Annotated in this window: 58 protein-coding genes (1 of these 58 only partly in view); 17 read left to right on the top strand and 41 right to left on the bottom strand. The window is 71.0% G+C overall.

What is annotated here, in order from left to right; translation table 11 throughout:
- Positions 1-15, top strand: partial view of a molybdenum cofactor biosysynthesis protein gene (locus tag EDF47_RS05570; RefSeq protein ID WP_131846116.1) — the 3' end only. It extends 522 nt beyond the left edge of the window; 15 of the gene's 537 nt are visible here — the last part of the coding sequence; the start codon falls outside the window, past its left edge; its stop codon occupies positions 13-15.
- A gap of 46 nt (positions 16-61) precedes the next feature.
- Here EDF47_RS05570 and EDF47_RS05565 read toward each other — a convergent pair whose 3' ends face one another.
- The 5 genes from EDF47_RS05565 to folE form a co-directional block, all read right to left on the bottom strand.
- Positions 62-604 (bottom strand): type 1 glutamine amidotransferase domain-containing protein, encoded by a 543-nt coding sequence (locus tag EDF47_RS05565; protein ID WP_133937382.1) that lies wholly within the window; start codon positions 602-604, stop codon positions 62-64.
- A 115-nt stretch (positions 605-719) separates the two neighbouring features.
- Entirely contained in the window at positions 720-1,373 is a 654-nt protein-coding gene (locus EDF47_RS05560; RefSeq protein ID WP_133937384.1) for an HAD-IA family hydrolase, read from the bottom strand.
- A gap of 10 nt (positions 1,374-1,383) precedes the next feature.
- Positions 1,384-2,166 (bottom strand): pyrimidine reductase family protein, encoded by a 783-nt coding sequence (locus EDF47_RS05555; RefSeq protein WP_133937386.1) that lies wholly within the window; start codon positions 2,164-2,166, stop codon positions 1,384-1,386.
- A complete protein-coding gene (folP, locus tag EDF47_RS05550; protein ID WP_133937388.1) occupies positions 2,163-3,101 on the bottom strand; it encodes a dihydropteroate synthase in 939 nt (312 codons plus the stop codon). The genes EDF47_RS05555 and folP overlap by 4 nt, the downstream gene beginning before the upstream one ends.
- Positions 3,098-3,691, bottom strand: a complete 594-nt coding sequence (folE, locus tag EDF47_RS05545; protein WP_123293064.1) for a GTP cyclohydrolase I — start codon at positions 3,689-3,691, stop codon at positions 3,098-3,100. The genes folP and folE overlap by 4 nt, the downstream gene beginning before the upstream one ends.
- Positions 3,692-3,867: 176 nt before the next feature.
- On the opposite strand from folE, the gene EDF47_RS05540 reads away from it, so the two are divergent.
- Positions 3,868-5,340, top strand: coding sequence for an NCS2 family permease (locus EDF47_RS05540; protein ID WP_123293062.1), 1,473 nt, complete (start codon positions 3,868-3,870; stop codon positions 5,338-5,340).
- Between the two features lie 159 nt (positions 5,341-5,499).
- On the opposite strand, the gene EDF47_RS05535 is transcribed toward EDF47_RS05540, so the two are convergent.
- A complete protein-coding gene (locus EDF47_RS05535) occupies positions 5,500-5,952 on the bottom strand; it encodes a hypothetical protein (protein ID WP_133937390.1) in 453 nt (150 codons plus the stop codon).
- Positions 5,953-6,340: 388 nt separating this feature from the next.
- A complete protein-coding gene (locus EDF47_RS05525) occupies positions 6,341-6,805 on the bottom strand; it encodes a prevent-host-death protein (protein WP_131845912.1) in 465 nt (154 codons plus the stop codon).
- 103 nt (positions 6,806-6,908) lie between these two features.
- Here EDF47_RS05525 and EDF47_RS05520 point away from each other — a divergent pair, with 103 nt between their 5' ends.
- The gene (locus EDF47_RS05520) at positions 6,909-7,169 is read left to right on the top strand and encodes a hypothetical protein (protein ID WP_133937394.1); all 261 of its coding nucleotides are present in this window, start codon (positions 6,909-6,911) and stop codon (positions 7,167-7,169) included.
- 19 nt (positions 7,170-7,188) lie between these two features.
- On the opposite strand, the gene EDF47_RS05515 is transcribed toward EDF47_RS05520, so the two are convergent.
- A complete protein-coding gene (locus tag EDF47_RS05515; RefSeq protein WP_133937396.1) occupies positions 7,189-8,463 on the bottom strand; it encodes an MFS transporter in 1,275 nt (424 codons plus the stop codon).
- On the bottom strand, positions 8,460-9,032 hold the full coding sequence (locus EDF47_RS05510; protein ID WP_123671389.1) for a helix-turn-helix domain-containing protein: 573 nt from the start codon (positions 9,030-9,032) through the stop codon (positions 8,460-8,462). The genes EDF47_RS05515 and EDF47_RS05510 overlap by 4 nt, the downstream gene beginning before the upstream one ends.
- Before the next feature lie 90 nt (positions 9,033-9,122).
- On the opposite strand from EDF47_RS05510, the gene EDF47_RS05505 reads away from it, so the two are divergent.
- Together EDF47_RS05505 and EDF47_RS05500 are read left to right on the top strand one after the other, a co-directional pair.
- Complete coding sequence (locus EDF47_RS05505; RefSeq protein ID WP_133937398.1) at positions 9,123-9,638, top strand: DUF1697 domain-containing protein; 516 nt, start codon at positions 9,123-9,125, stop codon at positions 9,636-9,638.
- On the top strand, positions 9,635-10,021 hold the full coding sequence (locus tag EDF47_RS05500) for a VOC family protein (RefSeq protein ID WP_131920984.1): 387 nt from the start codon (positions 9,635-9,637) through the stop codon (positions 10,019-10,021). Before EDF47_RS05505 ends, EDF47_RS05500 begins: the two co-directional genes overlap by 4 nt.
- 40 nt (positions 10,022-10,061) lie before the next feature.
- Here the strand turns inward: EDF47_RS05500 and EDF47_RS05495 are convergent, their stop codons facing one another.
- From EDF47_RS05495 to hxlB, 6 genes are all read right to left on the bottom strand, one after another.
- A complete protein-coding gene (locus tag EDF47_RS05495; protein ID WP_123293055.1) occupies positions 10,062-12,572 on the bottom strand; it encodes a glycosyl hydrolase family 65 protein in 2,511 nt (836 codons plus the stop codon).
- 76 nt (positions 12,573-12,648) lie between these two features.
- Positions 12,649-13,416 carry an HAD-IA family hydrolase gene (locus tag EDF47_RS05490; protein WP_111083533.1) on the bottom strand — a complete coding sequence of 256 codons (768 nt, stop codon included), beginning with the start codon at positions 13,414-13,416 and terminating at the stop codon, positions 12,649-12,651.
- An 85-nt stretch (positions 13,417-13,501) separates the two neighbouring features.
- The gene (locus tag EDF47_RS05485; protein WP_123339425.1) at positions 13,502-14,242 is read right to left on the bottom strand and encodes an alpha/beta hydrolase; all 741 of its coding nucleotides are present in this window, start codon (positions 14,240-14,242) and stop codon (positions 13,502-13,504) included.
- Positions 14,239-14,733: a GNAT family N-acetyltransferase gene (locus EDF47_RS05480; RefSeq protein WP_133937400.1), complete on the bottom strand. Its 495-nt coding sequence runs from the start codon at positions 14,731-14,733 to the stop codon at positions 14,239-14,241. Before EDF47_RS05480 ends, EDF47_RS05485 begins: the two co-directional genes overlap by 4 nt.
- A gap of 105 nt (positions 14,734-14,838) precedes the next feature.
- A complete protein-coding gene (hxlA, locus tag EDF47_RS05475; RefSeq protein ID WP_111083537.1) occupies positions 14,839-15,465 on the bottom strand; it encodes a 3-hexulose-6-phosphate synthase in 627 nt (208 codons plus the stop codon).
- 11 nt (positions 15,466-15,476) lie between these two features.
- Positions 15,477-16,040, bottom strand: a complete 564-nt coding sequence (hxlB, locus tag EDF47_RS05470) for a 6-phospho-3-hexuloisomerase (protein WP_131877732.1) — start codon at positions 16,038-16,040, stop codon at positions 15,477-15,479.
- 111 nt (positions 16,041-16,151) lie between these two features.
- Between hxlB and EDF47_RS05465 the strand changes: the two genes are divergently transcribed.
- Positions 16,152-16,997, top strand: coding sequence for a LuxR C-terminal-related transcriptional regulator (locus EDF47_RS05465; RefSeq protein ID WP_133937402.1), 846 nt, complete (start codon positions 16,152-16,154; stop codon positions 16,995-16,997).
- Here EDF47_RS05465 and EDF47_RS05460 read toward each other — a convergent pair.
- From EDF47_RS05460 to EDF47_RS05430, 8 genes are all read right to left on the bottom strand, one after another.
- A complete protein-coding gene (locus EDF47_RS05460; RefSeq protein WP_131877734.1) occupies positions 16,981-17,682 on the bottom strand; it encodes a response regulator transcription factor in 702 nt (233 codons plus the stop codon). The two genes, EDF47_RS05465 and EDF47_RS05460, sit on opposite strands and share 17 nt — an antisense overlap.
- Positions 17,679-20,171, bottom strand: coding sequence for an ATP-binding protein (locus EDF47_RS05455; RefSeq protein WP_133937404.1), 2,493 nt, complete (start codon positions 20,169-20,171; stop codon positions 17,679-17,681). The genes EDF47_RS05460 and EDF47_RS05455 overlap by 4 nt, the downstream gene beginning before the upstream one ends.
- Positions 20,172-20,297: 126 nt before the next feature.
- The gene (gene kdpC / locus EDF47_RS05450; protein ID WP_132099160.1) at positions 20,298-20,903 is read right to left on the bottom strand and encodes a potassium-transporting ATPase subunit KdpC; all 606 of its coding nucleotides are present in this window, start codon (positions 20,901-20,903) and stop codon (positions 20,298-20,300) included.
- Positions 20,904-20,905: 2 nt separating this feature from the next.
- Entirely contained in the window at positions 20,906-22,999 is a 2,094-nt protein-coding gene (gene kdpB / locus EDF47_RS05445) for a potassium-transporting ATPase subunit KdpB (RefSeq protein WP_133937405.1), read from the bottom strand.
- Positions 22,996-24,687, bottom strand: coding sequence for a potassium-transporting ATPase subunit KdpA (kdpA, locus tag EDF47_RS05440; RefSeq protein ID WP_132099162.1), 1,692 nt, complete (start codon positions 24,685-24,687; stop codon positions 22,996-22,998). The genes kdpB and kdpA overlap by 4 nt, the downstream gene beginning before the upstream one ends.
- Before the next feature lie 8 nt (positions 24,688-24,695).
- Positions 24,696-24,785 carry a potassium-transporting ATPase subunit F gene (locus EDF47_RS05435; protein WP_017887940.1) on the bottom strand — a complete coding sequence of 30 codons (90 nt, stop codon included), beginning with the start codon at positions 24,783-24,785 and terminating at the stop codon, positions 24,696-24,698.
- Entirely contained in the window at positions 24,782-24,952 is a 171-nt protein-coding gene (locus EDF47_RS19735; protein WP_166673189.1) for a hypothetical protein, read from the bottom strand. The genes EDF47_RS05435 and EDF47_RS19735 overlap by 4 nt, the downstream gene beginning before the upstream one ends.
- Positions 24,953-25,013: 61 nt before the next feature.
- Positions 25,014-25,961 carry a WYL domain-containing protein gene (locus EDF47_RS05430; protein ID WP_133937407.1) on the bottom strand — a complete coding sequence of 316 codons (948 nt, stop codon included), beginning with the start codon at positions 25,959-25,961 and terminating at the stop codon, positions 25,014-25,016.
- Positions 25,962-26,023: 62 nt separating this feature from the next.
- Here EDF47_RS05430 and EDF47_RS05425 point away from each other — a divergent pair, with 62 nt between their 5' ends.
- Positions 26,024-26,443: a VOC family protein gene (locus EDF47_RS05425; RefSeq protein ID WP_131845900.1), complete on the top strand. Its 420-nt coding sequence runs from the start codon at positions 26,024-26,026 to the stop codon at positions 26,441-26,443.
- A 22-nt stretch (positions 26,444-26,465) separates the two neighbouring features.
- Here the strand turns inward: EDF47_RS05425 and EDF47_RS05420 are convergent, their stop codons facing one another.
- Complete coding sequence (locus tag EDF47_RS05420) at positions 26,466-27,296, bottom strand: putative RNA methyltransferase (protein WP_133937409.1); 831 nt, start codon at positions 27,294-27,296, stop codon at positions 26,466-26,468.
- Between the two features lie 35 nt (positions 27,297-27,331).
- Between EDF47_RS05420 and EDF47_RS05415 the strand changes: the two genes are divergently transcribed.
- Genes EDF47_RS05415 through EDF47_RS05400 form a run of 4 tightly spaced genes read left to right on the top strand, consistent with a single transcriptional unit; the run spans position 27,332 to position 30,297 of the window.
- Positions 27,332-28,087, top strand: a complete 756-nt coding sequence (locus tag EDF47_RS05415) for an SDR family oxidoreductase (protein WP_123937018.1) — start codon at positions 27,332-27,334, stop codon at positions 28,085-28,087.
- Positions 28,088-28,136: 49 nt separating this feature from the next.
- Positions 28,137-28,757: a hypothetical protein gene (locus EDF47_RS05410; protein ID WP_131920964.1), complete on the top strand. Its 621-nt coding sequence runs from the start codon at positions 28,137-28,139 to the stop codon at positions 28,755-28,757.
- Positions 28,758-28,808: 51 nt separating this feature from the next.
- Positions 28,809-29,747, top strand: coding sequence for an aldo/keto reductase (locus tag EDF47_RS05405; protein WP_131920962.1), 939 nt, complete (start codon positions 28,809-28,811; stop codon positions 29,745-29,747).
- Between the two features lie 22 nt (positions 29,748-29,769).
- Complete coding sequence (locus EDF47_RS05400; RefSeq protein WP_133937411.1) at positions 29,770-30,297, top strand: GNAT family N-acetyltransferase; 528 nt, start codon at positions 29,770-29,772, stop codon at positions 30,295-30,297.
- A 93-nt stretch (positions 30,298-30,390) separates the two neighbouring features.
- Here the strand turns inward: EDF47_RS05400 and EDF47_RS05395 are convergent, their stop codons facing one another.
- The 13 genes from EDF47_RS05395 to EDF47_RS05335 all read right to left on the bottom strand — a co-directional run bounded on the left by EDF47_RS05395 (position 30,391) and on the right by EDF47_RS05335 (position 45,012).
- Positions 30,391-30,597: a hypothetical protein gene (locus tag EDF47_RS05395; RefSeq protein WP_133985695.1), complete on the bottom strand. Its 207-nt coding sequence runs from the start codon at positions 30,595-30,597 to the stop codon at positions 30,391-30,393.
- A gap of 79 nt (positions 30,598-30,676) precedes the next feature.
- On the bottom strand, positions 30,677-33,844 hold the full coding sequence (locus EDF47_RS05390; protein ID WP_243834013.1) for a GH92 family glycosyl hydrolase: 3,168 nt from the start codon (positions 33,842-33,844) through the stop codon (positions 30,677-30,679).
- Positions 33,845-33,891: 47 nt separating this feature from the next.
- Positions 33,892-35,535: a serine/threonine-protein kinase gene (locus EDF47_RS05385; protein ID WP_133937415.1), complete on the bottom strand. Its 1,644-nt coding sequence runs from the start codon at positions 35,533-35,535 to the stop codon at positions 33,892-33,894.
- Between the two features lie 208 nt (positions 35,536-35,743).
- Entirely contained in the window at positions 35,744-36,565 is an 822-nt protein-coding gene (locus tag EDF47_RS05380) for a phosphatase PAP2 family protein (RefSeq protein ID WP_131877758.1), read from the bottom strand.
- A 44-nt stretch (positions 36,566-36,609) separates the two neighbouring features.
- Positions 36,610-36,861, bottom strand: coding sequence for a hypothetical protein (locus tag EDF47_RS05375; RefSeq protein ID WP_131877760.1), 252 nt, complete (start codon positions 36,859-36,861; stop codon positions 36,610-36,612).
- 23 nt (positions 36,862-36,884) lie between these two features.
- Positions 36,885-38,570 carry a bifunctional 3'-5' exonuclease/DNA polymerase gene (locus EDF47_RS05370; protein WP_133937417.1) on the bottom strand — a complete coding sequence of 562 codons (1,686 nt, stop codon included), beginning with the start codon at positions 38,568-38,570 and terminating at the stop codon, positions 36,885-36,887.
- A 48-nt stretch (positions 38,571-38,618) separates the two neighbouring features.
- On the bottom strand, positions 38,619-38,825 hold the full coding sequence (locus tag EDF47_RS05365) for a hypothetical protein (RefSeq protein ID WP_111083557.1): 207 nt from the start codon (positions 38,823-38,825) through the stop codon (positions 38,619-38,621).
- A gap of 34 nt (positions 38,826-38,859) precedes the next feature.
- A complete protein-coding gene (locus EDF47_RS05360; protein WP_131877764.1) occupies positions 38,860-39,633 on the bottom strand; it encodes a hypothetical protein in 774 nt (257 codons plus the stop codon).
- The gene (locus EDF47_RS05355; protein ID WP_165901014.1) at positions 39,630-40,490 is read right to left on the bottom strand and encodes a carbohydrate ABC transporter permease; all 861 of its coding nucleotides are present in this window, start codon (positions 40,488-40,490) and stop codon (positions 39,630-39,632) included. The genes EDF47_RS05360 and EDF47_RS05355 overlap by 4 nt, the downstream gene beginning before the upstream one ends.
- Positions 40,487-41,464, bottom strand: a complete 978-nt coding sequence (locus tag EDF47_RS05350; RefSeq protein WP_111083559.1) for a sugar ABC transporter permease — start codon at positions 41,462-41,464, stop codon at positions 40,487-40,489. Before EDF47_RS05350 ends, EDF47_RS05355 begins: the two co-directional genes overlap by 4 nt.
- A gap of 11 nt (positions 41,465-41,475) precedes the next feature.
- A complete protein-coding gene (locus EDF47_RS05345) occupies positions 41,476-42,801 on the bottom strand; it encodes a sugar ABC transporter substrate-binding protein (RefSeq protein ID WP_133937419.1) in 1,326 nt (441 codons plus the stop codon).
- A 23-nt stretch (positions 42,802-42,824) separates the two neighbouring features.
- The gene (locus EDF47_RS05340; RefSeq protein WP_123293031.1) at positions 42,825-44,075 is read right to left on the bottom strand and encodes a Gfo/Idh/MocA family oxidoreductase; all 1,251 of its coding nucleotides are present in this window, start codon (positions 44,073-44,075) and stop codon (positions 42,825-42,827) included.
- A gap of 148 nt (positions 44,076-44,223) precedes the next feature.
- Positions 44,224-45,012 (bottom strand): DeoR/GlpR family DNA-binding transcription regulator, encoded by a 789-nt coding sequence (locus tag EDF47_RS05335; protein ID WP_165901013.1) that lies wholly within the window; start codon positions 45,010-45,012, stop codon positions 44,224-44,226.
- 132 nt (positions 45,013-45,144) lie between these two features.
- Between EDF47_RS05335 and EDF47_RS05330 the strand changes: the two genes are divergently transcribed.
- The 5 genes from EDF47_RS05330 to EDF47_RS05310 are packed head-to-tail and all read left to right on the top strand — an operon-like array spanning position 45,145 to position 49,835.
- Entirely contained in the window at positions 45,145-46,023 is an 879-nt protein-coding gene (locus EDF47_RS05330; protein WP_123293030.1) for an SIS domain-containing protein, read from the top strand.
- The gene (locus tag EDF47_RS05325; protein WP_131877768.1) at positions 46,023-46,928 is read left to right on the top strand and encodes an ROK family protein; all 906 of its coding nucleotides are present in this window, start codon (positions 46,023-46,025) and stop codon (positions 46,926-46,928) included. The genes EDF47_RS05330 and EDF47_RS05325 overlap by 1 nt, the downstream gene beginning before the upstream one ends.
- Positions 46,925-48,046: an N-acetylglucosamine-6-phosphate deacetylase gene (gene nagA, locus EDF47_RS05320; protein WP_133937421.1), complete on the top strand. Its 1,122-nt coding sequence runs from the start codon at positions 46,925-46,927 to the stop codon at positions 48,044-48,046. The genes EDF47_RS05325 and nagA overlap by 4 nt, the downstream gene beginning before the upstream one ends.
- Positions 48,043-49,002 carry a hexose kinase gene (locus EDF47_RS05315; protein ID WP_131877772.1) on the top strand — a complete coding sequence of 320 codons (960 nt, stop codon included), beginning with the start codon at positions 48,043-48,045 and terminating at the stop codon, positions 49,000-49,002. Before nagA ends, EDF47_RS05315 begins: the two co-directional genes overlap by 4 nt.
- Positions 48,999-49,835, top strand: a complete 837-nt coding sequence (locus EDF47_RS05310; protein WP_131877774.1) for a class II fructose-bisphosphate aldolase — start codon at positions 48,999-49,001, stop codon at positions 49,833-49,835. The genes EDF47_RS05315 and EDF47_RS05310 overlap by 4 nt, the downstream gene beginning before the upstream one ends.
- A gap of 586 nt (positions 49,836-50,421) precedes the next feature.
- Here the strand turns inward: EDF47_RS05310 and EDF47_RS05305 are convergent.
- The 4 genes from EDF47_RS05305 to EDF47_RS05290 form a co-directional block, all read right to left on the bottom strand.
- On the bottom strand, positions 50,422-52,473 hold the full coding sequence (locus EDF47_RS05305; protein WP_133937422.1) for a DUF4365 domain-containing protein: 2,052 nt from the start codon (positions 52,471-52,473) through the stop codon (positions 50,422-50,424).
- Positions 52,474-52,575: 102 nt separating this feature from the next.
- Entirely contained in the window at positions 52,576-53,997 is a 1,422-nt protein-coding gene (locus EDF47_RS05300; RefSeq protein ID WP_131877778.1) for an L-serine ammonia-lyase, read from the bottom strand.
- 200 nt (positions 53,998-54,197) lie between these two features.
- Positions 54,198-54,392, bottom strand: a complete 195-nt coding sequence (locus EDF47_RS05295; RefSeq protein ID WP_111083567.1) for a PspC domain-containing protein — start codon at positions 54,390-54,392, stop codon at positions 54,198-54,200.
- 100 nt (positions 54,393-54,492) lie between these two features.
- Entirely contained in the window at positions 54,493-55,431 is a 939-nt protein-coding gene (locus EDF47_RS05290; RefSeq protein ID WP_243698009.1) for an NADP-dependent oxidoreductase, read from the bottom strand.
- A 78-nt stretch (positions 55,432-55,509) separates the two neighbouring features.
- Here EDF47_RS05290 and EDF47_RS05285 point away from each other — a divergent pair, with 78 nt between their 5' ends.
- Positions 55,510-56,328: a shikimate 5-dehydrogenase gene (locus EDF47_RS05285; protein ID WP_131877780.1), complete on the top strand. Its 819-nt coding sequence runs from the start codon at positions 55,510-55,512 to the stop codon at positions 56,326-56,328.
- Positions 56,329-56,439 lie beyond the last annotated feature (111 nt).

The raw sequence follows: 56,439 nt of genomic DNA, 5'->3' as shown, positions 1-56,439 counted from the left end.
GTCGCGCCGGGCTGACGGCGGTGCCGTCAGCGGCAGCGCCGTCAGCGGAAGCGCACCGTGCTCACGCTGTCAGCGCGCTCTCGATCGCGTCGACGAAGGCCGGCAGGTCGTCGGGGTTCCGCGAGGTGATGATGCCGCCGTCGACCTGGACATCCTGGTCGACCCACTCGGCGCCGGCGTTCCGGACGTCGGTCTGCAGCGACGGGAACGAGGTGATCGTCCGTCCGCGCAGCACACCGGCCTCGATGAGGGTCCACGGGCCGTGGCAGATCGCCGCGACGGGCTTGTTCGCCTCGACGAAGGCCGTCACCAGGGAGACCGCCGAGTTGTCCTGTCGCAGGGTGTCGGCGTTGATGGTGCCACCGGGGACCACGAGCGCGTCGTACCCGGTCACGTTGACACCGGCGATGGTGGTGTCGGGGTCGAGGGACTTGCCGGGGTCCTTGTCGCCGACGAGGGTCGCGATCGAACCGGAGTCCTGCGCCGCCACGGTCACCGTCGCGCCGCGCTCGCGGAGCTGGTCGACGGGCACGACGATCTCGTCCTGCTCCACGCCGTAGTTCGTCGCGATGACGAGGACCTTCTTGCCGTCCAGGGTTGCCATGGTCGCTCCTTCCGCGGCCCGGTGGTTCCGGCCGCACGTACGGCCCGGGTGTTCCGGCCGCACACCCGAGGGTCGTCGGGGAGCGCTGGGCGTGCCCGCAGGACGCAGCGGGTCCTCAGCCGCGGATGCGGAAAGCGGACCCTTCGGGCTCGACGGTGATGCCCTCGTACCCCGACACCCGGTGAAGCCCGGCCGTGACGTCCGATTCGTGCGGGCCGACGACGACCGTGGTCGCTCCGGAGGCGATGGCCGACTCGAGGCCGGCGGGGGCGTCCTCGAACGCCACGCAGTCGGTTGCCGCGACACCGAGCAGTGCGGCACCGCGCAGGTACCCGTCGGGGTGGGGCTTGCCGTGCTCGACGTCCTCGGACGGCACGAACGCCGTCGGCATGGTCAGGCCCGCTGCCGCCATCCGGCCGGCGGCCAGGTCGCGCGGTGCACTCGTCACGAGCGCCACCGGCACGCCTGCGCCGAGGAGCCGGTCCACGAAGGCGGCGGCACCGGGGATCTCGAAGATGCCCTCGCTGCTCGCGCTCTCCTCGGCGACCAGTGCGGCGGCGATGCGGAGCTGTTCGTCGCGGTCCAGTTCGGGCAGGAAGTGCTCGATCGTGCTGATCGCCTGACGGCCGTGCGAGAAGGAGAGGATCTCGGCCGGGTCGATGCCGCGGTCGTGACCGAACCGGGTCCAGGTGGCCTCGACCACCGCGGTCGAGTCGACGAGCGTCCCGTCCATGTCGAAGAGGACCCCGGACGCCACGATGTCGATCACGCGCCCGACCCTAGCCGACGCGGTCGACCGGCACCGAGACTCGGGCGGACGGCTCCGCCCGGACGTACCGGGTCAGCAGCACGTCACCCGCACCGCGGAGCACGTGCGCGGGCCGCATCCGTCGCAGCTCCGGGGAACTGCCGCGGGCGATCCGGGGCCCGGCGCCGCCCTCGAGCGACGGGTCGATCGTCAGGGTCAGCTCGTCGACGGCGTCCGCGGCGATGAGCGACCCGAGGAACGACGGGCCACCCTCGCAGTGGATCGTGCCGAGCCCCCGCGCCACCAGTGCGTCGCGGACGAGCGACACGTCGACCGAGTCGGGGTCGGTGTCGGTGCTGCAGGGCACGACGTCGGCGACGGACGACAGCGCGACCCCGACGTCCGACGCCGCCGCGGAGGTCAGGACGACGGGCCGGACCGGGGCCTCGGTGAACACCCGGGATCCGGCGTCCAGCGACAGTGACCGCGACACGATCGCGAACACCGGGTGGTCGGGCAGGCCGTGCGCCCGGCGCCAGGCCACGTCGGCGTCGTGCAGGACCATCGGCCCGTAGCCCTCGTCCCGCACGGTGCCGGCTGCGACGAGCACCACGTCGGCGACCCGGCGGAGCAGGTCGAACACGCGCAGGTCGTCCGGGCCGCCGAGCGACCCCGAGACCCCGGCGGCCGAGGCGGACCCGTCGAGCGTCGCCACGAAGTTCACCCGCAGCCACGGGGCCGACGCACCCGCGGTGTACAGGTCGATCAGGTCGTCGTCGGACAGCTCAGCGATCGACGGGGGCAGGAGGTTCACGTGTTGTGCCGTGCTTCCACCGGGGCTCGCCAGCCGAGTGTCGCCTCGACCATGCGCATCGCGTCGACGCTCTCGGCGACGTCGTGCATCCGGACGATCCGCGCCCCGAGCATCGCGCTCACGGTCGCGACGGCGAGCGACCCCGCCAGGCGTTCGCCGCGCGGGCGTCCGAGCGACTCCCCCACGAAGTCCTTGTTCGACACCGCCGCGAGCACCGGGTAGCCGAGCGCCACGACCTCGGGCAGGCGCCGGGTGACCTCGAGCGTGTGCACGGTGTTCTTGTTGAGGTCGTGGCCCGGGTCGACGACGATCCGCGACTCCGGGATCCCCGCGGCGAGCGCCCGGTCGACGCGCTCCCGCAGGAACCCGACGACGGACGCGGTGACGTCGTCGTACTGCGGCGGCGCTGCGAGGGGCCGTCGGGGTTCGGCGAGCGAGTGCGTGATGACGATCGTCGCCTCGGAGTCCGCGACGACGGCCGCCATCCGGGGATCGGACAGGCCGGTGGTGTCGTTGACCACGCTCGCGCCAGCTGCGATCGCCGCTGCGGCGACCGAGGGGCGGAACGTGTCGACGCTGATGGTGACGTCGGACTCCTGGGCGAGCTGCTCGACGACGGGCACGACGCGGTCGACCTCGTCCGCAGCGGGCAGTTCCGGCCCCGGAGCGAACTTCACGCCGCCGATGTCGACCCAGTCGGCGCCCTGTTCGGCAGCCCGGACGGCGGCGGCGACGGCGCGGTCGAGCTCGAAGGTGGCGCCGCGGTCGTGGAACGAGTCGGGCGTGCGGTTCACGATCGCCATCACGGCGATGCGGTGGTCGAAGTCGAACGTTCTGCGTCCGATCGAGCGCACCGGCTGCCGCAGGTCCGGCACGACCCAGCCGGGTGCGGTCGATCCTGCCTGGAGGCCCGTGGCGGCCCCCTCAGTCGTCACGCGTCCGCCTCGGGGTCGGGTACACGCCCCGCACCGATGAGCGCGATCGCCTCCGCCCGGCCCGCGGCGTCGGCCAGCGAGCCGTTCGCCGCGACCGTGACGGTCGTCGAGCCGGTCTGGCGCTCCCCACGGGTCGTCACGCACTGGTGCTGCGCGTCGAGGACCACGAGGACCCCCTCGGCACCGAGCCCCTCGGCGATCGTGGCAGCGACCTGCTCGCCCAGCCGTTCCTGCAGCTGCGGACGCGAGGCCACGGCGTCGAGCACCCGCGAGAGCGTTCCGAGCCCGATCAGACGGTCACCCGGCGCGTAGGCCAGGTGCGCGACCCCGAGGAACGGCAGCAGGTGGTGCTCGCAGACGGACCGGAACTTCACGTCGCGGACGATGACGAGTCGGCCGCGTTCACCGTCCTCGGCGTGCACCGTGCCGTCGCGGGCGATGGCCACGGCGTCCGTGCCGATGCCGGCGAAGAACTCGGCGTACGAGTCGGCGACCCGAGCGGGTGTGCGTTCGAGTTCGGGGCGGTCGGGATCCTCGCCGATGCCGAGCAGGAGTTCGCGCACCGCGGCCTCGACGCGGGCACGGTCCATGCGTGACGTCACCGGTCCATCCAACACCAGCCATGGCCGGAGAACGCGAGCCGGCGCACGGCGTGACGTCCCCCGATCACGCGGGTCGGGCCTCCCGGTCGGACATCGGCGCACCCTGCGCGCCCTGTGAGGATCCTGTGACATGCCGGAAACCCAGCAGGCTTTAAACTTGCTCGGTGAGCGCCACGAAGACCGACACCCCACCCCGGAACCGCTTCGCGACCGGCCTCGATCGATACTTCTCCATCACGAAGCGCGGATCCACGATCCCGCGCGAGGTGCGAGGCGGACTCGTCTCGTTCGTGACGATGGCGTACATCGTCATCCTCAACCCGCTGATCCTCGGTGGGTTCAGCGCCGACCAAGCCGCCAAGGACGTCTCCGGCGGCTGGCTCGAGAACGCGCAGGTCGCCGCCGCGACCGGCCTCGTCGCCGGCCTGATGACCATCGCCATGGGCGTCATCGCGAACCTGCCGTTCGGCATCGCCGCGGGCCTCGGGATCAACTCGTTCCTGGCCGTCAGCGTCGTGCAGCAGGTCACCTGGGCCGAGGCGATGGGACTCGTCGTCATCAACGGCGTGATCATCGTGGTCCTGGCGTTGACGGGGATCCGGACGATGATCTTCACCGCCGTCCCGGCGCAGCTGAAGGCAGCGATCACCGTCGGCATCGGCCTGTTCATCGCCTTCATCGGCCTCGTCGACTCGGGCTTCGTGCGCTCGTCCGGGCTCGCGTCGCCGCCCCTGCAGCTCGGTGAGGACGGCTCCGTCGGCGCTCTGCCGACCATCGTGTTCCTGATCGGCCTCGTCATCATCGGCACGCTCATGGCCCGCAAGGTCAAGGGCGCCCTGCTCATCGGGATCGTCGCCACGACGATCATCGCGATCATCCTGCAGGCGATCTTCCAGGTGCCGACCTCGGTCGACTCGAAGACCGGCTGGAACCTCAACGCCCCCGGCCTGCCGAGTGCGCTCTTCGCGTTCCCCGACCTGTCGCTCGTCGGCCACGCCGACCTGTTCGGTGCGTTCAGCCGCATCGGGCCGTTGGCGGCGTCGATGCTCGTCTTCACCCTCGTGTTCACGAACTTCTTCGACGCGATGGGCACCATGACCGGCCTGGCGAAGGCCGCCGGCGTCGCGAAGCCCGACGGCACGTTCCCCCGCCTGAAGTCGGCGCTCGTCGTCGAGGGCGTCGGCGCGATCGCCGGCGGCGGCGCCTCGGTGTCGTCGAACACCGTCTTCATCGACTCCGCCGCCGGCATCGGCGAGGGCGCACGCACCGGCATGGCGTCGGTCGTCACCGGCCTGCTGTTCCTGGCGTCGATGTTCCTCACCCCGCTCACGCAGGTCGTCCCGCTCGAGGTCGCCGCCGCCGGACTCGTCGTCGTCGGTGCCCTGATGGTGGCGCAGGTCGCGGACATCTCCTGGACGGACTTCGGGTCGGCCCTGCCCGCGTTCCTGACGATCGTCGTCATGCCGCTGACCTACTCGATCGCGAACGGCATCGGCGTGGGCTTCATCAGCTGGGTCCTCATCAAGCTGCTGTCCGGCCGGGGCCGCGAGGTGTCGTGGCTGCTCTACGTCGTCGCCGCGGGCTTCCTGCTGTACTTCGCACGAGGGCCGCTGGAGGCGCTGCTCGGCGTCGGCTGAGGCCGGGGGGGGGGCTGGCCGGGCCGGGCCGGGGCGGGTCTGCAAGAGCGACAGTTCCTGTGGGGCCGTCCGAGGGTGGTCCACGAAAGCGACAGTTGTCCGCGAAACATCCGCGGAGAACTGTCGCTTTCGCGTTCGGGCCGGCCGGGAGGCCCGTGCTCAGTCCGGCAGGTCGCCCGGCGTCGCCTCGTGGTGGCGTCGACCGCCGGACCGCCGGTCCTCCTTCATGCCCGCCTCGAACAGGTGGCGGCGCCCCTGCACGAGCTCGTCCCGCGCAGTGCGCTCCAGCTCCTTCGCCAGGGCGTAGTACCCGTCGTCGTAGTCCTCGACGACCTGGAACGTCCAGCGGCCGGCGATGACGTTGCGACCCACGAGCTCGGTGTCGATGCGGTCGGCGAGTTCGGTGTGGCCGGCCTCCCGGAGCTGCTCGACGGCTTCGCCGAGGTTCAGGTCGGCGGTGCCCGTCAGGCGGTGGAAGCCGTAGAGCAGGCCGCGGGCGTGCTCGATGACCTCGACCGCTGCCGACAGTGTGCCGAGTGCCTCGACCGTGGCGTCGGAGACCCGCGCGGGGACCTTGTGATGTTCGTCGGGGCCCTGATCGTCGTTCGTCATGCTCCCCGTCTACACGAGGGCATCCGAGGTCAGGCGCAGTCACTTCGTCTGGTTGGGATGGCGCGTGTGGACGTCTGTGATGCAGACGACTCGATCCGCCTCGTCCACCGTGAACCAGATCCGCGCTCCCCACTTCAGTTCGAGTTGCCGACGTGTCCATTCGCGACCCGAGTGCCGGACGACGCCGAGCGCACCGCGGAGCGCATGGCAGGCCAGGTCCTCGGACAAGGGATCGCTGGTCAACCGCTCCCAGGCTGACACGACTGCGTTCCGCTGTGTCGCCAGGACGTCTCGCCAGCCGTGTTCTGCCGAGCGCGTACCCAGGACGACCGTGAACTCCGTCGTCCGTACCGGACGGGGGACACCGGTGCCGCGACTGACCACGGCTTCACGGCGCGTCGAGGACGATCGGGTGCTCGAGGAGTTCGGGGTCGCCGGTGCTCCAGCCCGCCGCGATCGCCTCGGCACTGCTGCGCCACGCCTGCATCTCGACGAGCAAGGCCCGCGGCTGCCTGAGCGAGAACGATCCACGAGCCACGTCGACGATCTCGCGGGCAAATCGCTGCTGGTCGTCTCGACTCAGGAGCTTGATCCACGGGTAGGGGATGGCGAGTCGATCGTGGAGCGGCAGCCCCTCGTTGACGGTCACCGCAGCGATCAACTGCGCAGCGATCTCGAGGACCGCGTCGTCGTCGTCCGAGCGTTCCTTCGTGGTGAGCACGAGCGCTTTTCCATCGCGCCGCGTGACTTCGAGCGGCTCTTCTTCAGCTGCAGCGAACACTTCTCTCGAATGGCGGGAGAGGTCAGACGACTGGACGGCACGACGCGAGCGAGGAGGGGCGGTCAGGGTCATGGATCCAGCGTATTCAGAACGCGTTCTGAACACAACCCGCAGTTGCTCGCCGTCCGATTGCGACCTAGCATTCGAACACACGTTCGAACGAGGAGACCCGATGATGATCACGGAGACGGCCGCCACGGTGTGGTGGGCCGAGGGCGCACCGAGCCGGCTGGTCTGGGGCGGGCGCCGCTGGCGGGTGAGCGACACCCCGACCCGTCTGACCGTGACGCGGGCCGAGCTGCCGACCGCCATCACCCACGCACCCGAGCGCACGGTCGGCTGGCGTTTCCAGGCCACGGCCGACGACGGGGACACGCTGGTGGTCGACATCGTGCCCGAGGGCAGCGGCTGGGGCGTCGCGCGGACGTGGACGTGAGCGCCACCCCGGATGCGGACTACGTCGTCACGCGCTCGACCGGCGCCCGCTCCGGAGCCGGTCGTTCCATGAGACGCCAGGCGCCACCCGTCAGCGGCGCGAGCGTCACGACGGTGTAGAGCACGACGACCGCTCCGAACGTCGCCTGCGCACCGACACCCTCGGCCGCGAACCCGGCGAGCAGTCCGCCGAGCGGGATGCCCGCCCAGGACCCGGCTCCGAGCAGCCCGAACACCCGGGCCCGCATGTGCACCGGGATGCGCTCGAGCTCGACCGCACCGAGGATCGGGTTGAGTGCGCCGGCGGCGAGGCCCGACAGCGCCGAGGCAGCGAGCATCCACGGCAGCCCGAGGCCGAGCGCCGGCACCAGGAGCGAGGGCCCACCGGCGAGCACGAAGCACACGACGAACGTGATCCGACGGGGGACGCGGTGTGCGACGTACCCGAAGGCCACCGACCCGAGGAACGCCGCACCGCCGAAGGTCCCGGTCACGAAGCCCAGTGCCTGCGCCCCGCCGAGTGTGTCGGCGGCGTAGAGCGGGAGCAACGTCGTCGACCGGGCCGCGTCGAGCAGGTTCGTGATCAGCACGAGGGCGATCACGAGCCGGAAGAACGGGTCGCGGACGCAGAACCGGAAGCCCTCGGCGATGTCCCGCCAGTACCCGCTGGTCGGAGCCGCATCAGCGCTCGCACCCGCTGCGTCGTCGCCCGCTGCGTCGTCGCCCGCTGGCCGGACCAGTACCGCAGCGAGCAGCGCTGCGGTACTGAACGCCACCGCGGTGCAGACGAGGGCGGCCATCGGTCCGGCAGCCGCGACGAGCACCCCGCCGAGCGGCGCGCCGATGAGCACCGAGAGTCGCTGGGACGCCTCGAAGTGACCGACCGCGCGCTCCAGCGGGACGCCGGCCGATCGTGCGAGCCCCGGGAGCAGGACCCGGCGTGCGGACTCCCCGGGCAGGTCGAACAGGCCGCTCACGAACACGAGCGCCAGGAGTGCCCAGAACGGCAGACCCACCGTCCAGGCGAGGATCGGCATCGCCAGGAGGGTCGCACCGCTGACGAGGTCCGACGCCACACTCGAACGGACGAACCCGACCCGCTCGACGAGCGCCCCGCCGAACGGGCCGCCGAGGACGATCGGCACCGTCGCGGCGAAGGCGGCGATCCCGACGTCCGTCGCCGAGCCGCCCCGGGCCAGGACGGCGAAGGGCACGGCCACGGTCGTGACGACGTTGCCGGTCCGCGAGACGACCTGGACCGCGAGCAGCGCCCGCAACCGTGCCCGGGCGTTCACGGTCGCCCCATCCGGTAGCTCTGCGTGACGGCGATGACGCGCTCCGACCCGTCACCCGGCGTGTGCGCGTCACTCACGGCCGTCCATCGCTCGACGACGGCACGCAGTTCGGCGCCGAGGCCGGTGAGCTCCTCGGCGGTCAGTCGCAGCACCTCGTCGGAGCTGGTCGACGCCGCGACCCACTCACGGCCGAGCACCGGCGCCTGGTCGATGAACCGCCCGTACTCGGCCGCGTACGCATCGGCGACGGTGTGGTCGAGTGCCGTCGTGGCGAGCATCCGTTCCGGGTCGTCGAACGCATCGGCGAGGTCCCACGACGTGTGGTCCGCAGTCGCACGCCACCACCGCTCCCGCCGGTCCGAACCGAGCTCCGGCGCCGGCTCGATGAAGTCCGCGTCGGCCAGGCGCTTGCAGTGGTAGCTGATCGTGCCGGGTGCCTCGTCGATCTCGTCGCCGAGCATCGCCGCAGTCTGCGGTCCACCGGAACGCAGGAGCCCGACGATCCGCAGTCGGGTCGGGTGGGCGAGGGCACGCATGTGGGCGGCGTCGTCGAGTCTGCGCACGGTCATGCTCTGACGATAGATGCACAAGAACTCTTGCGCAATGCTTCTTGTGTAGTCGATCGGCTGAGACGGCCGCCACCGCGCTACGGTTCCGGCATGGCGAAGTGGATCGCGCTGCTGCGCGGAGTGAACGTCAACGGCATCACGATCAAGAACGCCGAGCTCGCGGAACTGCTCCGTGGACTCGGCTTCGACGACGTCCGCACGGTGCTCGCATCCGGCAACGTGGTGTTCGGGACGGACGCCGACGCGCCGACCCTGAAGGCCACGATCGAGCAGGCACTCCGTGACCGCTTCGGCTACGACGCGTGGATCGTGCTCGTCCGGCACGACGGCCTCGAAGGCATCGTCGAGGGGTTCCCGTTCGACCGGGCCGACGATCGGCACGACTACGTGGTGTTCGGCTCCGACGACGACGCCCTCGACGCGCTGCTCGCCGACCTCGTGCTCGACACCACGGTCGAGCAGGTCGCCCGGGGTGACGGGGTCGTGTACTGGTCGTGCCCGAAGGGGTCGAGCACGGACACCGCGTTCGCGAAGCGGGCCGGAGCAGCACGCTTCAAGCGCACGACCACGACGCGCAACACGAACACGCTCCGGAAGCTCCTGTGACCCGGGGAGCCCTGCACCACGTCGAGCTCCGCACCGCCCACCTCGACACGGCGAGCAGGGCGTGGGACTGGCTGCTCGGCGAGCTCGGGTACACGCCGTTCCAGGAGTGGCCAGCGGGCCGGAGCTGGCGACTCGGTGACGTCTACGTCGTGCTCGAGGCCGCACCGCTCGACGGCGCGCACGACCGCCGACGGCCCGGGCTGAGCCACCTCGCGTTCCACGCCGGCGACGCCGGACAGGTCGAGCAGCTGTGGACGGACGCACCGGCGCACGGCTGGACCCGCCTCTACGAGGACCGGCACCCGTACGCCGGCGGTCCAGACCACCGTGCTGCCTTCCTGGAGGACGCCGAACGCTTCAAGGTCGAGCTCGTCGCGAGCTGACCGGGTCGAGCGGGCCCCTGCCGACAGCCGGCGTGACGCCCTACGCGGTCGTCTCGTCCACGTCGAAGTCGCGCTGGAGCGAGATCGTCGGGATCGACGCCGTGATCACGGAGCCGTCAGCGCGGAGCGTGCCCTGGATGTCGCTCGTGGTCGGTGCGTGCCCGGACATACGCGGCCCCTGGTGCGGCAACGGCACGACGGTCGGCTCGCCGGCCTCGATGTCCCACTGCTGGTTGTGCACCCAGGCGGTGAAGCCCGAACCCGTCTCGACCGTGAAGGTCATGGCGTCCTGCCCGAGGTCGACCCGGACCCGCGACCCGCGCACGGTCAGACGGTAGGTCAACGAGTCCCAGTGCCGCGGCAGTCGCGGGTTGAACGTCATCCGGCCGCCGTGGTCGCGCATACCGCCGAACCCGTTGACGAGCGCACCCCAGATGCCACCGGTCGACGCGATGTGCACGCCGTCCGAGGTGTTGCCGTGCAGGTCGGCCAGGTCGACGTAGAGCGCCGTCTGGAAGTACTGGTCGGCGAGGTCGTGGTACCCGACCTCGGCCGCCATGATCGACTGCACGACCGCCGACAGCGTCGAGTCGCCCGTGGTGAGCGCGTCGTAGTAGTCGAAGTCGCGGCGCTTCTCGGCCGCGGTGAACTCGTGCCCCTGCAGGAACAGCGCGAGCACGACGTCTGCCTGCTTGAGCACCTGGAACCGGTAGATGACCAGCGGGTGGTAGTGGAGCAGCAGCGGACGCTTGGACTCGGGGGTGTTCTCGAGGTCCCAGAGTTCCTTGTCGAGGAACTGGGCGTCCTGCGGGTGGATGCCACGGTGCGGGTCGAAGGGGATCTCCATCGACTCGGCTGCGTGCTCCCACTCGACGAGCTCGTCGGGGCGCAGACCGGTGCGGCGCACCATCCGGTCGTACTCTTCGACGTCGTCGGCCGCGAGTTCGCGGCACGCGTTCACCGCGAACCACAGGTTCGCCCGCGCCATGACGTTCGTGTAGAGGTTGTCGTCGACGACGGTCGTGTACTCGTCGGGCCCGGTGACGCCGTCGATGTGGAACTTCTTGTCGCCGTTGGAGCGCCAGAAGCCGAGGTCGGCCCACAGCCGAGCGGTCTCGACGAGCACGTCGATCGCCCCGCGCTTCAGGAACTCGGTGTCACCGGACGCCCGCACGTACTGCATCAGGGCATGGGCGATGTCGGCGTCGATGTGGTACTGCGCGGTGCCGGCGGCGTAGTACGCGCTCGACTCCTCGCCGTTGATCGTGCGCCAGGGGAACAGGGCACCCCGCTGGTTCAGCTCGCGTGCCCGCGAGCGTGCGGCGTCGAGCATGTTGTAGCGGAACCGCAGCGCGTTCCGGGCGACGATCGGCGCCGTGTACGACAGGAACGGCAGGACGTAGATCTCCATGTCCCAGAAGTAGTGCCCGCCGTAGCCGGAGCCCGTGACGCCCTTGGCGGCGATGCCGTGCCCGTCGGTGCGGGCCGTGGCCTGCGCGAGCATGAACAGGTTCCACCGGACGGCCTGCTGGATCTCCGGCTGCCCGGCGATCTCGACGTCGCTGCGTGCCCAGTAGTCGTCGAGCCAGACGCGCTGCTTCTCGAACGTCTCGTCGATGTTCTCGGCGTGCGCCCGGTCGAGCGTGCGGTCGCAGCGGTCGGCGAGTTCGCGCACCGGGACACCGCGGGAGGTGTGGTACACCACGTGCTTGACGAGTCGGATCGGCTGCCCGGCACGCGCCTGGACGCGGTAGACGTGCTTCGCCAGGTCATCGTCGATCGACGACGACTCGTCCCAGCTGTTCTCGGTCTCGAGGTGGTGCTCCACACCGACGCAGATGGTCATGCCGGAGCTCGACGCCTGGTACCCGAGCAGTGAGCGGGCACCGGTGCTGCGCTTGAGCTTCGGTTCGAGCACCCGGTCGGTGAAGGCCTCGGCCTTGCGCGGGTCGAAGGCGTTCGCGGCCGCCCGCATCCCGGCGTGGTACTCGTCCTGCACGTCCTGGCGGTTCAGGATCTGGCTGGACAGCAGGATCGAGGCGTCCGCGTCGAGCACGGTGACCTCGTAGTCGATGACGGCGAGGTGCCGATCGGTGAACGACACCAGGCGGCGGGACCGGATCAGCACGCGCTTGCCGGAGGGCGTCGACCACTCGGTCTCGCGGAACAGGTAGCCGCCGCGGAACTCGAGGCGCCGCGTGTGGTGGAGGATGTCCGCCTCGGCCAGCACGAGGGGTTCGTCGTCGACGTAGAGCCGGATCACCTTGGCGTCGGGCGCGTTGATGATCGTCTGGCCGGTCTTGGCGAACCCGAAGGCGTCTTCGGCGTGCCGGATCGGCCAGGTCTCGTGGAACCCGTTGATGTACGTGCCGTACTGCACACCGCCGCGGCCCTCGTCGAGGTTGCCGCGCAGGCCGAGGTACCCGTTGCCGACGGCGAAGTTCGTCTCGGCGACGCCCTGCTGGTCGGGGGTGTACTCGGTCTCGACGAGTGCCCACTCGTCGATCGGGTACCGGACGCGGTCGAGCGGGTCCGAGGTGATGGGGTTCATGGTGCTCCGTGGGAAGGGAGGGTGGCGTGGGGACGTCGGTTCGACCGGGAGGCGCGGCTCGCCTCCGGCGCGCTGGCTACGTCGTGCTGGTGGTCGCGTGGGGAAGGTCCGCGACCAGGTCGGCGAGGTCCGTCACGACGACGTCGGCGCCGTGTTCACGCAGCGCGTCGGCGCCCGCTCCGCGGTCGACCCCGACGACGAGCCCGAAGGCCCCGTTCCGGCCGGCTTCGACACCACTGGTGGCGTCCTCGACCACGACGCACTCGGCGGCGGTCAGTCCGAAGCGCCCGGCGGCGTCCAGGTAGGTGTCGGGGGCGGGCTTGCCCGCCAGGCCGTCCTGGCGGGCGACGAGCCCGTCGACCACGACGGTGAACCGGTCGAGGATGCCGGCGGTCCGCAGCACCGAGACGGCGTTCGCGGAGCTCGAGACGACCGCGACGTGGAAGCCGGCGTCGATCGCGGCGGTGAGGAACCGGAGCGAGCCGGGGTACGGCTCGACGCCGTGTTCGTCCAGCTCGGCGGTGAACTCGGCGTTCTTCCGGTTGCCGAGACCGCACACGGTGTCGTCGTCCGGGCCGTCGTCCGGGGTGCCCTGCGGCAGGTCGATCCCCCGCGACTCGAGGAGCGACCGCACGCCGTCGTACCGCGGCTTGCCGTCGATGTACGCGAAGTAGTCGGCCTGTGTGTACGGCGCGACCCCGTGCGCTTCGAGGTACGGCGTGAAGAGCCGGCTCCAGGCGCGCATGTGCACGTCGGCGGTGGGGGTGAGGACACCGTCCAGGTCGAACAGGAGCGCTCGCGTGTCCGCGAGTCGCGCGGGTGTGCGCCGGGTCGGCGTCGTCATCTGCAGCCCTTCAGGGAACGGGGTTCGTGGACGTTGCTCTCGTCGAGTCTAGGACCGCTCCAGCACGCGTGTTCAGACCGCGCCGTCAGCGCAGGCCAGGGGCCGGCGGCAGGTCGCGCGCCCATTCCTCGATCGCCGAGGAGATCTGCTCGCGGGCGGCCTCGCGGCTGATGGTCGCCGTGCGGTCGCCCGGCTGGTCCCCGTAGGCGCCGAAGTCGGCGTGGTTCGAACCCTGGACCTCGGTCATCGTCGCGGTCGACGGCAACAGGTGCCGGGCCGCGTCGACCTTGTCGGGGGTCGAGAGCCCGTCACGCGAGCCCGAGACGCTCAGCACGTCGATGTACGAGCTGCTGATGTCGTTCGCGCAGTAGCTGCCGAGCAGCAGCAGGCCGTCCGCGTCCTGCGCGAGCTGGCAGGCACGGACCCCGCCCAGCGAGTGCCCGCCGACCGCCCAGGTCGCGACGTCCGGCGCGTGCGCCTCGAAGGTCGAGAGCGGCCGGGTGTCGAAGAACGCGAGGTTGAGCGTCGGCTTCGTGATGACGACCGTCGTGCCGTTCGCGACCACCTGCCGGAAGGTCGCCATGTACGCGTACGGATCGACCTTCGCACCCGGGATGAACACGATGCCCTTGCCGTCGGCCTGCCCCGTGGGCGTCATCACCACGGAGTCACCGGCATCCTGGACCGACACACGGTCGTCGCGCCAGACCTGCAGCGCAGCGCTCCGGGTGCCCTGCATGACGATGTGCGCCCAGACGAGGAACACCACCACGACCACCAGCAGCACGGCGACGATCCACGCGGTCCACCGCAGTACTCGGTTCATGCGACCACCGTACGACGCATCAGCACCTCGTTCCGACCGTCGGGCAGGGGATCGCCCGGTTCGTCGAGTGCGGTGAACCCGGCGCGTTCGTAGGTGTGCCGGGCGACGGTGTTGCCGGGCATCACGGAGAGTTCGAGCGCCCTGCCACCGGAGGCCGCTGCCCACTCCGCGATCGCCTCGATCAGGGCACGTGCGACGCCTCGGCCCCGGGCTGCGGGGTCGACCCACATCGAGATGAGTTGGGCTGGCGCACCGGCGGCGGCGCCCGGGACACCGCTCGCCATCCCGACGACGTCGCCCTCGGCGGCGACCGCCAGCAGGTCGAGCGCACCGGGGATCGACAGGCGTGTCCGCCAGCGGTGCTCGGGGGCGTCCGCCCAGTCCTGCAGCGTCGAGCCGAACGCGTGCGGGGAGTCGGCGAGCGCTCGCAGCCGGACGGGTCGCCAGACGCGCCAATCGTCCGCGGTCACCCGGCGCAGCTCGATCGTCACGCCTCGACGGTACCGGCGGAGGTCCCTCGGTGAGCAGAAATGGTCGGGTGCGTGATGCGCACTCGACCATTTCTGCTCACCATCGCGGCGCGGGCGCCGCGGGCGCTACGCCGTGATCGCGGCGCGGATCTCGGCGGCTGCTGCGCCGACGTCCGACGCGCTGTAGATCGCGCTGCCGGCGACGGCGATGCGGGCACCGGCCTCCTGCACCGAGGCCACCGACGATGCGTTCACGCCGCCGGCGATCGAGAACGGCACACCCGACTCCTTGCCGGCGTCGAGCAGCGTCGAGAAGGTGAAGCCCTCTTCGGCCTGCTCGTCGAGCCCGGCGTGCACCTCGACGAACTCGGCGCCGAGCGCGACGACCTCGCGGGCACGGGCGGCCTTGTCGGAGACGCCGATCAGGTCGACGACGATGCCCTTGCCGTGCTTCTTCGCGGCCTTGACGGCGCCGACGATGGTCGAGTCACCGGCGACACCGAGGACGGTGACCAGGTCGGCGCCCGCCGAGAACGCGATGTCGGCCTCGAGCTCGCCGGCGTCCATCGTCTTGAGGTCGGCGAAGACGATCTTGTCCGGGTGGGCTTCCTTGATCGCGGTGACGGCGGACAGGCCGGCGCTCTTGATCAGGGGCGTGCCGAGCTCGAGGACGTCGACGTGCGGCGCGGCCGCGGCGGCGAGTTCGAGGGCGGCTTCGGTGGTCAGGGTGTCCATGGCGAACTGGAGCTGCATGTGGATGCCTTTCATTCGAGGTTTGCGTGTCGGGGCCAGAGGTCGTCGGCGGACTGCCCGCCGCGGGACCAGAGCGTGTGGAACAGGGCGTCGCCGACCAGGGCGACGGCCTGCTCGAAGAGGCTGCCGGCGTACTGCGCCGAGGCCGTGCCGGAGCGGTCGGTCTTCGTCGCTGCCGGCAGCACGAGGGTGACGTCCGCGACCTCGGACAACGGGGAGTCGTCGGTGGTCGACAGGGCGACGACGGACGCGCCGACGTCGTGCGCGGTACGGGCGGCCTGCAGGATGCCGGTGGTCGTGCCGGAACCGCTCGCGACGAGGAGCACGTCCCCGGGCCGGATCGCGGGCGTGGTGACCTCGCCGACGACGTGGACGTCGCGACCGAGGTGCATGAGCCGCATCGCGGTCATGCGCAGTGCGAGTCCGGAACGGCCGGCACCGTGCACGAAGACACGGTGGGAGCGGTCGATCAGGTCGAGGGCGCGCTCGGCCGACGCGTCGTCGACGTTCGCGGCGAGGTCGGTGACCTCGCGCACGATCACGTCGAACGCTGCGGGGACGGTGGGTTCTGCCATGTCCACGAGCATGCCGTCGCGCGGCCCGCCGCACCGCTACCCGCGTCGGCAGGCATCCCACCCGATCGGGTGGCCCCGTCCGCACGGGTGGGACAGGTAGGTTCGGCTCCCATGGACGCCATCGCACCCGACCGGGAGGCCCGTGGCGAGCCCGCCAGTCGGCTCGCCGCCTCGGAGCACGCCCGGACCGTCGCCGAGCAGGCGGACCGTCAGGCGCTCACCCTCGAGTCCGTGCTCGCCGTGCTCCGGTCACCACGGGTGTCGGACGCCGCCGCGCGGGCCGAGGCCGTCGAGATCGCGTCGGCAGCACTCGTCGACCTGCGCACCGAGACCGACCACCAGCGCAGCACCCTGCTGGAGCCGGTCACCGGGGCGTTCTCGCGCCTCCGAGCCGACCTGCGCCCGCTCGTCCGGTTCGGCGACCTCGACGTGCAGTTCGTCGAGCCGCCGACCACCGGCCGCGCACTGCCGGGCGACGTCGCCCACGCGGCCCGCGCCATCGTCCGGACCGCCGTGCTCGCCCTGGTCGACGGTGGTGCGGCCAAGCGGGTCCGCATCCAGTGGGACTGCGACGGCCGGAACCTGCTCATGCAGCTCCGCGACGACGGCTCCGGCACCCTCGACGTGCACGACGACGCCATGCGGCCGATCGCAGAACGGGTCGTCACCCTCGACGGCCGCGTCCAGGTGTCGAGCACGCCGGACTGGGGCTCGGTCCTCGACATCTCGCTGCCCCTCGACCCGTCGCCGGCCGAGGTGGAGTCGGTCGCGGACGACGGCCTCACCCCGCGGGAGCGCGACGTGCTGCGGCTGCTCGCGACGGGCGTCGGCAATCGCGAGATCGCCGAGGGCCTGGGCATCAGCGTCAACACCGTGAAGTACCACGTGGCGAACCTGCTCCGGAAGCACGGGGCCCGCACCCGTGCCGAGCTCGCCGCCTTCAGTTCCCGGGCGTGACCCCGGAGGGGCTGAAGCGGTAGCCCATGCCGGACTCGGTCACCAGGTACCGCGGGGTCGCCGAGTCGGGCTCGAGCTTCCGCCGCAGCTGCGCCATGTACAGCCGCAGGTACCCGGAGTCGTTGCCGTGCGACGGCCCCCACACCTCGGTCAGGAGCATCTCGCGGGTCATCAGCCGGTCGGGGTTCGTGACGAGCACCTCGAGCAGGCGCCACTCCGTCGGGGTCAGCCGGATCGCGGGACCGCTGGCCGGGGTGACCTGCTTCGCGACGAGGTCCACGACGAGGTCGCCGATCCGGATCGTCGGCGCGCTGTCGACGCCGGCCGGGGCACGGCGTCGTCCGAGGGCTCGCAACCGCGCCAGCAGCTCGTCCATCTGGAACGGCTTCGTCACGTAGTCGTCCGCGCCGGCGTCGAGTGCGTCGACCTTGTCGGACGAGTCGGTCCGGCCGGACAGCACGAGCACCGGCACCTGCGACCACCCCCGGATGCCCTCGAGCACCCCGATGCCGTCGAGCCGGGGCATGCCCAGGTCGAGCAGCACCAGGTCGGGCCGTTCGGTGATGACGGCGTCGATCGCCGCGCGCCCGTCCTTCGCCGTCACGACCTCGTACCCGCGGGCGGCGAGCGTGACGGTGAGCGCTCGGACGAGTTGCGCGTCGTCGTCCGCGATCAGGACCTTCACCGGAGCTCCACTCCCACGTGCCCGGCGATCGGCAGCCGCACCACGACGGTGAGCCCACCACCCGGGGTGTCGTCGACCTCGATCGTGCCACCCATGCCCTCGGTGAAGCCCCGCGCGAGTGCGAGCCCGAGCCCGAGGCCCGTCTCGTTGTCGGTGTCGCCGAGCCGCTGGAACGGCTGGAAGACCTCGTCGACCCGGTCCGACGGGATACCCGGACCGTGGTCGGCGATCCGGAGCTCGACCCCGCCTCCGAAGGCGCTCGCCGCGACGCGCACGCGGGTGCCGTCGGGTGCGTAGCGGACGGCGTTCGCGAGCAGGTTCACGACGACCCGCTGCAGCAGGACGAGGTCGGCGAGCACCGGCGGCAGGTCCGCCGGCAGGTCGAGGTCGACGTCGTCGGGCCCGAGCTCGAGCTCGTCGAGCGCCGGTGCGACCACGGTGTCGAGGGCCAGCGGCCCCGACGCGACCGCGAGCACACCCGCCTGCACACGACTGACGTCCAGCAGGTCTGCCAACAGCACCGCCAGCTGACCGAGGCTCTCGTCGGCGGTCGCGAGCAGTGCCTCCCGGTCGGCCCTGGACAGGTCGACGTCCAGCGCACGCAACGACTGGACGGCGGCCGAGGCGGCCGCGATCGGCCGACGCACGTCGTGGCCGACGGCCGCGAGGATCGCGCTGCGGACGCGGTCCGCCGCCGCGATCCGCTCCGCGTCCAGCGCGGTGCGCGTCAACGAGCGGTGTTCGACCGCGGCGTCGAGCTGCTGCTCGACGACGCGCAGCAACCGGCGCTGGGTCGGGTCGTCCGGAGCGCCCGCGAACTCGAGCACGGCACCGGACGGGAGGCTCGTGGACGCGTCCGGCGATTCGCCGAACGTCCCCGACGTGGCCGGCTCCTCGTTCCCCTGCCGGATCCGGACGCCGGCGAATCCGAAGGCCTCGCGGGTGCGGTCGAGCAGGGCCTGCAGGGCGTCGTCGCCGCGGAGGACGCTGCCGGCGATCCCCATCAGCAGACCCGACTCCGCCGCGGCGCGACGGGCAGCACGCGAACGTCTGGCGGACCGGTCGACCACGAAGCTGACGAGTACGGCACTGATGACGTACATGACGAGAGCGAAGAGGTGCCACGGCTGCTGCACCGTGACCATGTGCAGGGGTTGCACGAAGAAGAAGTCGAGGCTCAGTCCGGACAGCACCGCCGTGAACACCGCCGGCCACATCCCGCCGACGAGCGCCACGACGAGCACCAGCAACTGGTACGCCAGGACGTCCACGGTGATGGCGTCGGGGTCGCTGCCGATCGACAGGACCCAGGTGAGCAGGGGCCCGACGAGGACCGAGAGCACGAACGCGGCGAGGACCCGTCCGCGCGACAGACTGCCGCCGAGCTTCGGCAGGGCGAAGCCACCACCGGCGCGCTCGTGCGTGACGACGTGCACGTCGATGTCGCCCGACTCCCGGATCACCGTGTTGCCGATGCCCGGGCCGGTCAGGGCCGCGGCGAGCCGACTGCGACGGCTGACGCCGATGACGATCTGGGTCGCGTCGATCGACCGCGCGAACCGCACGAGGGTCGACGGCACGTCGTCGCCGACCACCTGGTGGTACGTCCCGCCGAGCTGTTCGAGCAGGGTGCGTTGGGCACCGAGCGCCCCCGGGTGGCGCTCGCGCAGGCCGTCGTTCGTCGTCACGTGCACGGCCGCGAGTTCACCCCCGGCACTGCGGGCAGCGATGCGGGCACCGCGGCGCAGGAGGGTCTCGCCCTCGGGGCCGCCGGTCAGGGCGACCAGCACGCGCTCCCGGGTCTCCCACCGGTGCTCGATGCCGTGCTCGGCGCGGTAGGCCTTGAGCGCGTCGTCGACCTCGTCCGCCAGCCAGAGCAGCGCGATCTCGCGCAACGCCGTCAGGTTCCCGAGCCGGAAGTAGTTCGACAGGGCCGCATCGATCCGGGCAGCCGGGTACACGAGCCCGTCGGAGAGCCGCTCGCGCAAGGCGGCCGGTGCCAGGTCGACGACCTCGATCTGGTCGGCCGCGCGCACCACGGCGTCGGGGACGGTCTCCCGCTGCACGGTGCCCGTGATCTCGCGGACCACGTCGCCGAGGGACTGCATGTGCTGGACGTTGACCGTCGAGATGACGTCGATGCCGGCGGCTCGCAGCGCCTCGACGTCCTGCCAGCGCTTCTCGTTCGCACTGCCGGGAGCGTTCGTGTGCGCGAGTTCGTCGACGAGGGCGACCTCGGGCGCTCGCCGGAGCACCGCGGCGAAGTCCAGGTCGTCGAGCTCCACGCCGCGGTGGTCCACGGTGCGGCGCGGCACGACCTCCAGACCGTCGACGAGCGCGGCGGTGGCGGCCCGTTCGTGCGTCTCGACCACGGCGACGACGACGTCCCGGCCCTCGTCGAGCAGCCGGCGGCCCTCCTCGAGCATGGTGAACGTCTTGCCGACGCCCGGTGCGGCACCGAGCAGGACCCGTAGCTTGCCGCGCTTCACGTGCTCATCCTCTCGCGTCGAGTTCCGCAGCGGGCGCGAAGCCGGGCGCAGGGCGGGATCGCGCCCCCAAGTGGTCATCGCGCCCCGGTGAGTCGGGGCGCGATGACCACCGCGGGGCGCGATCGATCACGAGGATGCCTTCGCCAGCGCGAGGTTCAGGGCCAGCACGTTCACGACGGGCTCGCCGAGGAACCCGAGCTGGCGCGACTCGGTGTGCTGCACCACCAGTGCACGCACGCGGTCCTCGGACAGCCCCCGCGCCGCAGCCACACGCGCCACCTGCTGCGCCGCGTACGCCGGGCTGATGTCCGGGTCGAGACCCGAGCCCGAGGCCGTTACGGCGTCGGCCGGCACCTCGGACACGGACACACCGTCGGCCTTCGCGACCGCCTGCTGCCGCTCCTTGACGGCCTTGAGCAGGTCCGGGTTGTTCGGCCCGAGGTTCGAGCCGGACGAGGCCCCGGCGTCGTAGCCGTCCTCGCCAGCTGCGGAGGGCCGCGACTGGAACCAGCGATCAGCCTGCTTGCCGGAGAACGACTGCCCGATGAGGGAGGACCCGACGACGGCGCCGGACGAATCGGTGATCTCCGAGCCGTTGGCCTGCTCGTGGAACACCCCCTGGCCGACGCCCCAGACGGCGAGCGGGTAGCCGACGCCGAGCACGACGGTGGCGAGCAGGGTGAGGCGGATGGCCACACCAGCGGAACGGACGGTGGAACGTGCAGATGCCATGACTAGAACCCCGGGATGAGACCGACCACGAGGTCGATCAGTTTGATGCCGATGAAGGGGACGATCACGCCGCCGAGCCCGTAGACGAGCAGGTTGCGGCCGAGGATCGACGACGCTGCGGCGGCGCGGTACTTGACGCCGCGCAGTGACAGCGGGATGAGCGCCACGATGACGAGCGCGTTGAAGACGACGGCGGACAGGATCGCGGACGACGGGCTGTGCAGCCCCATGATGTTGAGCGCCGCGAGCCCGGGGAACGCCGCCTGGAACATCGCCGGGATGATCGCGAAGTACTTCGCGACGTCGTTCGCGATGGAGAAGGTGGTCAGGGCACCACGGGTGATGAGCAGCTGCTTGCCGATCCGGACGACGTCGATGAGCTTGGTCGGGTCGGAGTCGAGGTCGACCATGTTGCCCGCCTCCTTCGCCGCCGTCGTGCCGGTGTTCATCGCGACGCCGACGTCGGCCTGCGCCAGGGCCGGGGCGTCGTTGGTGCCGTCGCCGGTCATCGCGACGAGGTTGCCGCCCTCCTGCTCGCGCTTGATGTACGCGAGCTTGTCCTCCGGGGTGGCCTCGGCCAGGAAGTCGTCGACGCCGGCCTCGTGCGCGATCGCGGCCGCGGTTCGGGGGTTGTCACCGGTGATCATCACCGTGCGGATGCCCATCGACCGGAGCTCGGCGAACCGTGACGCCATGCCGTCCTTGACGACGTCCTTCAGGTGCACGACGCCGAGCAGGGCGACCGCGCCGTCCGAGGAGCGGCGGCCGACGACCAGTGGGGTGCCGCCCTGGTCGGAGATCTCCGCGACGGTGGAGTCGATCGCGGCAACCAAACCGGCGTCGGGGGTGTCTGCCCAGGCCAGTACGGCCGCAGCGGCACCCTTTCGGATCTGCGACCCGTCCGGCAGGTCCAGACCGGACATGCGCGTCTGCGCCGTGAACGGCACCTCGACGGCACCGTCCGGCAGTGCCGGCGTCACCCCGGCGTCGGCAGCGAGCGACACGATCGAGCGGCCTTCGGGCGTCGAGTCTGCCGCGCTCGACAGGGCTGCTGCCGCCATCAGCGAAGCCTCGCTCACGCCCGGCACCGGCACCACGCGGGACGCCCGACGGTTGCCGTACGTGATCGTGCCGGTCTTGTCGAGCAGCAGGGTGGTGATGTCGCCGGCGGCCTCGACCGCGCGGCCCGACATCGCGAGCACGTTGTGCTGCACGAGCCGGTCCATGCCGGCGATGCCGATCGCGGAGAGCAGGGCGCCGATGGTGGTCGGGATGAGGCAGACGAGCAGGGCGATCAGGACGGGGACGCTGACCGTGGCACCGACGAGTCCCGCGATGGGCTGCATCGTCAGGCAGACGATCACGAAGACGATCGACAGCGAGGCGAGCAGGATGTTCAGCGCGATCTCGTTGGGCGTCTTCTGCCGGGCTGCACCCTCGACGAGGCGGATCATCCGGTCGATGAAGGTCTCACCAGGGGTCGAGGTGATGCGCACGATGATCCGGTCGGACAGCACCCGGGTGCCGCCGGTGACGGCACTGCGGTCGCCGCCGGACTCGCGGATGACCGGTGCGGACTCCCCCGTGACGGCCGACTCGTCGACGGACGCGATGCCGTCGATGACGTCACCGTCACCGGGGATCACCTCGCCGGCGACGACGACCACCACGTCACCCTTGGCCAGGTCGACCGACGCGACCTCCTCGGTCTCGTTGCCGATCGCCGCTGCGTCGGCCGGGTCGTAGCCGAGCACCCGTCGGGCGCTCGTGGTCGAGCGGGTCTTCCGCAGCGTGTCGGCCTGCGCTTTCCCACGGCCCTCGGCGACCGACTCCGCCAGGTTCGCGAAGACGACGGTGAGCCAGAGCCACACCGCGATGGCGATGGTGAACGCGGACGGCTCGACGACGGCGGCCGCCGTCGTCAGGGCTGCGCCGACCTCGACGATGAACATGACGGGGTTCCGCCACATCAGTCGCGGATCGAGTTTCCGCAGGGCTCCCGGGAGGCCCGCCACCAGTTGACGGGGTCCGAATGCGGACGAGCGGGTGGCCGGCTCCACTGCGGTGCGCGGTTCCGGCTCGGTGGTCACGGTCATGACAGTCCTTCTGCGAGCGGGCCCAGTGCGAGCACCGGGAAGTAGGTGAGTGCGGTGACGATGACGGCGACGCCGCCGAGCAGCCCGATGAACAGCGGGCGGTGGGTGGGCAGCGTGCCGGCGGTCTCGGGTACGCGGTCCTGGGCGGCGAGGGACCCGGCGAGCGCCAGGACGAACACCATCGGCACGAAGCGCCCGAGCAGCATCACGACGCCGAGCGCGGAGTTCATCCACGTGGTGTTCGCGGTGAGCCCGCCGAAGGCCGAGCCGTTGTTGTTCGCACCCGAGGTGAAGGCGTAGAGCAGCTCGGAGAGCCCGTGGTTGCCGGGGTTGAAGATCGACGTGCCGAGTACCTGTTCGCGGACGCCGGGGATGACCAGGGACAGTCCGGTGGCGAGGAGCACGAGGGTCGGCGTCACCAGGATGTACAGCGCCGCGAAGGTCATCTCCTTGGCGCGGATCTTCTTGCCGAGGTACTCCGGGGTCCGGCCGACGAGCAGCCCGCCGATGAACACCGTGATGACGGCGAGCACGAGCATGCCGTACAGACCGGAACCGACACCGCCGGGGGTGACCTCGCCGAGCATCATGTTGAGCATCGCCATCATCCCGCCGATCGGCGTGAAGCTGTCGAACATGCCGTTCACCGCACCGGTCGAGGTCGCGGTCGACGTCGTGCCGAACAGGGTGGTGCCGAGGATCCCGAACCGGGTCTCCTTGCCCTCCATCGCGGCACCGGCTGCGTGTGTGGCGAGCCCCCCACCGCTGAGCTCGGCGATCGACATCACCGACAGGGACACGAGGAAGATCGCGCCCATCACGGCGAGGATCGCGTAGCCCTGGCGGTCGTCGCCGACCATCCGGCCGAAGGTGCGCGGCAGCGAGAACGGGATGACGAGCATCAGGAAGACCTCGACCAGGTTCGTCCACGCCTGCGGGTTCTCGAACGGGTGCGCCGAGTTGGCGTTGAAGTAGCCACCGCCGTTCGTGCCGAGTTCCTTGATCGCCTCCTGCGACGCCACGAACCCGTCCGGCAGGTGCTGCGTGCCACCGACCAGCGTGGTGACGTCGGTGCCGCTCCCCCACGACTGGATGACGCCGCCGGCGACGAGCACGATCGCGAAGACGAACGCCCCGGGCAGCAGCAGTCGGCCGACACCGCGGACGACGTCCACCCACACGTTGCCGAGCGTGCCGGACTTGCGGCGGGCGAACCCGCGCACCAGTGCCACGGCGACGGCGAGGCCGACGGCTGCGGACAGGAAGTTCTGCACCGCGAGGCCGGCCATCTGCACGCTGTACCCGACGGTGACCTCGGGCGAGTAGGACTGCCAGTTCGTGTTCGCGACGAACGACGCCGCGGTGTTGAACGCGAGCGACGGGCCGACGGCAGGGAGCCCGAGGTCGCCGGGCAGCACGACCTGGATGCGCTGCAGCAGGTAGACGAGCAGGAGGCCGACGACGCTGAAGAGCAGCACGCCGCGCAGGTACACGGCCCACGACTGCTCGGCGTCCGGGTCGACCCCGATCAGCCGGTAGACCCCCCGCTCGACCCGGTTGTGCCGAACGGGTGTGAAGACCCGGGCCATCCAGTCGCCGAGCGGCCGGTAGGCGACGACGAGCAGCAGGACGAGCGTGGCGACCTGGACGATCCCCGCCCAGACGTCCGCGGCGCCCGACGCGCCCACGGCGCCCACTAGAACCGCTCCGGACGCACGAGCGCCCAGACGAGGTACACGACAGCGGCGATGCCGAGGACGGCGGCCGCGATGGTGATGCCGATCACAGCCGTTCCACCCCCTTGGCGATCAGTGCCACCACGCCGAACACGGCGAGGACACCGGCGACGACGAACACGTCGAACACGAGGGACTCCAGAAGGTCTGCGGTGTCCGCGTCGGGCGACGCGGACGGCACCACGTGTGGTGCATGGACCGATGCTGGATCCTGCACCGGGCCTCCTGGCCGCTCCTAACGGTTTCCTCACGCCGCGCTGGCGGACGCATGCGCCCCGCTAACGCGCGCTCGCCGCCCGGAGCCGCGTGGCCAGCGCACCGACGGCGTCGCGGAGGTCCTCGGGACCCTCGACGACGAAGTCGACCGCGAACCCCGCGAACGCTCCGGCGAGCCCCGGCCAGGACCACGAGCCGAGCGTCACCCGAATCCGCGCGTCGGACAAGGGTTCGACGACGGCATCCTCGGGCAGGTAGGGCGTGATCGTCCGTGCGTCGGCAGCCGTCACGGTGACCGAACCGGTGCACGGCCACACGTCGGCCTGCGCCGATCCCTTGAACCGCGCCGACACGAAGGCCACCGCGTCGCCGCCGGGTACGGGCCGTGGGGGGAACGGCACCCGCGTGCGCATCCGCGGGGTGATCCGGTCGATGCGATGGGTGCGCCAGTCGTCGCGGTCAAGGTCCCAGTCGAGCAGGTACCAGCGGCCGTTCCGCGCGATCACGGCGTGCGCTTCCACCCGGTGCGGGGTCTCGTCCTCGCCGTAGCCGAAGCGGAACACCTCGCGCAGGTGGACGGCCTCGCTCACCGCCACCAGCACGTCCGGGTCGGTCGGGGTGCGGCTCGTCGCGGTCACGGCCTGCACGGCATCGATGCGCGACCGGAGCCGCGCGGGCATGACCTGCCGGACCGTCGCGAGCGCTCGGGCAGCCGACTCGGCGATGTCCGCGCCCGAGGCGGGGGCGACGCTCAGGGCGAGCGCGATCGCCACGGCCTGGTCGTCGTCGAACAGCAGCGGCGGAAGGTCCGAGCCCGCTGCGAGCCGGTAGCCCCCGGCCGGCCCGCGGAGCGCCTCCACCCGGTACCCGAGCTCGCGGAGCCGGTCGACGTCACGGCGGACCGTGCGGGGGCTGACCTCGAGGCGTCCGGCGAGCTCGTCGCCTGGCCAGTCGCGGTGCACCTGCAACAGCGACAGCAGCGCGAGCATGCGCGAGGAGGGTCCGGCCATGTCGATCATTGTCGTCGGAGAAGCGGACACGATCTGACCGCATTGCCGGTCATCCTCGTTCCATGAGCATCGAAACGACACCCCACCTCAACTTCGACGGCAATGCCCGCGAGGCCCTCGACTTCTACGCATCGGTCTTCGGCGGCGAGGTCACCGCCGCCACCTACGGCCAGATGGGCGCCCTGGACGACCAGGCCTGGGCCGACCGCATCGTCTTCGGGCAGGTCTCCACCGACGCCGGGTTCCGGGTCATGGCCTTCGACGTCTGGCCCGGGCAGCCCTACGACCAGGGATCGAACGCGTTCTACGTGTTCGTGCACGGCGACGACACCGCCGAGATCGAGCGGTACTGGGCCGTGCTGTCAGACGGCGCCGAGATCCGGCAGCCCCTCGCTCCCTCGGCCTGGGCGCCGCTCGCCGGGCAGCTCCGCGACCGGTTCGGCGTGGTCTGGCAGCTCGACGTCGCCCCGGCCGACCGCTAGCTGTAGTTCCCCGTGGCCGCGGTCAGCGCGTCGGCGTCCACGTCGACACGGTGACCGCGGCCGTCACCGTCGCTGGGGCGAACGCCGCGTCCGGTGCGACGTGGTGGTGGCTCGGCCCCATGTGCACGACGTCGTGGACGTCCTCGGCGGAGAGGTCCATCGTCCAGGTCAGGTCCTCGGAGGACCGCAGGACGAACGACGGCGTGAGCGACTCGTGCAACCGGCGCTCCTTCTCCGGGTCGACGGAGATCGTCGCCTCGGCCAGCTCCGCCAGGTGGCCGGTGCGCGGGGTCACGACGACCAGCACGCCCTCGGGGTGCAGGACACGGGCGTACTCGGTCTGGTTGCGCGGTGCGAAGACATCGAGGACGACGGCGGCAGCGTGGTCGACGACCGGGAGGCGCTCGGTCACGTCCCCGACGACGGCTCCGGCACGTTCGTGGACGCGGGCCGCGCGGCGGATCGCGATCGCCGACAGGTCCAACGCGACCCCGAGCCTCCCGTCCGCACCGTCCGGAACGTGCGCTGCGTCCAGCGCATGCGCCAGGTAGGTCCCCGGACCGGACCCGACGTCGAGCACGATTCCGGGGGCCGCCGCCTCGGCGACGGCGTCGGCGAGCGCCCGCTCGACAGGCGCGTAGTGGCCCCGTCCCAGGAACCGCAGCCGCGCGTCGACCATCTCCGGGGTGTCCGCGGTGAGCGCCCGACGCTTCGCCGGCAGGAGCGTCAGGTGCCCCTGCTTGGCCTCGTCGAACCGGTGCCCGGTCGCACAGCCGACCTGGCCGCCGTCGACCCGACCGAGGGGCTCGGCGCACACGGGGCAGGCGAGCATCGGCAGCAGGTCGTCACGCACCGGCCCAGCGTACGGGGCCTCGCTAGCCTGGCCGGATGTCGCTGCAGCAGCTCTTCGGCCTCGACGGACGCACCGCCCTGGTGACGGGAGGCAGTTCCGGCATCGGACGCGCCATCGCCACCGCGCTCGCCGACGCGGGTGCGCACGTGCTCGTCGCTGCTCGGACACGGTCAACCATCGACGCGACGGTCGACGACGTCCGCGCCGCTGGAGGATCGGCCGACGGCATCGTCGCCGACCTGTCCTCGCGCGCCGGAGCACACGCACTCGCCGATGCGGCGGGCGACGTCGACGTCCTCGTGAACTCCGCGGGGATCAACCTCCGGCCGCCGATGGCCGACCTCGACGAGGACACCTGGGACGCCACGATGGCCGTGAACCTCGACGCACCCTTCGTGCTCGGCCAGCGGCTCGCGCCCGGCATGGCCGCGCGCGGCCACGGCCGGATCATCAGCATCAGCTCGCAGCAGGCGCACCGTCCGTTCGCCTCGAGTGGCGCGTACGGGGTCTCCAAGGCAGGCCTGGAGGCACTGGCCCGGTCCCAAGCGGAGGCCTGGTCCGCGCAGGGGGTCACCTCCAACGTCCTCATCCCCGGTTTCGTACGGACGCCGCTCAACGAGCGGCTCGGTTCCGACCCGGCCGCGGTGTCAGCCCTCGCGGCGCGGACGCTGGTCGGCCGGAACGGACTCGCTTCGGACTTTGCCGCCGCTGCCGTGTTCCTCGCCGGCCCTGGTTCGGCGTACGTCACGGGGCAGTCCATCGCGGTCGACGGCGGGTTCTCCGTCCACTGACCTCGAGGTGCGCCGACGACAGGGTGCTGCGCAGCAGTACGGTCAGGACATGGCAGTCATCGAGCAGGCAACGCTCCGCCCCTCCAAGGCCGAGGCGCTCGCCGCCTGGCTGCCCGACCAGGCGTGGAGCGGCGTCGTCGCGGGAGCGCCGCTGCAGGTCGTCGGGCAGTTCCGGTTCGACGACCCCGCCGGCGAGGTCGGCGTCGAAGTGCTGCTCGCCCGCACCGAGGACGGCCGGGTCCTGCAGGCGCCACTGACCTACCGGGATGCACCGCTGCCCGGCGCCGACGCGTTCCTGGTCACCGAGATGGACCACTCCGTGCTCGGGCGACGCTGGGTGTACGACGCCGTGGGCGATCCGGTCCACGCCGACGTCCTGCGCCGGGCGATCGTCACCGGCGGGCACGAAGCGGAGCTCGAACTGGCGAACGATGCCGGACGGCGGCCGAAGGACGCCTGGGCCCACGGCAGCGGCTCCGAACCCGACTCCCCCGATGTCACCTCGGTGCACGCGACCACGACGGGCGCGGTGACGTCGATCGCGACCGACCACGGCACGATCGTCATCGCTCGGGTCGTCGGCACCGCCCTGCCCGAGGGCGAGAAGCTGACCGGTACGTGGACGGACGACTCCGGAGTGCTCGCCGTCCTGCTGCCCGAACGCGCCTGAGGTACTGGCAGGGCCTGCCTGCACCGGGGACCGGCTGGCAGGATCGGGGGCGTGAAGACACTGGAGTTGCCACAGACCGACCTCACCGCATCCGACGTCGTCGTCGGCTTGATGCGGATCAACGACATGAGCGACGAGGACATCCGCGCGCTCTACAGCGCCTCGCGTGACGCGGGCGTGAACATGTTCGACCACGCCGCGGTGTACGGCGAGTGGCACGGCTGCGAGGAGCGGTTCGGTGCCGCCGTGACGCTGTCACCGTCGGAGCGTGCCGAGATCGTGCTGCAGACCAAGGTCGGCATCCGTCCGACCCCGAACGGCGCGTACTTCGACTTCTCGTACGAGCACATCCTCGAGTCGGTCGAGGAATCGCTCACCGCGCTGCAGACCGAGTACATCGACATCCTGCTCCTGCACCGCCCCGACGCCTTGGTGGAGCCGGAAGAGGTCGCAAAGGCCTTCGACGAGCTGCACGCCGCCGGCAAGGTGCACCACTTCGGGGTCTCGAACCACACCCCTGGCCAGGTCGACCTGCTCAAGAAGCACGTCCAGCAGCCGCTCGCCTTCAACCAGGTGCAGCTGAGCATCACGCACGCCAACGTCATCTCGCAGGGCCTCACGGCGAACATGGGTGGCCTCGACCAGTCGATCTCCCGCGACAACGACATCCTCAACTACTCGCGGATCAACGACATCACGCTGCAGGCCTGGTCGCCGTTCCAGAAGGGGTTCTTCGACGGCGTCTTCCTCGGCGACCGCGAACAGTACGCCGACCTCAACGACGTCCTCGAGGAGATCGCCGCCGCGCACGGGGTCACCCCGACCGGCATCGCCGTCGCCTGGATCACCCGGCACCCCGCGCACTTCCAGGTCGTCCTCGGCACGACGAACCCGCAGCGCGTGCGCGACTCGGCGGCCGGCTCGGACGTCGAGCTGTCGCGCGAGGAGTGGTACCGCATCTTCACCGCCGCGGGGCACACCGTCCCGTGAGTCCATCGGGCAGGGTGGAGTCGTGCTCCACGACCTCACCCTGCCCGTCCGCCTGTCCGCCCGCGCCGGTTCGGTGGTGGTGCGGAACGCGGCCGACGGCGACCTCGACGCCCTGATGGCGCTGTTGTCCGACGACCCGATCAGTGCCGCCCGCGGGGACGTCGCCGCCCCGGAAGACCGCCCGCAGTACGACGCGGCCCTTCGATCGATCACCGACGACCCGGCGAACGCGCTGCTCGTCGCCGAGGACGAGGCCGGTCGGCTCGTCGGCACGCTGCAGCTCACCCGGATCCCGGGCATGGCTCGCCGGGGTTCGACGCGGCTGCTCGTCGAGGCCGTCCGCGTGAGCAGTGCGCTCCGCTCGGGCGGCATCGGCAGCGCGCTGATGCGCTGGGTGACCGACGTCGCAGCGCCGGACCTCGGGACCCCGCTCGTGCAGCTCACCTCGGACGCCGCCCGGACGGATGCGCACCGGTTCTACGAGCGCCTCGGATTCACCGCGTCCCACGTCGGCTTCAAGTACCGCGTCCCAGACTCTTCCGCGCGCTGACGTTCTTTCCCAGAGCGCGCGCGATGCAAGACGGTTTCGGGCGTACCTGGTCGAAACTTCCGACCAGGTACGCCCGATTCGACCAGGTACGCCTCAGTCGGCGGAGGCCGGGGTCCCCGAGGATGGGACGCGCACGTCGACCGGGGACACCGCGGCGGGGTCGGCGGAGGCACCACCCACGACGTCGAAGGAGATCCCGAGCATCGCCGGGTCCTCGTCGAGCTCCAGCCCGTCCTCGCGGACCTGGTCCTCCGGGATTGCACGGCCACCAGACGGGTCCCACGAGTTCGCGATCGACATGCCGACGAGCATGCCGGGCGACCTTGAGTGCCGCCTCTGAACCGCCGTAGAGCGAGCGATCAGTCGCGGTGGCCGGCGGTCAGGAACGATCCGCCGCGATCAGCTCGAGCTGCGTCAACCCGACGTCGGTACCCGCCGTGAACACGAACGACGAGCCGCCGCCGATGATCCGGAACACCCGGGTCTGCCCGGGCCAGGTGAACTCGGCGCCGTCGACGGCCGTGACGGTCTCGCCGAGGGACACCTGCCACGAGTACGAACCCGGGGTCGCCACCGTCACGGTGTACAGCGACGCGGCGGGGCAGTCCACGTCGAACGCCACCGACTCCCCCGCGGCGAGCGCCGTGACGGTCCGCCCGGTGTCGTCGACCAGTGCCGACGAGCCCTCCGACGACGTCCCGACGGGCAGCAGGTCGACCGGGGCGTCCCGGTAGCCGTGGACCTCGGAGGCCGACACCGGCCGGGTGTCCGATGCCCAGCCCTGCGGTTCGGACGACAGCGTGAAGACGATGTGCGACGCCGACACCACCACGTGGTGCGGGATGCTGACGGACGTCCAGGGCGAGCCGTCGACCGTCACCGACGCCACGTAGGCACCTGCGGAACCGTCGGCGACCTCGATGACGGTGGGCGTTCCTCCCGGTTGCTGCAGCACCGTCCTGCGGACCGACGGCGGCACGAGCACGTAGGTGCCCGTGGACGGCGCCAGCGGGTACAGGCCGATCGTCGCGAAGACGTACCAGGCACTCATCTCGCCGTTGTCCTCGTCGCCGGGGTAGCCCTGGCCGAGGTCGGAGCCGACGAACAGCCGCTCGAGCGACTCCCGGACGATTCGGTGCGCGTCGTCGTGCCGACCGGTGAACATCGGGAAGAACGGGATGTGGTGCGCCGGCTGGTTGGACAGGCCGAGCATGCCCATCCGGACGTCGCGGGCCTCGGTCATCTCGTGGATGGGGAAGCCGTACGCGCCGGAGCGGATGGTCGCGCCGGTCTCGGGTGTCGCGAAGAACGCGTCGAGCGCGGCGTCGAACCGTGCCGGTCCGCCGTGCAGGTCCACGATGCCCGCGCCGTCGTGGGGTGCGGTGAAGGCCGTGCCCCACGCGTTCGTCTCGGTGTAGTCGTCGCCCCAGTCGCGCGGGTCGAACTCGGTGCCGACCCGCCACGAGCCGTCGGGGTCGCGGCCGATGAAGAAGCCCCGCTCGGAGTCGAACACGTGCCGGTACTGCAGGGATCGCCGGGCGAACCACTCCGCCTCGGCCTCGTACCGGGACAGGTCGGCGGGCGTGGCCGCCCGCGACGCGAGCAGCCCCGCCATCACCGCGAGTCCCCAGTCGTTGATGGCGGCGTCCAGGGTCCAGGACATCCCCTCGGACGTCGCGGTGTCGACGTGGCCGCGGAAGGCGCCCGGGAGGCTCCCCTTGCGTCCGACGCGCTCGTCGCGCGGCGGGACGGTCGCGTTGCGGACCGCGCTCCGGTACGCCTCGGCGAGGTCGAACCCGGTGACGCCCTTCGCCGCGAGGTCGGCGAAGACGGTGTCGCTCGTGGTGCCCGTCATGCAGTCCTCGGCGCCGGGGGCGCTCCAGCGCGGCGTCCACCCGCCGTCGTGGTGGTGCTCGACGAAGCCCTGCGCGAGCTCGCCGGCGGTCTCCGGGGTGAGGAGTCCGAGGAGCGGCCAGGCGGTGCGGTAGGTGTCCCAGAACCCGTTCGTGGTGGTGAACGATCCCTCGACGACCTCCGGCCCGGGCTCGTCGCGGATCGGGTCGGCGAGGACGGCTCCGTACGGGGAACGGTGGTGCGGCGACCCGGTCAGGGCGGTCTCGCCGGCACGGTTCGGGTAGAGGAACAGCCGGTACAGGCCGGAGTACAGGCTCGTCAGCTGGTCCGGGGTGGCTCCGTCGAACGACAGGGTCGCGAGCTTCTCGGTCCAGAGTGCCTCGGCGCGGGTGCACATGGCGTCGAAGGAGCCGGCGGCGTCGAGGTTCGCGCGGGCGTCCTCGATCGAGACGGTCGAGATGCCGAGCAGGACGTCGACCGCTCCGTCGCCGTCGACGGCCAGCCAGCCGCGCAGCTCGTGCTCGCCGGTGCTGGTGTGGTCCGCGGTCACGTGCGGGATCCGGACGTGCACGTGGTGCGGCGGGGTGCCGGGGCGGTCGTCGAGCAGGGCCTCCACCACGGCGGTGCCGTCGGTCACGGTCACGGAGACGTCGGAGATCCACCCGTGGTGGTCGAGCACGATGCTGCGGGTACCGGTGAACCGGAAGCCGAGGGCGAACTCCCCCGCGGTCATCTCGGCCGTCACACCCTGGTCGAGGGCGACCCGGTACCGGTGCGGACCGTCGAGTTCGTCGTCGTGGTCGAAGCCGAGCGCGCGGGCGGCTCGGTCGACGTCGGGGGTGTCGAGCGGCGACGGCATGACCTGGAACACGCCGCGGTCCCCCATCCACGGCGACGGGATGTGACTCGTCGCGAACGCCTGGATCGCCGGTCGGACCCGCCCGTCGGCGTCGGTGCGCGCGTGCTCCTGGTACGCGTACGGCCAGCGGTTGCTCGACGCGTCGGTCATCGGCAGGCCGAAGACCCCGCCGTGCGGGATGCCGACGAGCGGCGCGTTGTTGCCGCGGGAGAACCGTGACGAAGCCTGCGTGCCGCGGGTCGTGCGGACGTGGTCGAGCGGCGTGACCGGTGCCGGCCGTGCCGGGGCGATCCGGACGTCGTCGAGCCAGCCGCGCAGGGCTGGACGCTCCCCGTCGGCGTCCGACGGCTGTGTGTCGGAGCCGAGCCGGGCCTCCAGTCGGTCGACGACCAGCCCCGCGAACGGCGTGAGGTCCACCGCGCGACGGTTCCACTGGTCGACCCACTGCTTGCGGGCCGCGTCCTGCGCCTCGGGCGTGAGCGCGTCGCCGTATTGGTCGCGGGCGTGTCCGCCGTGCGCGGCCGCGTGCTCGCTCAGTCGTGTGCCGTCGGTGAAGACGACGTCCACGGTGAAGGCCGTGGCGTCCCAGAAGTGCGGCAGGTTCGCCTCGGTGGGCTCGGCGGCGCCCTGCGGGAGCGTGCGTTCGGGGAACCAGACCCACGACAGTTCGTCGCCGGGTGCGACCACCCGGCCACCGGCCCCGGGGACGAGCGCCACGACAGCGCCGTCACCCGCGGGTCGTTCGACCAGCCACCCCTCCGATGATCCGAAGCCGACACCGTTCCGCGCCGCGACGGCCGTCGTCGGCCCACCGCTCCGTTGCAGTTCTCGCACGGGTCCAGCGTATTTGGTCCAGCGTCTGGACGAAAACGCTCGGCGTGTCAGCCCTTGTTCTGCCCGGGCGCGTTCTCCGAGTTGCCCGGACCGGCGTCCGCTGAGGTGTCGGTCGTCGTGTCGGTCGTCGTGTCGGCTGCGCCGTCGGCCGGGTCGGCGCCGTCCTGCGGCTCCTGCACCGGGTTCGAGACCGGCGCGCTCGGCTCCGGACCGACCGACGGCTCCTGGCTGGGCTCGGCGGGCTCGCTCGGCTGTTCAGCGGGCTCGGACGGCTGCTCGGCCGGCTCGGAGGGCTGCTGCTCGGCCGGCTCGCTCGGCTGCTGCTGCTCCTGGCTCGGCTGCTGCTCCTCGCTCGGCTGCTGCTCCTCGCTGGGCTGCTGCTCCGTCGGCGCTGTCGAGTTCGTGTCCGTCGGAGCCGGTGTGCCGTCGTCGTCGCCGTTCAGTGCGAACACTGCGACCCCGATGCCGACCAGCACCAGGACGACCACGACGATCGCCGTGATGATCGGCCCCTTGCGTCGCTTCTCGCGCTTCGCCGGGTCGTCACCGGAGCCCGGACGGACGGGTGGGGCCGCGGGTGGCACGCCGCCACCGCCGGTCGGACCGCCGGTGCCGCGCTGGGCACCGAGGACGGTGGTCGACACGTCGTCCGCGGCGTTCGGCTGCTGGGCGTCCATGACGCGGGTCGCGTCGTCCGCGCCCGGCTGTCCACCCGGACGGGAGGCACCACTCGCCGGCATCACGCGGGTCGCGTCGTCCGCGTGCGCGGCCATCGGAGCCGTGGCTGCGGCGGCGGCACCGGCCGCGGCTGCTCCGGCTGCCGCGCCGGCACCGGCTGCCGTCAACGTGCCGGGACCGCCGGGCAGGAGCTGCGTGGCGGGCCCGGGCTCGTCGCGGCCCAGGGCGCGGAGTCGTTCGGCTGCCTCGGCCGCGCTCGGGCGCTCGGACGGGTCCTGCGCGGTCATCACGTGCAGGAGCGTGCGCCACGCCGTCGGCAGGTGCTGGTCGATCTCCGGGCTGCGGGTGAGTCGCGCGGTCGCGGACTCGATCGCGCTGCCCGGGAACGGTGTCTTGCCGGTCAAGCACTCGAGCAGCACCAGCCCGAGCGCGTAGACGTCGGCCTTGCCGGTGATCTCCTGCGCCAGGACCTGCTCCGGCGCGAGGTACGCGGCCGTCCCCATCACGGTGCCCGTCCCCGTCACGCGCGAAGCGTCTCGGAGCAGGGCGATGCCGAAGTCGGCGAGCTTGACGTGGCTGCCGTCGCGCTCGAGCAGCACGTTGGCGGGCTTCACGTCGCGGTGGACGATGCCCTGGGCGTGCACGGCGCTCAGCCCGTCGGCCACCTGTGCGCCGACGCGGGCGGCGGTCGTGGGGTCGAGCGGTCCTTCGCGCAGTCGGGTGGCCAGGTCGCTGCCGGGCACGAGCTCCATGACGAGGTACGAGTCCCCGTCCTCGTCGTCGAGGGCAGCGTCGTACAGGGTGACGAGGGCTGGGCTGCGCAGTGTCGCGAGCGTCTGGATCTCCGACTCGGCGCGGGCGCGTTCACCGTGGTCGACCGGTCCGATGCGGAACACCTTGACGGCGACCTCTCGGCCGAGCTGCTCGTCGACCGCCCGGTACACGGACGCCATGCCACCGTGTCCGAGCGTGCCCGTGACGCGGTACCTGCCGCCGAAGACCCGTTCTTCCATGACGGGCAACCTACCGGTAGCGGCTGACGGCCCCGCTCATCCGTCGGGCCTCGGCGCTTGGTGAGCAGAAGGTGTCGAGTCCATTCGACTGACTCGACGTCTTCTGCTCACGAGATGTGCGCGAGGCTTCACTGCCGGTCGTCTCACGCCGCTCAGAGGGGAGTCGTTCAAGTTTTGGAGCAGTAACTGGAACCGGGAACGCGTCGGTTCAAGTCTTCTTGACGATGTCGCCGTCCGGGGTGGGCTCGGCGCCGTGGCGGAGCGCCGTCAGGTACAGCCGGTGCGCCGTGATCACGAGGGCGAGCCAGGCGAGCCCCAGCGCCCACGCCGCGAGGACATCGGTGAGCCAGTGGTGCCCGAGGAACACCCGCGAGGCCCCGACCGACAGCACGAACAGGGTCCCGACGACGATCGTCCACACCCGCGTGACGACCCGCGACTGCCGCAGGAGCAACAGGTACACGATCGTGCCCACGATCACCGTCGCGTTGAGGGTGTGGCCGGACGGGAACGACGGCGAGTGCTCGTACGGCGGCACCGCGTCGGAGAGCGGCGGACGCGCTCGACCGATGAGGTCCTTGCCCGCGATCGTCATCAGCAGCGAGCCGCCACTCGCCGCGACGAGCAGCACCAACGGGGTCCACGCCCGACGCTGGATGGTGAACCCGACCAGGAACCCGAGGGCGACGATGGGCATGCCGATCGTGCCCGCGATGTCGGTCCACCACGTGACCAGGCGATCCCCCACGGGCGACCGGAGGGTGAGTGCCCAGTCGAGCACCGGGCGGTCGAGCACGGCGACGTCGTCGGCTTCGCGGACGGCGTCGTAGACCTCGGAGGCGAGCCAGGTCGCGACGACGGCGATGCCGATCCCGACGGCCAGCGTGAGCAGCAGGAGCGGCATCGCGCCGTACCGGTGGCCGAGCGTGGTCCACCCCTGCGCGGTCGCCCGGCCCGCGCGGGTGCGCCAGCGGGTGAGGTCGACCTCGCCGACGGTGCGGTCGGCGGCGTCCCCGCGTTCGGTGTCCATCCGTCCAGCCTGCCCGAAGCGCCCGGGAACCGCCGAGGCCGCGACTACTGCCTGCTCGCCCGGCGAGACCGCTGGAGGATGACGAGCCCGATGGTCACACCGACCGCGGTCATGAACGGGGTCATGAACCACGCGATGACGATCGGGACGGCCCGCTCCGCCGGCGCCTCGACGTGGAGCATCAACGACAGGGCGACGATCGGCAACGCGATCGTGGCCACCCAGCAGACCACCACCAGCACCGTGAGCAGTACGGCGGCACCCCGGTGGTCTGACCTTCGGTACGGAGTCGTCACGACACCATGCAACCAGGTACCGGTCAGTCCTTCGCCTCGGAGTACGCCCCCACCACCGCGACCGACAGCGGGAACGTCACCGGGAAGTCCTGGAACAACAGCCGACCGGCGTCGACCGCGGCCTCGCGGATCTGCGTCGCCACCCACTCGGCGTGCTCCTCCGGCGCGTGCACCACGATCTCGTCGTGCACGAAGAACACCAGGTGCGGCCCGTCCGTAACCGCCCCGGGGAACCGAGCGGTGAGCCGGGAGCGCAACGACCCCATCCACGCGAGCGCCCACTCGGCCGCGGTCCCCTGCACCACGAAGTTCCGGGTGAACCTCCCCCAGCTCCGCGCCCGGGACTCGACGGCACGCTGCATCGCCGGCGTCCCCTCGACCGTGTAGGCCTGGTTCCTGGCCTCGAACCACGACGACTCCGGAACGGGTGACGTCCGACCGAGCAACGTCGTGACGGCTTCGCCCCGCTCCCCCGCGCGTGCGGCGCGTTCGACCAGGTCGAGCGCACGCGGGAACGCCCGCACCAGGCGCGGGACGAGCCGACCACCCTCGCCCTGAGTGGCGCCGTACATCGCGCCCAGCATGGCCACCTTCGCCTGCTGCCGGGTCTCGACTGCGCCCGAGGCCACGACGCCGTCGTACAGGTCGCGTCCGTCGCCCGCGGAGGCCATCGCCCGGTCGCCGGCCATCGCGGCGAGCACGCGCGGTTCCAGCTGCGCAGCGTCGGCCACGACGAGCTTCCAGCCCGGGTCGGCGATGACGGCCCCGCGGATGCCCTTCGGCAGCTGCATCGCTCCCCCGCCGTCGGCTGCCCAGCGCCCGGTGACGACGCCGCCGACCACGTACTTCGGGTGGAACCGGCCGTCGCGCACCCAGTCGTCGAGCCACGTCCAACCGTTCGCCGTCAGGAGCCGCGCGAGTCGCTTGTACTCGAGCAGCGGTTCGATGACGGGGTGCTCGATCTCCTGCAGCTCCCACTTGCGGGTGCTCGTCACCATGAGCCCGGCACGGCGCAACGACCGCAGGACGTCGGCCGGCGAGTCCGGGTTGAGCGTCGGGTCGTCGAGGCGCTCGCGGACGACGGTGGCGATCTCCTCGAGCCGGCGCGGCCGCACGCCGTACGGGACGCGCGGTCCGAGCGTCTCCTCGAGCAAGCGTTCGTGCACGTCGGCACGCCACGGCAGCCCTGCGTGCAGCATCTCCGCCGCGACGAGGGCTCCGGCAGACTCCGCCGTCGTCAGCAGGCGGAGGGCACCGGGCGACGTCGACGTCGCGACCGCCGCGAGCTGGGCCCGGAACTCGGCGACCGGGTCGACGTCGTCGTCCGGCACCGAAGCGGTGAACAGGGCGTCGTCGAAGAGCTGGGCCTGCGTCGGCCGGACGACCCGGGCCTCCGCCACCGGAGCGTCGAGCGCGTCCGCCGGTGCCGCCGCGAGTGCGGAGCCACGCGCGGCCAGCGCTGCGCGGAGGATCCGTCGGCACAACCGCAGGTCGACGCAGCGCCCCACGCGTCCGCCGGCGGCGAGCACGGCCGGGTACCAGCGCGCGGTGTCGTCCCACACCCAGCGCACGCTCGGTGCGTCGTGCGCCGCGACGAAGGCCGGGAGGCCCGACTCGTCCACGCGCATCGGCTCACCGTCAGCGGTCCCCGAGTCGGTCAGGGGCGTCGCGAGGACGCCGCCGTCGACGCGGCGGAGGACGAGGTGCACGGAACGATCATGCCGTGCCCCACCGTCACCGGCTGACGGGGTGACGGATCAGGCGCGCTTCGGACCGCCGGGGCGCACGGCTGCGGTGTCGGCCACGTCGATGCGGACGTCGCCGTCCTCGGCGCGGGACACCTCGACCCGGGGGTCGGCGTCGTGCGCGTCGGACCCGGACATGCGTCGGAAGGTGTCCTGGCGTCGTTCCTCGAACGTCATGTCCACGCCGTCGTCGAGGTGGTCGTGGTCGGGCTTCGTCATGCGCTGCACGGTACGCGCTGACTGCTGCGCGCGATCAGACGACGGGTGCGGTGCCGGTCCGTTCGGTCCAGTGCGCGCCCGCCGCCCACCGGTCGAGCACCGCACGGGGCAGGCGACCGGACGCGTTCGAGGCGCGCGCGGTGGCCAGCGGCACACCGAACACGAACTTCGCCACGCTCTCGTCACCCTCGGCGGCGTCGTGCGGGCCGGGTGGCGCGAGCCGGAACCGTCGCGCGAAGCGCACCAGGTTCGCGTCGGGATCGAGCACCGTGGCCAGACCGGGATCGAGGATCCACGAGCGGCACTGCCACCGATCGGCGACGAGCGCCGGCGCGAGGGCGCGCAGGACCTCCGGCGCGCGGGAGAACGACCGGTCGCAGGCGTCCGGATCGAGCGGCCCGGTCTCCGGGACGTGGACGCCCCAGGCCGGCTGGCCGTCCGGCAGGTGGTCGCCGAGTTCGTACTGGAGGCGCCCCACGGCCACCACGCGACCGGTCGCCACCGCGACGAGCCAGTCCACCCCCGTGCCACGCAGACCGTACCGGTCGAGTTTTCGGCCGACGTCGGCGACGGACGCCTCCGCCAGGCTGCGCGGGAGTCCCCGCGCTTCGAGCCCCGCGGCGTTGCCGGGCACGGACGCGCGGAGCGCGGCGACCAGCAGGGCGTCCCGCTGGGCGGGCTCCGCGTCGACGACGGTGGCGGCCAGTGCGGCCGCCACCGTGGCGGAGTCGTCCGGCGACCCCACGGCGGCGGCGAGGACCGCGACGGACGCGGGACGGGCCTCCTGGCCGGGGGTGTCGGCGGTCACTTCAGACCGGACGAGGCGAGCCCGTCCATCACCCGCCGCTGCAGGACGATGAACATGATGAGCACCGGGGCCATGGCCATCAGGCTCGCGGCCATGAGCACCGGGTAGTCGATCGTCCGGTCGCTCGACAGCGTCGCGAGTCCTGCGGCGAGGGGCATGTCCTCGGCACGAGTCGAGACGACGAGCGGCCAGAGCAGCTCGTTCCACGACCACAGCACCGTCGTGATCGCGAGCACGCTGATCGAGGGACGGGCGAGCGGCAGCATGATCCGCCAGAACGTCTGGAACGGGTTCGCGCCGTCCATGCGCGCAGCCTCTTCGAGCTCGGGCGGCATGTTCAGGAACGCCGTCCGCATCAGGAAGGTGCCGAACGCGCTGAACAGGCCCGGCGCGACGATCCCCATCAGGGTGTCGAGCCATCCGAGCCCCTGCACGATCTGGTACTGCGAGATCAGGTAGACCTGCGACGGCACGAGCAGGATCGACAGCACGATCGCGAGCAGGATCGCCCGGCCGCGGAACCGCATGCGGGCGAAGGCGTAGCCGGCGAGCGTGCAGAGCACGATCTGCGCGAGGGTGCGGATGATCGTGACGTACACGGACGTGCCGAGCTGGCTGAGGAACGGCAGACGCTCGAACACCTGCGCGTAGTTCTGCCACTGCAGCTCCCCCGGCCAGAACGTCGGCGTGACGGACTGCACCTGGGCGTTCGTGGACAGCGACATGATGATCTGCCACACGAACGGGAACGCCATCGCGAAGCCGCCGACGCCGAGGACGACGTGGATCCACCAGTGACTGCCGCCGCGACGACCGGGCCGGCGTGCTGCCCGTGGCGGTGTGACGGTTGCGGTCATGCCTGCACCCACTTCCGTTGGACACGGAACTGCACGAGCGTGACGATGCCGATGAGCAGGAAGATCACCATGGCGATCGCGGCCGCGAAGCCCTTGTCGTTGTCGATGAACCCGGCGCTGTAGAAGTAGAAGACGAGCGACATCGTCTTCGGGATCACCGGGTTGGTGCTGCCGAGGATGGCGTAGAGCAGGTCGAACAGCTGGAAGCTCGAGATCGTCGTGACGATGACCACGAAGAAGATGCTCGGGCTGAGCAGCGGGACCGTGACGGAGCGGAACTGCCGCCAGCGGCTCGCGCCGTCGAGCTCGGCGGCCTCGTACAGCTCAGGTGGGATGTCCTTGAGGCCCGCGCCGAGGATGATCATCGAGAACCCGAGGGACGACCACAGGCCGACGAAGCTCACCGCGACGAGCGCGAACCCGGGCGTCGAGATCCAGTACGGACCGTCGATGCCGAACAGTCCGATGAACCAGTTCACGATGCCGTAGTCGCCGTTGAACATGATGCGCCAGACGAGGGCGATCGCGGCCGGCATGGCGACGTAGGGCAGGAAGAAGAGCACCCGGTAGAACTGCGCGAACCGCAGGCCCGGGGTGTTCAGCAGGCTGGCGAGCCACACCGCGATCGGGATGCCGGCCAGCACGATGACCGTGTAGACGATCGTGTTGAGCAGCGACTGGTACAGCTGCGGGTCACCGGCGAGCCGGACGTAGTTCGCGACGCCGCTGAACGTCGCACCGCCGAACACGCCCCAGCTGGTGAAGGAGTACCAGAACGTCTGGATGATCGGCCAGATGTAGAACGTGCCGACGCCGATGAGCAGCGGCAGGACGAACAGCCACGGCCACCAGCCGTCGGTCCGTCGGGGTGCGCGCTTGCCGCCGGCCGTCGGGCCGGGGGCGCCCCGCCCGGACGAACGCGTCGTCCGGGCGGGGGTGGAGGCGGCCTGCGGCCGCTCGGTGTTGATCGTCATCGGCTCGGGACTCACTGTTCCTTGGCGAGGGCGGCGTCCATCTTCTGCGCGAGCTGCTTCGCGACGTCGTCGACCGGGGTCGAACCGTCGAAGGCGTTCGGCAGGAGGTTGGTCTCGAGGGTGTTCCACGCGGCGGTGTTCTTCGACACCGGCAGGGGCTTGGCGTAGTCGACGGCGTCGAGGAACACCTGCAGGTCGGCGTCCGGCATCGTCTTCGTGAAGGCGGACTGCGTGCCCTCGTAGGCGGGGATGACGGCGCCCATGTCGCCCTGCTGCTGCTGGGCGGTCTTGCCGGCGAGGTAGACCTGGAGCGCCTGCGCCGCGGCCTTGTTCTTGCTCGCCTCGGACACGACGTTCGAGACACCGTGGATGACGGTCGCCTGCTCCTTGCCCTTCGGCAGGGGGTACACGACGATGTCCTTCTCCATCGCGGTGCCGGTCAGGGCCGAGCGGAACCAGCTGCCGCCCTGGTACATCGCGAGCTTGCCCGACGTGAACCACTGGTCGGCGGTGGTGTCGGTGAGCTGCTTCATCGACGGCGAAGCGCCCGAGTCGATCAGGTCCGCCCAGAACTGCAGACCCGCTTCCGAGGCCTTCGAGGCGTACTCGGACTTCGTGCCGTCCGCGTTCACGACCGATCCCCCGGCCTGGAAGATCGTGTCGTAGTAGGTCGTCTGGCCGTCCATGCCGCCGGCCGCGCCGTACGCGCCGTACGCCTTGAGCTTCTCGCTGAGTTCGGCGCCGGTCTTCTGGAAGTCGTCCCAGGTCCAGTCCTTCGACGGCAGGTCCATGCCGGCCTTCTCGAACAGGGCCTTGTTGACCCAGACGCCGATGGTGTCGAAGTCCTTCGGCACGCCGTACTGGGTGTCGTCGTACGTGTACAGGTCGTTCAGCGCGCTCGAGTACTTCGCGGGGTCGATGTCGCCGGCCTTGACCTCGCCGGTGATCGGCGCGAGCTTGCCGTTGGCCGCGTACAGCTGGAAGTTGGGGCCGTTCATCCAGAACAGGTCGGGCAGCGTGTTGCTCGAGCCCTGGGTCTGCAGCTTCGTCCAGTAGTTGGCGAACGGCGTGACGTCGACGCTGACCTTGATGTCCGGGTACTCCTCGTTGAAGCCCTTGAGGTTGGCCTTGATCGCCTTGACCTGGTTCTCGTCCCAGACGGCGTACGTCAGGTTCGCCTTGGTGTCCTTCGCGGCGGCGGTGTAGTCGCCGCCGGAGCTCGACGCCCCGGAGGACGTGGAGCACCCGGCGAGGAGTGCGGCCGCGCCGAGGGCGGCGACGGCGCCGACGAGGATCCGGCGGACGCCGGTTCCTCGGGCGGGGATGTGTGCGGTCATCGGGAGGTCCTTTCGCACGGCCGTCAGGAACCGACGGTCTGGGCGGGGTGGGTGGGGTGCGGAGCGGGTCGTGTGGAGGGTGTGGCGGGCCGGCTGAAGTGCGCGATCGTCTCGGCCGGCAGCGGCGGGACGTCGATGGGGACGGAACCGGTGCGCAGCGAACGGGTCGCCAGGGCACCGGCGGCGACCGCGGCGCGCGCCGCGATCGGGGACAGCTCCGTCGGTTCGCCGAGGGCGACGGACCGCAGGAACTCGGTCATGGTGATCAGATCGGCATCGGCGTGACCGTCCTCGACGCCGTCGATCGGGTACTCGCGGTCCCCCGCGGTGTCCCAGCCACGACGGTGCGTCCAGACCTTCACGACGCCACCGCCGGTGTCGCCGATGTTCTCGAGGCGACCCTCGGTGCCGATGACCGTGTAGTTCCGCCAGTAGTCCGGGGTGAAGTGGCACTGCTCGTAGCTGGCCTGCACGCCGTTGTCGAGCGTCATCATCACCATCGAGACGTCCTCGACGTCGACGACCGGGTTCAGCCCGGTCTGGGCGAGTGGCGGCCAGTTGTCGTGGGAGAACCAGTCCCCCATCAGCTCGCCGCTGCGGTCCCGTCGGTCGGTGACGTCGCCGTAGACCGACAGTGACCCCATGCCCACGACGCGGCTGGTGTCCCCGCCGCCGAGTGCGTGGATGACGTCCAGGTCGTGACTGGCCTTCTGCAGGAGCAGGGAGTTGACGTTCGCGCGGTCGGCGTGCCAGTCCTTGAAGTAGTAGTCCCCGCCGTTGCCGACGAAGTGGCGGCACCAGACGGCCTTGACCTCGCCGATCTCGCCGCGGTCGACGATCTCGCGCATCAGGCGGACGACGGCCGCGTGGCGGAAGTTGTGGCCGACGTAGAGCGAGGTACCCGTCTCGGCGGCGGTGTTGAGGACCGCGTCGGCGTCCTCGACCGTGATGGCGAGGGGCTTCTCGAGGTAGACGGCGATGCCCGCGCGGAGCAGGTCGATCGCGATCTCGGCGTGTGTCCAGTCCGGGGTGGTCACGATCGCAGCGTCGACCTGGTCGGTGAGGTCCCGGTGGTGCTCGACCACCAGCGCATGGGGGTACTCGACCCGCCCGCGCTCGCGGCCCGCTGCGGTGATGTCCGCCACGGCGACGACCTGCGCCTGCAGTGCCGGGTCCGCGGCGACCGCTTCGGCGACGTGCCGTGCGATGGCGGACCGCTGGCCCATCCCGATCACCGCGACGCGGAGGATCCCGTTGTCAACGCCCATGCTCATCTCGCTCCCTTGCGTGATTGTGACGCCCATGATGCCGAATCGATCATGAATGCACAATAGGCGCTCACGGATCGCTCATGGGTCCACGACGGGAGGGTTTTACACGATCGAAACGTCGCGCCCCGGATCCGGGCGCTCGTCCGTCGGCTCAGTCGGCGACGACGAGCTCCACGCCGGCGCTGGCGAGGTCGGCTGCGAAGGCCGGCGGGACGGGCTGGTCGGTGACCAGGACGTCGATGCGGTCCAACGGGCAGATCCTGGCGAACGTCGACCGCTCGATCTTGGTCGAGTCGGCGACCACGATGACCCGTCGGCCGACCGAGGCGAAGTGCCGGCTGACCTCGGCCTCGCCCTCGTGCATGGTCGTGGCGCCGTACTGCCCGGTGAGCCCGTCCACCCCGAGGACCACGAGATCGAGCGCGAACTCGTCGAGGGTGTCGCGGACGAGCGGGCCGACGAGCTCGTACGACTGCCGCCGCGCCACCCCGCCGGTGACCACGATCTTGACGTTGGCGCGGACGGACAGCTCGTACCCGACGTTGAGCGCGTTCGTCACGATGGTGATCCCGAACTCACCGTCGGCACGGATGAACCGCTCGCTCTTGCCGAGTTCTCGCGCGACCTCGGTCGTGGTGGTCCCACCGTTCAGCCCGACGGTCTCGCCCGGCTGCACCAGTCGCGCGGCGGCACGGGCGATGGCGGTCTTCGCCTCGGCCTGGCGCGCGATCTTGTACTGCAGGGGCAGTTCGTAGCCGGCCCCGAGCGCCGCGGCTCCGCCGTGCGTGCGCGTGACGAGCCGCTGGTCGGCGAGCGTCGTGAGGTCGCGTCGAGCCGTGGCGGCCGAGATCCCCAGCAGCTCGCCGATCTCGGCGATCGACACGTTGCCGCGTTCGCTCACCAGTTCGAGCAGGGCGTTCAGCCGCTGTTGGGGGGTCATGACGGCCATCCTACGGTGCCATCGCGACTGCTCGGTGATCGGAATTGACGCTTTGGTCTTCCATCGCGCACGATCGCTCGCTACGCTTCCTGATCATCGATCACCCGGATCGAACCGGACCGGAAGGCTCCCATGACCGACACCTTCGTGAGCGCCGAACTGGCCTCCCAGCCGGAGACCTGGCGCGCCGCCGCAGCACTCCTGCCGACCTTCTCGGACGCGCTCCCCCAGCCCGGTGAACGCGTCGCCGTCATCGGCTGCGGCACGAGCTGGTTCATCGCGATGAGCTACGCCGTCGCCCGTGAGCAGGCCGGCCTCGGGGTCACCGACGCCTTCGCCGGCTCCGAGTACCCCGCATCGCGCGAGTACGACCGTGTGCTCACCATCAGCCGCTCGGGCACCACGACCGAGATCGTCGACCTGCTGCAGGCCCTGCCGTCGCAGCGCACCGTCCTGATCACGGCCGTCGCGGACAGTCCCGCCGCGGCCGTCGCCGACGACGTGGTCGCACTGCCCTTCGCCGACGAGCGCTCCGTCGTGCAGACGCGGTTCGCCACCACGGCGCTCGCCCTGCTGCGCGCGTCGATCGGCGACGACGTCGAGGCCCTCGCCGCCCAGGCCGAGATCGCGCTGACCCTGCCGATCGACGACCTGCTCGACGCCGAGCAGGTCTCCTTCGTGGGCCGCGGTGCCGCCGTCGGCCTGACGTTCGAGGCCGCACTCAAGACGCGGGAGGCCGCGCAGTTCTGGGCCGAGTCCTACCCGGCGATGGACTACCGGCACGGGCCGATCGCCATCGCGCAGCCCGGCCGGCTCGTCTGGTCGCTCGGTGCCGCACCGCAGGGGCTGGCTGACGAGGTCGCCGCCACCGGTGCGCGCTTCGTGCAGCACGACCTCGACCCGATCGCCGGCCTCGTCGTCGTGCACCGGTTCGCCGTCGCCCTGGCCGAGGGTCGTGGGCTGGACCCGGACAACCCCCGTTCGCTGACGCGGTCGGTCATCCTCACCTGATGGCGGGCGCAGGCGCGGTGCTCGGGGTCGACGTCGGCGGCACGGGCACCAAGGCCCGGCTGACCGACGCCGACGGACTCGTCCTGGACGAGACCCGGGTCCCGACGCCCCGCGACGATCCGTCGGGGCTCCGACTGGCGGTGGCCGTCGCCGACCTGGCAGCGCGGGCGCTCGACCGCGGTCGGCTCGACGCCGTCGGGCTCGTCACGCCGGGTGTCGTCGACGAAGTCGCCGGCACCGTCGTCCTCGCGGTGAACCTCGGCTGGCGGGACGTGCCGGTCCGCGACCTCGTGCGGGCCGAGCTCGTCCGACGCGGTGTCGACGTTCCGATCGCCTTCGGCCACGACGTCCGCGCCGGTGCCCTCGCCGAGACCCACACCGGTGACACGGCGCTGTCCCGCGGATCGGTCGCGTTCGTACCCGTCGGCACCGGCCTGGCCAGCGCGCTGGTCTTCGACGGCCAGGTCGTGTCCGGGGGCGGATGGGCGGGGGAGATCGGCCAGGTGCTGATCCCGTCCGGACCGCACGCTGGGCGCCGGGTCGAGGAGATCGCATCGGCCGGGGGAGTCGCACGCCGCTCCGGGTCGGCATCAGCGCACGCAGCCATGCTCCGGGTGCGCGACGGCGACCCCGTGGCGACCGCCGTCTGGGACGACTGCGTCGCCGTGCTCGCGGACGCCCTCGCCTGGACGACCGCGGTCGCCGGCTGCCACACCGTCATCGTCGGCGGGGGACTCGCCGAGTCCGGCCCACTGCTGTTCGGGCCGCTCCGCGCGGCGGTTGCCGAGCGGCTCGTCGGGGTCCGCGCACCGGAGATCCTGCCGGCCGCCCACGGCGACGCCGCCGGAGCCATCGGCGCAGGTCTGCTCGCACGGCGGGTGCTCGAGAACGGGGTGCTGCTGTGACCACGCTCGTCCGTGCGCCACGCATCGTGACCGCCGCCCACGACCTGCACGACGGGTGGCTCGTCCTCGGCGACGACGCCACCGTGCTCGCGGTCGGTGCCGGCACACCGCCGCGCGCGGACTCCGCGGTCACCGTCGAGGGCACCGTCGTGCCGGGCTTCGTCGACCTGCACGCCCACGGCGCACTCGGCCACGACTTCGCGACGTGTTCCGCCGCGGACGCCCGAGCGGCGGCCGCGCACCACCGGTCACGGGGGACCACGGCCCTCGTCGCCTCGATCGCGACCGGGCGTCCCGACGACACCGTCGCAGCCCTCACGCGCCTGCGACCGCTCACCTCGGACGGCACGCTGGCTGGCCTGCACCTCGAAGGGCCGTGGTTGTCCCCGGCCCGCCGCGGAGCCCACCGGGTGGACCTGCTCCACGCCCCGGACACGCTCGAGGTCGACGCGTACCTGGCGGCCGCCGACGGCGCGCTGCGGGTCGTGACACTCGCCCCTGAGCTCCCCGGCGCCCTCGACACCGTGGCGCGGTTCGTCGCCGCCGGGGTCGTCGTGGCGATCGGGCACACCGACGCCACCGCCGAGCAGACCCGCCGGGCGATCGACGCCGGTGCCACGCTCGTCACGCACCTGTTCAACGGCATGCCACCGCTCCACCACCGCGCACCGGGGCCGGTCGGGGTCGCCCTGACCGACGACCGCGTGCTGCTCGAGTGCATCGTCGACGGACACCACCTCGACCCGACCACGATCGGGCTCGTCCAGCGGAGTGCACCGGGCCGCCTGGTGCTCGTGTCCGATGCGACGTCGGCGACGGGCTGCCCCGACGGCGACCACACCATCGCCGGGTCCGCGGTCTCGGTCCGCGGCGGTGTGGCGATGCTCGCCGACGGGTCGTCGTTGGCGGGCAGCACGATCACCGTCGCCGACGCGGTCCGTGGGCTGCTGACGAGCGGGGTCGCGGTGCCCGAGGTCGTCGCCGCCTCTGCCACACGTGCGGCTCGGCTGCTCGGTCGGCCGGCGCCGCTCACGGTCGGCGCACCCGCCGATCTCCTCGTGCTCGACCCCGACACCGGTGCGGTGCGGAACCCCCTGCGGACGGCGGTGGTCTCGTGATCGTCGTCGTCACCCCGAACCCGGCCGTCGACGTCACGTACCGGGTCGCCGAACAGCGCATCGGCGAGACCCAGCGGGTCCTCGACGTCGCACGGCACCCGGGTGGCAAGGGCCTGAACGTCGGTCGGGTCCTGGCGGCGACGGGTGTCGCGACGCACGCGGTCCTGCCTCTCGGGGGGACGCCCGGCCGCTGGATCTCGGACGCGCTCGACGATCTCGGCCTCGACCACACCGACGTCGTGGTGTCCGGCACGACCCGCACGACCGTCACCGTGGTCGACGACGTCGCCCACCCGACGATGTTCGGTGAGCCGGGCCCGGTGCTCTCCAGCACCGAGTGGGACGCCGTCGCCGCAGCGGTCGACGGACTGCTCGGCCGCGCCGACGCCACCGCCCTCGTGGTGTCCGGTTCGCTGCCCGGCGGTGCCGCACCCGACGTCGTCGCGCGCTGGGTCGCCACGGCCCACGAGCACGGCGTCCTGAGCGTCGTGGACTGCTCCGGTGCCGCGCTGCTGGCGGCGGCGAGCGCCGGTGCCACCGTCTGCAAGCCCAACCGCGAGGAACTACTCGAGGCCACGGGCGCCGCGGACGAACGCACCGCCGCCCTCCGGCTGCTGGAACGCGGTGCGGGCGTCGTGGTGGTCTCCCGCGGAGCGCACGGCATCGCCGCCCACACCGCGGACCACGTGCTCGAGGTCCCAGCGGTGCCCGGCGTCTCGGGCAACCCGACCGGGGCGGGCGACGCAGCGACCGCCGGTCTGGTCGGTGCCCTGGTCCGCCCGGGTCACCAGCAGGGCACAGGCGCCCACTTCGCCGACGACACCCTGCTCCGAGCACTCCGGTCCGCCGCTGCCCACGGCGCCGCCGCCGTCCTGCGCCCGGTGGCGGGCGAGGTCGACCCCGCCGACGTCCACCGCTTCCTGACCCACCCCGACCGAACGAGGACCCCAGCATGATCACCGACCTCGCCCTGACGGGCCTGCTCGACACCGCCCGCACGGCACACCGCGGCGTGGGCGCGTTCAACGTCGTGCTGCTCGAGCACGCCGAGGCCATCGTCACCGGGGCCGAGCGGGCCGGACTGCCCGTCATCCTGCAGATCAGCGAGAACTGCGTCCGGTACCACGGCGGGCTCGCGCCGATCACGACCGCGACCCAGGCGATCGCCCGGGCCGCCGACGTCGACGTCCTGGTCCACCTCGACCACATCGAGGACCGGGACCTCGTCGCCGCCGGCATCGACCTGGGCGTCGACTCCGTCATGTACGACGGCTCGCACCTGGACTTCGCTGCGAACGTCGCTGCCACCCGTGCCCTCGCGGTCCGGTGTCACGCCGCCGGCGTCGCCATCGAGGCCGAGCTCGGCGAGGTGGGCGGGAAGGACGGCGTGCACGCTCCCGGTGTGCGGACCGATCCGACCGACGCCGCCGCGTTCGTGGCCGACACCGGGGTCGACGCCCTGGCGGTCGCCGTCGGGACCTCGCACGCGATGCAGACCCGCGAGGCCTCGGTCGACCGCGACCTGGTAGCACGCCTGCGTGCCGCGGTGCCGGTCCCGCTGGTCCTGCACGGTTCGTCGGGGCTGTCCGACGACGAACTGCGCGGCGCGGTGCAGGCCGGCATGACGAAGATCAACATCTCGACGCACCTGAACGGCCTGTTCACGCGTGCCCTGCGCACCGTGCTCGACGAGCGGCCCGACCTGGTCGACCCCCGGAAGTACGTGTCGGCGGGGCGCGAGGCGATCTCCACCGAGACCGCACGCCTGCTGACGCTCCTGCACGCCTGACGCGCGAGCGGAGCAGACGGTGCGTTCGTCGGGCTCGCCGCAGCACTAGTGATCTGCAACACCATCTACGCCACTGACGACGTCGCAACGCTCGTCCTGAACGCGCCGGTCATGGCTGGCCTCATCGCCGTGGTCGGCGTCATCGTCGCGGTCGTGCTCCAGCGCCGATCCTGCTGGATCGTGGGCGCAGGGACGCGTGACTGCGCACCCGAGCCCGGACAGCCCCACTGGGGACCCATGGCATCCAGACCGCCGCAATCCTGGCGGTCTGCGCAGCACTGTTCGCATGGGTCCAGTACCCGGGCCCGTTCGTCCTCGACGCGGCACTCTTGTACGCCGGCACCGGCGCGACCGCAGCGGGCATCCGGTTCAGGTCAGTCCGCGGCCGTATCGCCCGCATCATCACGGCCGTCATGACAGGGGGCGTTGGTGCCATCATCGGAGCACGGGTGGGCGCTATCGGTACAGCGCCAGTGATCGCAGCGGCCGCCGTCGGAGGGCTCCTCACTCTCGGGCTGCGCATCCTGCGTCGGGGCGGGCTCTGCTAGCGGTCTTTCCAGACAACGGGTGTTTCGGTTCGAAAGAACTAGCTGCCTTTACGGCCATTTATGATTTCGAAGCCCTTGCTGCCGGTCTGGACGTATCGCACGGTGAACGGTTTCGGGTGGTGCCGCACTGACTCGAGGGCCGTGGTTACTTGCTTGGACGTGAAGTCAGAAAGCGAAGCGTCTTCAAAGATCGACGACCCCACGGTCTGGAGGGCGCATGTCGCTGCGTCGCCAAGGAGATCCGGGCAGTAATCGGCAATTTCTTGCAGAGCCATCAGCCAGGTATTCGAATCACCTGGATTGGCCAACGCCGAGGCCAGCATGAGATGTGCCCGCTCTTGATCGTCTGCAATAGAGATAGCTAGCCTCATCAGGGCGGGGGCGCAAAAATAGTCCAAATGGAGGCACTGAATAATGCCTTGTGCGTCTCCCGCCGCAATCCCTATAGCTTTAGCCCACGCCTTTTCAGGCTGCCGTTCGAGACCGGGCGCACCTATTCGATTCCGTACGTCCGTGAAAGCGAGGAGTTTGAGATTCCACTCGGGATGCACGTTTGAGCCGAGGTCCTTCGCCTTCGCGAACTGTGCGAGAGATTCGTCCAGGTCGCCCTGGTAAAGGAGGGCGTCGGCGTGGAACGCGAGTTGAGTATTGTCGCCGAGTTTGAAGGCCTTGTAGTAGCTTGCCGCCGATTCACGGTAATCACCGTCCAGAAAGTCCAGAGCTGCTCGATCTGACCAGAAATAGGAACGTTCCCGATATGCGGGATCGACCTCGGCCGCTTCGTCCAAGAGAGCCCGAGCAAGCCCGCGATCATCTCCTCTGACCAGCTGCGATGCGTTATAGAGGGCCTGAGAGTAGAGGTCGTCCCGAGTTGCTTCGTTGCGTATCAGGTCTGCCAAGCTTTTACGCTCTGACGGTCCAAGGTTGTCTTTCTGCCCCATGACCACAGTCGTTGCTTGCAGGCGCTGGGTCGGAGTGCCGTGGAGCGCTGACCGTTTGTAAAGCTGCATCATAGCTGCGAACGAGTCCGACCTGGCGAGCTTTAGAAGGCTCTGGCCTAGCGCTTTTTCGTCAAGGATCATCTGAGAATCTTGGACGGCGACGGAAAGGAAGTATCTCTCTAGAGCAAAGAGGTGCAGGCTTTCTGTAAGCACCGCGAGCCCGACAGCCACGTCGGCCACGGTGGTCGCGAGGAGGCGACCGCGATCATCCTCGGACGATACTTTGTCGAAGTGCAGTACGATTCCTGGATGACCAGAAATACGAATTTCGATTGCTCTTTGTTCCACTACGATGTCAATACCGACCTCCGTTGACAGACGTCCGACGTGTACCTCATCCCGCGGGTTTAGCAGACCGCGAAGTCTGGCGGACAGCTCATTTGAGAGGCGTTCGTCTCCCAGCCAGTCTTCTCGACGCTCGATCACAATGGAGACGGGAAGCTCAACATTGCCCCGCAGCAGAGCGCGTCGGGACGAGATTTCCCGCTTGATTAGGGCGGAAGAATTGTCATCCCATTTTTGCCCGATGACAACTTTCCAGCTCTTGGCAGTTGGACTCTTTTTATACCTGTCGATTCGGTAGCCCATCTCCCAGAACACTTCATCGGTGGATTCATCCCACACAACGACCACAACCGGTACGTCACTCTCACGCCAATAGTTGAGGGTTGAGCGTTTTAGGGTCACTCGAGGTGGGTTGTCTGACTTGACTTGGCCCTTGAGTTGGACACCAAATCGCATGCCGGTTGCTGAGCCTCCGTCGAAAACCTCGACATCTAGGTCAATTCCGTAATCGTGCTCTCGCGGCTCAACCGTCCAATTTTTCGGCAAGCGCTGCTCAAAAGCCCTACGCGAGTTGGACTCAAGGTCGTGTTGGTAGGGCCGTTGCGGCATGTCGTCGGTCAAGTGCGCCTCCCGGATCTCAAGCGGGCTTCCTGCCACTGCACGGAGGTTACCTGCCTGGGGCAGGTCGAGGATCGGTCGTCGGGATGGGTCGACCTCACTGAGGAGTAGTAGCGACCAGTTCGATTTCGATACGAGCGCCGAAGGGAACGCCAGCGACAGCGACAGCGACAGCGACAGCGACACTAACGGCGACGGTCATGCGGGCGGCAGGCCGCTACGAGCCCCGCGCGGCTTCGTTTGCGTCGCTCCCGTCGGCGGGATATCGATCTGCACGAAGGCCGACGCTCAGCAGAGCGGGACGTTCACCGCGAGCCCGCCCATGGCGGTCTCCTTGTACTTCGTCGACATGTCCGCCCCGGTCTGCCGCATCGTCTCGACGACCTGGTCAAGCGACACGTGGTGCACGCCGTCGCCACGCAGGGCCATCCGTGCGGCGTTGATCGCCTTGTTCGCCGCGATCGCGTTCCGCTCGATGCACGGGATCTGCACCAGGCCACCGATCGGGTCGCAGGTGAGCCCGAGGTTGTGCTCCATCGCGATCTCCGCGGCGTTCTCGACCTGTTCCGGGGTGCCCCCGAGGACCTCGGCGAGTCCGGCGGCCGCCATCGACGCGGCCGAGCCGACCTCGCCCTGGCACCCGACCTCGGCACCGGAGATCGATGCGCGCTCCTTGTAGATCGACCCGACGGCGCCGGCTGTGAGCAGGAACCGCACGACGGCGTCGTCGCGGTCGGCAGCGGTGATCGCGGGGACGTAGGTGAGCGCGTAGTACAGCACCGCGGGGATGATGCCGGCGGCGCCGTTGGTGGGTGCGGTGACGACCCGGCCGCCGGTGGCGTTCTCCTCGTTCACCGCCATGGCGACGAGGTTCACCCACTCCATGGCGAACAGCGGGTCGTGGTCGGGGTCCTCGCGGGTGAGCTGCTCGTGCCAGGTGGCTGCACGACGCCGGACATCGAGCCCGCCGGGCAGGCATCCGTCACGGCGGACGGAGCGGTCGACGCACGAGTCCATGACGGCGTGGATGTCGAGCAGCCCGGAGCGGACGTCGGCGTCGGTCCGGGTGACCGACTCGTTGGCGAGCGCTACTCCGCTGATCGGCAGACCGGAGGCAGCGCAGGCGGCCAGCAGCTCGGCGCCGCTCGAGAACGGGTACGGCACGCGGTCGTCGACCGGGATCGCCGCCCCCGCGACCACGGCACCGTCGTCCACGGCACCGCCGTCCTCGCCGTCGCTGTCGCCGTCGCCGTCGCCGTCGCGAGCGATGAAGCCGCCGCCGATCGAGTAGTACGTCTCGTCGGCCAGGTCGGCACCGGCTCCGTCACGGGCTCGCAGCCGCATGGCGTTCGGGTGCCGGGGCAGCATGGTCAGGGGGTGCAGCACGATGTCGGCGAGCCGGAACGGCACGGTCGCCCCACCGTCGAGCCGGAGCAGGCCGTCGCGTTCGAGGGCGTCGAGCGCCGACGACATCGCGTCCGGGTCGACGGTCTCGGGGTGGGACCCCATCAGGCCGGCGACCACGGCGCCGAGGGTGCCGTGGCCCTGTCCCGTCGACGCCAGTGAGCCGTACAGGTCGACGGCGACGGAGGCGACGCGCAGCCCGGCGACCAGGGACGCGAACTCGGCGCCGGCCCGCATCGGCCCGACGGTGTGCGAGCTCGAGGGACCGACACCCACGCTGAACAGATCGAAGACGGAGACCGGCACGCCGCCACACTAACCCGTCCGGACGGACCGGGCTCAGCCCCGTCCGGACGGACCGGGCTCAGCCCCGTCCGGACGGACCGGGCTCAGCCCCGTCCGGACGGACCGGGCTCAGCTGGCCGCACCGAGTCTCGGGCTGAGCGACAGATCACGGACTCACGAGCGCGAGAACTGTCGCTCACCGCGAAACTCGGCCCCCGGGCTCAGCGGCGGGTGTTGCCCTCGGCCGGCACCACGAACCACAGGACGACGTAGGCGATCCACAGCGGCCCGGGGAACAGGCTCAGGATCACCCAGCCGATGCGGACGAGGGTGCGGGACAGGCCGAAGCGATCGGCGAGGCCGGCGCAGACACCGGCGAGGATGCGGCCGTTGCGGGGACGGGAGAGTGTGCTCATGGGGACGACGCTACGCACCGGCGACGAGCGAGGGCATCCGGGCAGTACCCCGGAGCACGGTGGGGACAACCCCCGAACGACCCCGAAGGCCCGATGCCCGTCAGGGGATCAGCACGATCTTCCCGCGGGTGTGCCGCTGCTCCAGCTGCTCGTACGCGTCCTGCACCCGGTCGAGCGGGAAGGTCGCCGCGATCGGCACCTCGACCTCGCCGTTCGCCACCTGCATCGCGAGGGCGCCGAGGATCTCCGGGTCGGCGGTGTCCGCACTGCCGGAGGCCTTCGCACCGACCTCGGCGGCAGCCTCGAACGCGATGATCGTCTCGATGCGGTCGACCGGCACGCCCAGGGCGATCCCCAGGTGCACGTACTCCGGACCGTACGTGTCGATGAGGGCGTCGATGCCGTTGGTGGCGAGCTCGGTGATGCGCTCCTGCAGGCCCTCGCCGTACGCGACGGGCCGCGCACGCTTCGACCGGAGCCACTCGTGGTTCGCCTCGGACGCGATCGCGATCACGTCGATGCCCTCGTTCGTCAGCAGCTGCGTGACGAACCCGCCGACACCACCGGCGGCACCGGACACGACGACGGTCTCGCCGGGTCGGGGGTCGACGGCACGGACGGCTGCGGCAGCGGTCGTGGCGACGATGTCGAGCCCGCCAGCGACGGTCCAGTCGAGCAGCCGGGGCTTCTGCACGACCTGTTCGGCCGGCACCGAGACGTACTCGGCCTGGCTCGCGCGGTCCCACGACCACCCGAGGACCTCTTCGCCCTCGTCGACGCCGTCGACGCCCTCGCCGACGGCCACGACGATGCCGGCGAAGTCCGTGCCCTGACCGGACGGCAGCGCGTCGGAGGACCCGCCGTCGAGCAGCCCCTGGCGGATCGCCGACTCGCCCGGGTTGATGCCCGCGGCGCGGACCCGGACGAGCACCCGACCGGCGGTGGCCTCGGGGACGGGGACCTCGGCGACGTGCAGCACAGAGCGGTCACCCCACTCGTCGAAGCGGACAGCGCGCATGGTCTCCGGGATCTCAGTCATCGCGTCCGACGGTACCCCGAGCATGACGAACGGTCCGCGTGGACCGCTCCATCGGCACGACGGTGGGAGACTGGCCCCATGCCCATCCTCAACAAGGACATGCAGGTCTGCATGTCGCTCGCGGCCCGGCCGAGCAACATCGGCACCCGGTTCCACAACTTCCTGTACGACGAGCTCGGGCTCAACTTCCTGTACAAGGCGTTCACCACGACCGACCTGCCCGGCGCCGTTGCCGGCATCCGAGCGCTCGGCATCCGCGGCTGCTCGGTGTCGATGCCCTTCAAGGAGGCGATCATCCCGCTCGTCGACCACGTCGAGGAGTCCGCCGCCGCCATCCAGTCGGTGAACACGGTCGTGAACGACGACGGCGTGCTCACCGCGTCGAACACCGACTACGAGGCGATCGCCGCGCTGCTCGGGTCGTACGACGTCGACACCGCGTCCCGGGTGCTGCTCCGCGGCTCCGGCGGCATGGCGAAGGCCGTGACCGCGGCGTTCCGCGGCGCCGGCTTCGACCGCCTGACGGTCGTCGCCCGCAACGAGCAGACCGGCCCGGCGCTCGCGTCGCAGTACGGCTACGAGTGGGTCGCCGAGGAGCGCGAGGCTGGGGAGTCCGACCTGGTGGTCAACGTCACGCCGCTCGGCATGCGAGGCGACCAGCAGGACGCGCTCGCCTTCGCACAGGACCGGATCGAGGCGGCCCACACGGTCTTCGACGTGGTCGCGTTCCCGTGGGAGACCCCGCTGGTCCGTGCGGGACGGGACGCCGGCAAGCACGTCATCACCGGAGCCGAGGTCATCGCCATGCAGGCGGCCCGCCAGTTCCAGCGGTACACGGGCGTCGCCCTGACGGACGACCAGGTGGCGCGCGCCAGCGAGTTCTCGCGCGCCGAGTAGTCGACGCGCCCAGAAGACGGACGGGAGGCGCGGTGCCAGTGGACTGGTCCCCGGTTCTTGGACTGATTAGTCGGTTCGAGATCCGGGGATGGTTCGTGTGGGTGGTACCGC

The sequence above is a fragment of the Curtobacterium sp. PhB190 genome (genome assembly GCF_004365385.1).
Taxonomy (GTDB): Bacteria; Actinomycetota; Actinomycetes; order Actinomycetales; family Microbacteriaceae; genus Curtobacterium.
This window is presented reverse-complemented; position numbering and strand designations above follow the sequence as displayed.

What these genes read in the sequence shown, in the direction of transcription:
- EDF47_RS05565 (WP_133937382.1), bottom strand. Translation starts at nt 604, where the DNA reads ATGGCAACCCTGGACGGCAAGAAGGTCCTCGTCATCGCGACGAACTAC.
- folE (WP_123293064.1), bottom strand. Translation starts at nt 3,691, where the DNA reads ATGGACCGTGCCCGCGTCGAGGCCGCGGTGCGCGAACTCCTGCTCGGC.
- EDF47_RS05535 (WP_133937390.1), bottom strand. Translation starts at nt 5,952, where the DNA reads ATGACGAACGACGATCAGGGCCCCGACGAACATCACAAGGTCCCCGCG.
- EDF47_RS05525 (WP_131845912.1), bottom strand. Translation starts at nt 6,805, where the DNA reads ATGACCCTGACCGCCCCTCCTCGCTCGCGTCGTGCCGTCCAGTCGTCT.
- EDF47_RS05520 (WP_133937394.1), top strand. Translation starts at nt 6,909, where the DNA reads ATGATCACGGAGACGGCCGCCACGGTGTGGTGGGCCGAGGGCGCACCG.
- EDF47_RS05510 (WP_123671389.1), bottom strand. Translation starts at nt 9,032, where the DNA reads ATGACCGTGCGCAGACTCGACGACGCCGCCCACATGCGTGCCCTCGCC.
- EDF47_RS05505 (WP_133937398.1), top strand. Translation starts at nt 9,123, where the DNA reads ATGGCGAAGTGGATCGCGCTGCTGCGCGGAGTGAACGTCAACGGCATC.
- EDF47_RS05495 (WP_123293055.1), bottom strand. Translation starts at nt 12,572, where the DNA reads ATGAACCCCATCACCTCGGACCCGCTCGACCGCGTCCGGTACCCGATC.
- EDF47_RS05490 (WP_111083533.1), bottom strand. Translation starts at nt 13,416, where the DNA reads ATGACGACGCCGACCCGGCGCACACCCGCGCGACTCGCGGACACGCGA.
- EDF47_RS05485 (WP_123339425.1), bottom strand. Translation starts at nt 14,242, where the DNA reads ATGAACCGAGTACTGCGGTGGACCGCGTGGATCGTCGCCGTGCTGCTG.
- hxlA (WP_111083537.1), bottom strand. Translation starts at nt 15,465, where the DNA reads ATGCAGCTCCAGTTCGCCATGGACACCCTGACCACCGAAGCCGCCCTC.
- hxlB (WP_131877732.1), bottom strand. Translation starts at nt 16,040, where the DNA reads ATGGCAGAACCCACCGTCCCCGCAGCGTTCGACGTGATCGTGCGCGAG.
- EDF47_RS05465 (WP_133937402.1), top strand. Translation starts at nt 16,152, where the DNA reads ATGGACGCCATCGCACCCGACCGGGAGGCCCGTGGCGAGCCCGCCAGT.
- kdpC (WP_132099160.1), bottom strand. Translation starts at nt 20,903, where the DNA reads ATGGCATCTGCACGTTCCACCGTCCGTTCCGCTGGTGTGGCCATCCGC.
- kdpB (WP_133937405.1), bottom strand. Translation starts at nt 22,999, where the DNA reads ATGACCGTGACCACCGAGCCGGAACCGCGCACCGCAGTGGAGCCGGCC.
- EDF47_RS05430 (WP_133937407.1), bottom strand. Translation starts at nt 25,961, where the DNA reads ATGGCCGGACCCTCCTCGCGCATGCTCGCGCTGCTGTCGCTGTTGCAG.
- EDF47_RS05425 (WP_131845900.1), top strand. Translation starts at nt 26,024, where the DNA reads ATGAGCATCGAAACGACACCCCACCTCAACTTCGACGGCAATGCCCGC.
- EDF47_RS05415 (WP_123937018.1), top strand. Translation starts at nt 27,332, where the DNA reads ATGTCGCTGCAGCAGCTCTTCGGCCTCGACGGACGCACCGCCCTGGTG.
- EDF47_RS05410 (WP_131920964.1), top strand. Translation starts at nt 28,137, where the DNA reads ATGGCAGTCATCGAGCAGGCAACGCTCCGCCCCTCCAAGGCCGAGGCG.
- EDF47_RS05395 (WP_133985695.1), bottom strand. Translation starts at nt 30,597, where the DNA reads ATGTCGATCGCGAACTCGTGGGACCCGTCTGGTGGCCGTGCAATCCCG.
- EDF47_RS05385 (WP_133937415.1), bottom strand. Translation starts at nt 35,535, where the DNA reads ATGGAAGAACGGGTCTTCGGCGGCAGGTACCGCGTCACGGGCACGCTC.
- EDF47_RS05380 (WP_131877758.1), bottom strand. Translation starts at nt 36,565, where the DNA reads ATGGACACCGAACGCGGGGACGCCGCCGACCGCACCGTCGGCGAGGTC.
- EDF47_RS05365 (WP_111083557.1), bottom strand. Translation starts at nt 38,825, where the DNA reads ATGACGAAGCCCGACCACGACCACCTCGACGACGGCGTGGACATGACG.
- EDF47_RS05355 (WP_165901014.1), bottom strand. Translation starts at nt 40,490, where the DNA reads ATGACCGCAACCGTCACACCGCCACGGGCAGCACGCCGGCCCGGTCGT.
- EDF47_RS05350 (WP_111083559.1), bottom strand. Translation starts at nt 41,464, where the DNA reads ATGACGATCAACACCGAGCGGCCGCAGGCCGCCTCCACCCCCGCCCGG.
- EDF47_RS05345 (WP_133937419.1), bottom strand. Translation starts at nt 42,801, where the DNA reads ATGACCGCACACATCCCCGCCCGAGGAACCGGCGTCCGCCGGATCCTC.
- EDF47_RS05340 (WP_123293031.1), bottom strand. Translation starts at nt 44,075, where the DNA reads ATGAGCATGGGCGTTGACAACGGGATCCTCCGCGTCGCGGTGATCGGG.
- EDF47_RS05335 (WP_165901013.1), bottom strand. Translation starts at nt 45,012, where the DNA reads ATGACCCCCCAACAGCGGCTGAACGCCCTGCTCGAACTGGTGAGCGAA.
- EDF47_RS05330 (WP_123293030.1), top strand. Translation starts at nt 45,145, where the DNA reads ATGACCGACACCTTCGTGAGCGCCGAACTGGCCTCCCAGCCGGAGACC.
- EDF47_RS05325 (WP_131877768.1), top strand. Translation starts at nt 46,023, where the DNA reads ATGGCGGGCGCAGGCGCGGTGCTCGGGGTCGACGTCGGCGGCACGGGC.
- EDF47_RS05310 (WP_131877774.1), top strand. Translation starts at nt 48,999, where the DNA reads ATGATCACCGACCTCGCCCTGACGGGCCTGCTCGACACCGCCCGCACG.
- EDF47_RS05295 (WP_111083567.1), bottom strand. Translation starts at nt 54,392, where the DNA reads ATGAGCACACTCTCCCGTCCCCGCAACGGCCGCATCCTCGCCGGTGTC.
- EDF47_RS05290 (WP_243698009.1), bottom strand. Translation starts at nt 55,431, where the DNA reads ATGACTGAGATCCCGGAGACCATGCGCGCTGTCCGCTTCGACGAGTGG.
- EDF47_RS05285 (WP_131877780.1), top strand. Translation starts at nt 55,510, where the DNA reads ATGCCCATCCTCAACAAGGACATGCAGGTCTGCATGTCGCTCGCGGCC.